The 50,965-nt window shown below is 67.5% G+C and carries 51 protein-coding genes (1 of these 51 cut by a window edge); 15 read left to right on the forward strand and 36 right to left on the reverse strand.

What is annotated here, in order from left to right:
* Positions 1-741 carry the 5' end (the start) of a succinyl-CoA:acetate CoA-transferase ScpC gene (scpC, locus tag POR01S_RS18200; protein WP_042137459.1) on the reverse strand. The gene continues 795 nt to the left of window position 1, outside the view, so only the first 741 of its 1,536 coding nucleotides appear in the window; it begins with the start codon at positions 739-741; its stop codon lies off the left edge, out of view.
* Between the two features lie 963 nt (positions 742-1,704).
* A complete protein-coding gene (locus POR01S_RS18205) occupies positions 1,705-3,156 on the reverse strand; it encodes an anion permease (protein ID WP_042137461.1) in 1,452 nt (483 codons plus the stop codon).
* Positions 3,157-3,457: 301 nt separating this feature from the next.
* On the opposite strand from POR01S_RS18205, the gene POR01S_RS18210 reads away from it, so the two are divergent.
* A complete protein-coding gene (locus POR01S_RS18210; RefSeq protein WP_027598768.1) occupies positions 3,458-3,982 on the forward strand; it encodes a gamma carbonic anhydrase family protein in 525 nt (174 codons plus the stop codon).
* 676 nt (positions 3,983-4,658) lie between these two features.
* On the opposite strand, the gene POR01S_RS18215 is transcribed toward POR01S_RS18210, so the two are convergent.
* From POR01S_RS18215 to POR01S_RS18225, 3 genes are all read right to left on the reverse strand, one after another.
* Positions 4,659-5,582, reverse strand: coding sequence for an SdiA-regulated domain-containing protein (locus tag POR01S_RS18215; RefSeq protein ID WP_042137463.1), 924 nt, complete (start codon positions 5,580-5,582; stop codon positions 4,659-4,661).
* A gap of 70 nt (positions 5,583-5,652) precedes the next feature.
* The gene (locus POR01S_RS18220; protein ID WP_042137465.1) at positions 5,653-6,558 is read right to left on the reverse strand and encodes an SdiA-regulated domain-containing protein; all 906 of its coding nucleotides are present in this window, start codon (positions 6,556-6,558) and stop codon (positions 5,653-5,655) included.
* Positions 6,559-6,646: 88 nt separating this feature from the next.
* On the reverse strand, positions 6,647-7,312 hold the full coding sequence (locus POR01S_RS18225; protein ID WP_027598765.1) for a fumarylacetoacetate hydrolase family protein: 666 nt from the start codon (positions 7,310-7,312) through the stop codon (positions 6,647-6,649).
* Between the two features lie 224 nt (positions 7,313-7,536).
* Here POR01S_RS18225 and serA point away from each other — a divergent pair, with 224 nt between their 5' ends.
* On the forward strand, positions 7,537-8,766 hold the full coding sequence (gene serA, locus POR01S_RS18230) for a phosphoglycerate dehydrogenase (RefSeq protein WP_027598764.1): 1,230 nt from the start codon (positions 7,537-7,539) through the stop codon (positions 8,764-8,766).
* Positions 8,767-9,034: 268 nt separating this feature from the next.
* Here the strand turns inward: serA and rpiA are convergent, their stop codons facing one another.
* Positions 9,035-9,709, reverse strand: coding sequence for a ribose-5-phosphate isomerase RpiA (rpiA, locus tag POR01S_RS18235; protein WP_027598763.1), 675 nt, complete (start codon positions 9,707-9,709; stop codon positions 9,035-9,037).
* Between the two features lie 113 nt (positions 9,710-9,822).
* Here rpiA and ilvA point away from each other — a divergent pair, with 113 nt between their 5' ends.
* Entirely contained in the window at positions 9,823-11,349 is a 1,527-nt protein-coding gene (gene ilvA, locus POR01S_RS18240) for a threonine ammonia-lyase, biosynthetic (protein WP_042137467.1), read from the forward strand.
* Positions 11,350-11,926: 577 nt separating this feature from the next.
* Here ilvA and POR01S_RS18245 read toward each other — a convergent pair.
* From POR01S_RS18245 to POR01S_RS18350, 22 genes are all read right to left on the reverse strand, one after another.
* Positions 11,927-12,163 carry a hypothetical protein gene (locus POR01S_RS18245; protein ID WP_042137469.1) on the reverse strand — a complete coding sequence of 79 codons (237 nt, stop codon included), beginning with the start codon at positions 12,161-12,163 and terminating at the stop codon, positions 11,927-11,929.
* Between the two features lie 59 nt (positions 12,164-12,222).
* On the reverse strand, positions 12,223-12,672 hold the full coding sequence (locus tag POR01S_RS18250) for a hypothetical protein (RefSeq protein WP_007161066.1): 450 nt from the start codon (positions 12,670-12,672) through the stop codon (positions 12,223-12,225).
* A 101-nt stretch (positions 12,673-12,773) separates the two neighbouring features.
* Entirely contained in the window at positions 12,774-13,172 is a 399-nt protein-coding gene (locus tag POR01S_RS18255; protein ID WP_052382675.1) for a hypothetical protein, read from the reverse strand.
* 23 nt (positions 13,173-13,195) lie between these two features.
* On the reverse strand, positions 13,196-14,428 hold the full coding sequence (locus tag POR01S_RS18260) for a beta-ketoacyl-ACP synthase (protein WP_042137474.1): 1,233 nt from the start codon (positions 14,426-14,428) through the stop codon (positions 13,196-13,198).
* Entirely contained in the window at positions 14,428-15,165 is a 738-nt protein-coding gene (gene fabG / locus POR01S_RS18265; RefSeq protein WP_042137476.1) for a 3-oxoacyl-ACP reductase FabG, read from the reverse strand. The genes POR01S_RS18260 and fabG overlap by 1 nt, the downstream gene beginning before the upstream one ends.
* The gene (locus POR01S_RS18270) at positions 15,162-15,611 is read right to left on the reverse strand and encodes a hotdog family protein (RefSeq protein ID WP_042137478.1); all 450 of its coding nucleotides are present in this window, start codon (positions 15,609-15,611) and stop codon (positions 15,162-15,164) included. The genes fabG and POR01S_RS18270 overlap by 4 nt, the downstream gene beginning before the upstream one ends.
* Positions 15,608-16,792, reverse strand: a complete 1,185-nt coding sequence (locus POR01S_RS18275) for a beta-ketoacyl-[acyl-carrier-protein] synthase family protein (protein WP_042137480.1) — start codon at positions 16,790-16,792, stop codon at positions 15,608-15,610. Before POR01S_RS18275 ends, POR01S_RS18270 begins: the two co-directional genes overlap by 4 nt.
* Positions 16,789-17,289, reverse strand: coding sequence for a hypothetical protein (locus POR01S_RS18280; protein ID WP_042137482.1), 501 nt, complete (start codon positions 17,287-17,289; stop codon positions 16,789-16,791). The genes POR01S_RS18275 and POR01S_RS18280 overlap by 4 nt, the downstream gene beginning before the upstream one ends.
* A complete protein-coding gene (locus POR01S_RS18285; protein WP_042137485.1) occupies positions 17,286-18,533 on the reverse strand; it encodes an NAD(P)/FAD-dependent oxidoreductase in 1,248 nt (415 codons plus the stop codon). The genes POR01S_RS18280 and POR01S_RS18285 overlap by 4 nt, the downstream gene beginning before the upstream one ends.
* Entirely contained in the window at positions 18,526-20,850 is a 2,325-nt protein-coding gene (locus POR01S_RS18290) for an MMPL family transporter (protein WP_042137487.1), read from the reverse strand. The genes POR01S_RS18285 and POR01S_RS18290 overlap by 8 nt, the downstream gene beginning before the upstream one ends.
* Positions 20,847-21,431 carry an outer membrane lipoprotein carrier protein LolA gene (locus tag POR01S_RS18295; protein WP_042137489.1) on the reverse strand — a complete coding sequence of 195 codons (585 nt, stop codon included), beginning with the start codon at positions 21,429-21,431 and terminating at the stop codon, positions 20,847-20,849. The genes POR01S_RS18290 and POR01S_RS18295 overlap by 4 nt, the downstream gene beginning before the upstream one ends.
* On the reverse strand, positions 21,419-21,853 hold the full coding sequence (locus POR01S_RS18300; RefSeq protein ID WP_027599963.1) for an acyl-CoA thioesterase: 435 nt from the start codon (positions 21,851-21,853) through the stop codon (positions 21,419-21,421). The genes POR01S_RS18295 and POR01S_RS18300 overlap by 13 nt, the downstream gene beginning before the upstream one ends.
* Positions 21,846-23,372 carry an HAL/PAL/TAL family ammonia-lyase gene (locus tag POR01S_RS18305; protein ID WP_042137491.1) on the reverse strand — a complete coding sequence of 509 codons (1,527 nt, stop codon included), beginning with the start codon at positions 23,370-23,372 and terminating at the stop codon, positions 21,846-21,848. The genes POR01S_RS18300 and POR01S_RS18305 overlap by 8 nt, the downstream gene beginning before the upstream one ends.
* Positions 23,362-24,282, reverse strand: a complete 921-nt coding sequence (locus tag POR01S_RS18310) for a lysophospholipid acyltransferase family protein (RefSeq protein WP_042137494.1) — start codon at positions 24,280-24,282, stop codon at positions 23,362-23,364. The genes POR01S_RS18305 and POR01S_RS18310 overlap by 11 nt, the downstream gene beginning before the upstream one ends.
* Entirely contained in the window at positions 24,279-25,016 is a 738-nt protein-coding gene (locus tag POR01S_RS18315; protein WP_042137496.1) for a glycosyltransferase family 2 protein, read from the reverse strand. The genes POR01S_RS18310 and POR01S_RS18315 overlap by 4 nt, the downstream gene beginning before the upstream one ends.
* Positions 25,013-26,659, reverse strand: coding sequence for an ApeI family dehydratase (locus POR01S_RS18320; protein ID WP_042137498.1), 1,647 nt, complete (start codon positions 26,657-26,659; stop codon positions 25,013-25,015). The genes POR01S_RS18315 and POR01S_RS18320 overlap by 4 nt, the downstream gene beginning before the upstream one ends.
* Entirely contained in the window at positions 26,656-27,228 is a 573-nt protein-coding gene (locus tag POR01S_RS18325) for a COG4648 family protein (RefSeq protein WP_042137500.1), read from the reverse strand. Before POR01S_RS18325 ends, POR01S_RS18320 begins: the two co-directional genes overlap by 4 nt.
* A 10-nt stretch (positions 27,229-27,238) precedes the next feature.
* Complete coding sequence (locus POR01S_RS18330; protein ID WP_027599969.1) at positions 27,239-27,493, reverse strand: acyl carrier protein; 255 nt, start codon at positions 27,491-27,493, stop codon at positions 27,239-27,241.
* A gap of 10 nt (positions 27,494-27,503) precedes the next feature.
* Positions 27,504-27,764 carry a phosphopantetheine-binding protein gene (locus POR01S_RS18335; RefSeq protein ID WP_027599970.1) on the reverse strand — a complete coding sequence of 87 codons (261 nt, stop codon included), beginning with the start codon at positions 27,762-27,764 and terminating at the stop codon, positions 27,504-27,506.
* Positions 27,757-28,524, reverse strand: a complete 768-nt coding sequence (locus POR01S_RS18340) for a lysophospholipid acyltransferase family protein (RefSeq protein ID WP_042137502.1) — start codon at positions 28,522-28,524, stop codon at positions 27,757-27,759. The genes POR01S_RS18335 and POR01S_RS18340 overlap by 8 nt, the downstream gene beginning before the upstream one ends.
* Positions 28,521-29,243: a beta-ketoacyl synthase chain length factor gene (locus POR01S_RS18345; protein WP_042137537.1), complete on the reverse strand. Its 723-nt coding sequence runs from the start codon at positions 29,241-29,243 to the stop codon at positions 28,521-28,523. The genes POR01S_RS18340 and POR01S_RS18345 overlap by 4 nt, the downstream gene beginning before the upstream one ends.
* Before the next feature lie 367 nt (positions 29,244-29,610).
* Entirely contained in the window at positions 29,611-30,888 is a 1,278-nt protein-coding gene (locus tag POR01S_RS18350) for an MFS transporter (RefSeq protein ID WP_027599973.1), read from the reverse strand.
* A 107-nt stretch (positions 30,889-30,995) separates the two neighbouring features.
* Between POR01S_RS18350 and POR01S_RS18355 the strand changes: the two genes are divergently transcribed.
* On the forward strand, positions 30,996-31,886 hold the full coding sequence (locus POR01S_RS18355) for a LysR substrate-binding domain-containing protein (RefSeq protein ID WP_042137504.1): 891 nt from the start codon (positions 30,996-30,998) through the stop codon (positions 31,884-31,886).
* A gap of 31 nt (positions 31,887-31,917) precedes the next feature.
* On the opposite strand, the gene POR01S_RS18360 is transcribed toward POR01S_RS18355, so the two are convergent.
* Positions 31,918-32,325, reverse strand: coding sequence for a hypothetical protein (locus tag POR01S_RS18360; RefSeq protein ID WP_042137506.1), 408 nt, complete (start codon positions 32,323-32,325; stop codon positions 31,918-31,920).
* A 200-nt stretch (positions 32,326-32,525) separates the two neighbouring features.
* Positions 32,526-32,918 (reverse strand): globin domain-containing protein, encoded by a 393-nt coding sequence (locus POR01S_RS18365; protein ID WP_042137508.1) that lies wholly within the window; start codon positions 32,916-32,918, stop codon positions 32,526-32,528.
* Between the two features lie 218 nt (positions 32,919-33,136).
* Here POR01S_RS18365 and POR01S_RS18370 point away from each other — a divergent pair, with 218 nt between their 5' ends.
* Positions 33,137-33,829 (forward strand): bacteriorhodopsin, encoded by a 693-nt coding sequence (locus tag POR01S_RS18370; protein WP_042137509.1) that lies wholly within the window; start codon positions 33,137-33,139, stop codon positions 33,827-33,829.
* A 2-nt stretch (positions 33,830-33,831) separates the two neighbouring features.
* Positions 33,832-34,683, forward strand: a complete 852-nt coding sequence (locus tag POR01S_RS18375; protein ID WP_042137511.1) for a Brp/Blh family beta-carotene 15,15'-dioxygenase — start codon at positions 33,832-33,834, stop codon at positions 34,681-34,683.
* On the opposite strand, the gene POR01S_RS18380 is transcribed toward POR01S_RS18375, so the two are convergent.
* Together POR01S_RS18380 and proP are read right to left on the reverse strand one after the other, a co-directional pair.
* On the reverse strand, positions 34,657-35,136 hold the full coding sequence (locus tag POR01S_RS18380; RefSeq protein WP_042137513.1) for an Lrp/AsnC family transcriptional regulator: 480 nt from the start codon (positions 35,134-35,136) through the stop codon (positions 34,657-34,659). The genes POR01S_RS18375 and POR01S_RS18380 overlap by 27 nt on opposite strands.
* 535 nt (positions 35,137-35,671) lie before the next feature.
* Positions 35,672-37,123 (reverse strand): glycine betaine/L-proline transporter ProP, encoded by a 1,452-nt coding sequence (gene proP, locus POR01S_RS18385; protein ID WP_027599979.1) that lies wholly within the window; start codon positions 37,121-37,123, stop codon positions 35,672-35,674.
* A gap of 293 nt (positions 37,124-37,416) precedes the next feature.
* On the opposite strand from proP, the gene POR01S_RS18390 reads away from it, so the two are divergent.
* Entirely contained in the window at positions 37,417-38,397 is a 981-nt protein-coding gene (locus tag POR01S_RS18390; protein WP_042137516.1) for a DUF6515 family protein, read from the forward strand.
* Positions 38,398-38,400: 3 nt separating this feature from the next.
* Here POR01S_RS18390 and POR01S_RS18395 read toward each other — a convergent pair whose 3' ends face one another.
* The gene (locus tag POR01S_RS18395) at positions 38,401-39,084 is read right to left on the reverse strand and encodes a class I SAM-dependent methyltransferase (protein WP_042137518.1); all 684 of its coding nucleotides are present in this window, start codon (positions 39,082-39,084) and stop codon (positions 38,401-38,403) included.
* 748 nt (positions 39,085-39,832) lie between these two features.
* Between POR01S_RS18395 and POR01S_RS18400 the strand changes: the two genes are divergently transcribed.
* The 6 genes from POR01S_RS18400 to POR01S_RS18425 are packed head-to-tail and all read left to right on the forward strand — an operon-like array spanning position 39,833 to position 46,279.
* Positions 39,833-40,339 (forward strand): GspH/FimT family pseudopilin, encoded by a 507-nt coding sequence (locus tag POR01S_RS18400; RefSeq protein ID WP_042137520.1) that lies wholly within the window; start codon positions 39,833-39,835, stop codon positions 40,337-40,339.
* Positions 40,330-40,935 carry a type IV pilus modification protein PilV gene (pilV, locus tag POR01S_RS18405; RefSeq protein WP_042137522.1) on the forward strand — a complete coding sequence of 202 codons (606 nt, stop codon included), beginning with the start codon at positions 40,330-40,332 and terminating at the stop codon, positions 40,933-40,935. Before POR01S_RS18400 ends, pilV begins: the two co-directional genes overlap by 10 nt.
* On the forward strand, positions 40,932-41,672 hold the full coding sequence (locus POR01S_RS18410; RefSeq protein WP_042137524.1) for a PilW family protein: 741 nt from the start codon (positions 40,932-40,934) through the stop codon (positions 41,670-41,672). Before pilV ends, POR01S_RS18410 begins: the two co-directional genes overlap by 4 nt.
* Before the next feature lie 35 nt (positions 41,673-41,707).
* Complete coding sequence (locus POR01S_RS24100; RefSeq protein WP_275941134.1) at positions 41,708-42,259, forward strand: pilus assembly PilX family protein; 552 nt, start codon at positions 41,708-41,710, stop codon at positions 42,257-42,259.
* A complete protein-coding gene (locus POR01S_RS18420; RefSeq protein WP_255211840.1) occupies positions 42,256-45,819 on the forward strand; it encodes a pilus assembly protein in 3,564 nt (1,187 codons plus the stop codon). The genes POR01S_RS24100 and POR01S_RS18420 overlap by 4 nt, the downstream gene beginning before the upstream one ends.
* Positions 45,820-45,826: 7 nt before the next feature.
* Entirely contained in the window at positions 45,827-46,279 is a 453-nt protein-coding gene (locus POR01S_RS18425) for a type IV pilin protein (RefSeq protein ID WP_081875237.1), read from the forward strand.
* Here the strand turns inward: POR01S_RS18425 and POR01S_RS18430 are convergent.
* Both POR01S_RS18430 and POR01S_RS23865 read right to left on the reverse strand, forming a co-directional pair.
* Positions 46,276-47,115 (reverse strand): DUF6502 family protein, encoded by an 840-nt coding sequence (locus POR01S_RS18430; protein WP_007161030.1) that lies wholly within the window; start codon positions 47,113-47,115, stop codon positions 46,276-46,278. The genes POR01S_RS18425 and POR01S_RS18430 overlap by 4 nt on opposite strands.
* Before the next feature lie 120 nt (positions 47,116-47,235).
* Positions 47,236-47,379: a hypothetical protein gene (locus POR01S_RS23865; RefSeq protein WP_169742430.1), complete on the reverse strand. Its 144-nt coding sequence runs from the start codon at positions 47,377-47,379 to the stop codon at positions 47,236-47,238.
* Between the two features lie 177 nt (positions 47,380-47,556).
* Between POR01S_RS23865 and POR01S_RS18435 the strand changes: the two genes are divergently transcribed.
* Entirely contained in the window at positions 47,557-48,657 is a 1,101-nt protein-coding gene (locus tag POR01S_RS18435; RefSeq protein WP_042137530.1) for a catalase family protein, read from the forward strand.
* 6 nt (positions 48,658-48,663) lie between these two features.
* Here the strand turns inward: POR01S_RS18435 and POR01S_RS18440 are convergent, their stop codons facing one another.
* Complete coding sequence (locus tag POR01S_RS18440; RefSeq protein WP_042137532.1) at positions 48,664-49,296, reverse strand: glutathione S-transferase family protein; 633 nt, start codon at positions 49,294-49,296, stop codon at positions 48,664-48,666.
* A gap of 127 nt (positions 49,297-49,423) precedes the next feature.
* Between POR01S_RS18440 and dbpA the strand changes: the two genes are divergently transcribed.
* Positions 49,424-50,797, forward strand: a complete 1,374-nt coding sequence (dbpA, locus tag POR01S_RS18445; protein ID WP_007161026.1) for an ATP-dependent RNA helicase DbpA — start codon at positions 49,424-49,426, stop codon at positions 50,795-50,797.
* The last annotated feature ends 168 nt before the right edge of the window (positions 50,798-50,965 follow it).

Below are 50,965 nucleotides of genomic sequence, written 5' to 3' on the forward strand. Positions count from 1 at the left end.
GTCCAGCAGGTGCGTGGCGATGGCCTGGGAGGCGGCGTCCGGCGCCTTGAACGGACTGTTGCGGTCGGGGGCGTCGGTCTCCACCACGGCCACCACCTTGTCCAGCGGCACCTCGAGATAGGGCGAGCCGATGCGGTCGCCGGGGTGCGCCAGTGGAATCGGCGTGCGGTGGGGCGGCAGGGCGCCGTCGGTGTAGATGTCGTGCATGCCGTCCAGGGCGTCGGGCTGCCAGCGATTGACCTCGAGGATCACCGCATCGGCCATGTCCAGCCAGGTCTTGTTGTTACCCACCGAGGAGGAGGGCACCAGCAGCCCGTCTTCGCGAATGGCGGCGATCTCTACCACGGCCACGTCGATCTTGCCGAAGAAGCCATAGCGGACCTTTTCCGCCAGCTGGCCGAGGTGGATGTCCATGTAGTCCAGGCCACCGGCGTTGATGCGGCTGCGGAGCTCCGGATCGGACTGGAAGGGCACCCGCAACTCGATGCCATCGACCCGCGCCAGGGCGCCGTCCAGCTCCGGTGCGGTGGACGCGCCGGTCAGCACCTTGATGCGAAAGGGCTCGCCGGCGCCGTGACTGGCGGTGATGCGCTGGGCCAGGGCACCGGGCACGGCCTTGGGATAACCGGCCCCGGTGAAGCCGCTCATGCCCACGGTCATGCCGTGACGAATGAACTGCGCGGCCTGCTCGGCGCTCTGGCGCTTGGCGGCGAAACCGGGATGGCGAATACGGTGGGACATGACGACCTCTGCGGGTGTTATCGAAAGCACACTAAGAATGTGGATTCTACGCCGAAGGGATGCTTAGGTCCCTAAGCAAAAGGTCGGGTGGGAGGGGAAATTTTTGGGGAGTGAGGCGTAGGTTGGGTTGAGCGATAGCGAGGCCCAACGGATTAGAGTTATGGGTGACCTGGCTGTTTATCGTGGTTTGCTGATGATTTTTGTTTCGCCCACCCGGGCGAGTCACTTTTGCCAATCGCGGCTGCGCGCCCCGGACTACGCGTCCCGAACAAAAGTAACCAAAAGCGCTTGCCCCGGACATCCGGCCCTGCGCTGCGCTCCGGGTCCGCTCACGCCAGCGCCTTTCCGGGGTCGGTCCAGATGGGCCGTCCATGGCCCACTGGACCTCTCGCCGCATCCCTGCGGCTCGACCCACTCCACGACACTGGCATTCGCCCTTCTGAACGGGGCGATTCACCAGCCTGAAAGTGTTGTTTGAAGAGCCCGTAGCGTGGACAACGGCGAAGCCTTGTCCACTGATGGTGTCGGCGCCCAATAGTGGAAAACGCTGCGCGGTTTTCCACGCTACGACCTCTGAACTCCGAATTCCCAGGCTTGCGCCCGGCCCCGTCAGTGAGGCCGAGTGCAGGTGTCGCAGAGGGGGTATGCGAGGCAGGACGCCGAGCAAGGCGCGAGGGGCAGGAGGCCCCTTCGTGCCGAGCCCCCGGAGCGGCGCCGGAGCGAGGGGACCCGGAGCGCAGCGGAGGGCCGAAACGTGGGGACAGCGTTTTTGGTTACTTTTGCCGCGACTGGCAAAAGTGACTCGCCCGGGTGGGCGAAACAAAAGCCCTCAGAGCACTCGATAAACAGCTAGGGCACCCATAACCCTAATCCGTTGGGCTTCGCTATCGCTCAACCCAACCTACGCCGATCCGCCCGGATCACCACGACCCAGGCGTTGGGCACCGAACGCCCAGCTACCCCTCACGCCACCATCATGATCCATGGCACCCCGATCCCCAGCAGCACCAGCAGGAACAGCGCCCCGAAGATCGTCCCCAGCCGCCAGTAGTCGGCGCTGGGCAGGTAGCCGCTGCCGTAGTACACCGGGCTCGGCCCGGTGCCGTAGGGGGTGATGATGCCCATCAGTCCCAGAGAGGTACCCAGCAGCAGGGCGAACACCGGCAGGTCGATGCCGGGGATGCCCATGCCGGCGGCCAGCATCACCGGCAGCAGCGCGGTGGTATGGGCGGTGGAGCTGGCGAAGAGGTAGTGGGCGAGGAAGAAGACCACCACCAGCACCACCATGGCGGTGCCGGCATGGAAGCCGCCCAGATGGCCGGCGACCCACTGGCCGAACCAGGCGACGAAGCCGACCCGGGTCAGGCCATCGGCCAGGGCCACCAGGGTGGCGAACCAGGCGAAGGTGTTCCAGGCGGCCTTGTTGCCCAGGGCGTCGTTCCAGGTGATGACCTTGAGCAGCAACATCAGCACGATCACCAGGATGCCCACCAGCGCCGGATCGGCCCAGGCGGCACCGAAGATCCACAGCGCCAGGGCACCGATCACCAGGGCCAGCAGCAGCTTTTCGTCGCGCGTCAGCGGGCCGAGTGCGGCCAGTTCCTTGGCCGCCCACAGCGGCACCTGGTCGTTGCGCTTGATCTCCGGCGGATACAGCCAGTAGGCCAGCAGCGGCAGCAGGGCCAGCAGGAGGATGCCCATGGGCGCGGCGGCGATGAACCACTGGCCCCAGCTGATGTGCACCTGGGCGGTCTTCTCGATCAGGGCGGCGGCCAGCAGGTTGGGCGCCAGGGCGGTGAGGAAGAGGGTGCTGGTGACGCAGGTGGAGGAGATCGCCACCCACATCAGGTAGGAGCCGATGCGCCGCGCGCTGGGGTCGTTGGGCTTGGAATCGTAGAGCAGCGGCAGGTTGCGGATCACCGGGTAGACGGTGCCGCCGCTGCGTGCGGTGTTGGACGGGGTGAAGGGCGCCAGGGCCAGGTCCGCCAGCATCACCGCATAGCCCAGGGTCAGGGTCCGCCGACCCATGGCCTTGACCAGCAGCAGGGCGATGCGCCGCCCGAGTCCGGTCTTCTCGTAGCCCAGGGCGAACATGAAGGCACTGAAGATCAGCCAGACGGTGTTGTTGGAAAAGCCCGCCAGGCCCCATTTCAGCGCCTCCTGGGGCGCCCGGAAGCCGGGGGTGGCCAGTTGCGCCGGACTGAACAGCACCCAGGGCGCCAGCAGGGCCGCCAGGGCCACGCCGATCAGGCCGATCACCGCGCCGGGCAGGGGCTCGAGGATCAGCCCCACCACCACGCCGGCGAACAGGGCGAAGTACAGCCAGGCATGAACGGGCAGGCCGTCGGGAGCCGGCAGCAGCGCCAGCAGTCCGGTGACGGCGAGGGGCAGCAGGAATTTCCAGGTGGTACGCATCGGGCGCTCGCAGATTCCGGTGGTCTCGGGAAACCGGCCTGGGCCGGGACGGCTGACGCTGCGGTTACAAGGACGGTGCGGTCAGCGGCCGCCAGCTTTGCAAAGGCCGAGGGCCTTTCCCAGCGTTCTGGCCGTGGTCATTCGTCGCAGTCGGGCGGGCTTAGGTTCCCCTGGCATTCTTTCGCTATCGAGAATGACTTGCAACAACGCTGGGGCTCCTGTCGGCGTCGATTGCGCCCAGGCCCCGCGCTGGCGAACAATCGGGCGTTCCGCCAACGACAACAATACGAGGAGCGACACCATGAAATACCGCCTGGGAGAACAGCGGGTCGAGGCCCATCCACAGAGCTGGGTCGCGCCCACCGCCGCGGTGATCGGCAAGGTACGCCTGGACGAGGGTGCCAGCGTCTGGTTCGGCGCGGTGCTGCGTGGCGACAACGAGCTGATCCATATCGGTCCGGACAGCAATGTCCAGGACGGCGCCGTGCTGCACACCGATCCCGGCTCGCCGCTGACCCTGGGGCGCGGCGTCACCGTTGGCCACCAGGCCATGCTGCATGGCTGCGAGATCGGCGACGGCAGCCTGATCGGCATCCACGCCGTGGTGCTCAACGGCGCGCGTATCGGGCGCAACTGCCTGGTGGGCGCCAATGCCCTGGTTACCGAGAACGCGGTGATCCCCGACGGCTCCCTGGTGCTCGGCTCGCCGGCCAAGGTGGTCCGCGCCCTCAGCGAAGCCCAGCAGGCACAGCTGGCAGCCAATGCCCAGGTCTATGTGGCCAATGCGCGGCGCTATCTGGAGGAGTTGTTCGAGCAGGGGGAGTAGGCGGGGCTCAGGAGCCGAACTCTGCACTGGATGACCCCCTCTCCCCTTGGGAGAGGGGGCTGTTCGAGCAGGCGTTCGTTGCCAGCGCCAAAGGCAGATTCGCTCCATTGTCGCCACGCCATCCACTAGCGCGGAACCACCCCCTCTCCCAAGGGGAGAGGGGGCTGTTCGAGCAGGCGTTCGTTGCCAGCGCCAAAGGCAGATCCGCTCCATTGTCGCCAGGCCATCCGCTAGCGCGGAACCACCCCCTCTCCCTCAGGGAGAGGGCTGGGGTGAGGGTGAGGGTGAAACCACTCCAGCCCGTTGGGCTTCGCTGCGCTCAACACCGGCTGCGTAGCGTGGAAAACGGCGCAGCCTTTTCCACATGGAGATCAGGTGCCAGGCGCGCCCTCACCCCGCCCCTTTCCCGAGGGGAGAGGGGGCTGTTCGAGCAGGTGTTTAGGTCGAGCCGCTCCAGCCTGTTGGGCTTCGCTGCGCTCAACCCAACCTACGGCGATTCCCGTAGGTTGGGTTGAGACGGCCTCATCGTCGAAGCACAACACCGGCGGCGTAGCGTGGAAAACGGCGCAGCCTTTTCCACAGGGCATTCGTTGCCAGGTGCGCCCTCACCCCAACCCTCTCCCAGAGGGAGAGGGGGCTGTTCGAGCAGGCCTATGGCTCCGGCAATAGTCCATTCTCACGGCTTCTCGAACCGATAGAACAGATTCGGCTCGCTGACCACATACAGCCGGCCCTGGTCGTCCATGGCCACGCCTTCCGCCTGGGGCACGCTGCGGCTGAGGCCGTGCTGGCCGCGCAGCAGTGACAGCGAGCTGATCGGCTTGCCGTCGTCGTCCAGTTCCAGCACCAGCCGCGACTGATCCGAGAGCGCCAGCAGGTGGCCGGTGCCGGGGTCGAATTGCAGGCTGGAAAGATCGCGCACGAACAGGCGGCGATCGCGTTGCGGATCCGTGCGCAGCGACAGCGCCTGCAGGCCTTCGAAGGCTTCGCTGCCGAGACCTTCGATCTCGTAGATGCGCACCGGATCGCTTTCCTTGGCGACGAAGAAGCGCTCGCGCGCCGCGTCGTAGGCCAGGCCTTCGTTGCCGCGGTTGTCGCTTTGCACGTCGCTGAGGCTGAAGGGGTGGCTGACCTGGCGATCATCGATGTCCACCACCCGGGTGTCGGCACCGATGCGTACCCGCACCAGGCGCTGGCGGCGCTCTTCGCTGATCATGTAGACGCCGGGGGCGATGTACTCGATGGCCTCCGGATCGCTGAAGCCCCTGAGCTCCACCTGGCGCAGCAGGCGGCCGTCCAGGTCCAGTTCGAGAAAGCGCGCCGGCTTGTTGGTGACGCTGACCAGGGTGCGGCGGTCGGGGTCGAAGCTCAGCGCCGAGACGTCGGTGATGCCGTCGCCGATGGTCCTGGCCTCGACGGTGACCCGGTAGCCCGGCAGCCACAGCGAGCGGGCCTGGCGGCTTTCGGCCTGGAGCTGGCTCTGGACGTTGAACCAGAGCCGCTCGAACAGCCGGTGCTGCTGGGCCACCAGGGTCAGGGCCAGCAGCAGGGCCCCGCCCAGCAGGGCACCCAGGGTGCGAGGGGAAAACAGCGGAAACATCGACAGGGTCCTGAGGCGGTAATGCCGCGCAGCCTAAGGGCGCGACCCTGAATTCAAGCTGAATAGGCGCTCATTGCGCCGCGCCGGACACCTTGTGAAACACGTGGAAGAGATTGGGTTCACCAATCATGTAGAGATTGCCGGCTTCGTCGAGGGCCACGCCTTCCGGTTGCTCCATGGTCGCCTTGAGACCGTGCAGGCCGCTTCTGAGGCTGATGAAGCTGACCGGCTGGCCGTCCGCGGTCAGCTCCACCAGGGTGTGGGACTGGTCGGACAGCGCCAGCAGGTGGCCGGTACGCGGATCGACCGCCACCGCGGAGTAGTCGATCACCAGCTGCTGGAGCGCAAAGGGCTGCAGGCTGCCGGAGACGCCGCGGCCGTCGCTGGCCAGGGTGAAGAGGGCGGCCGGATCGCGTTCCTTGCTGAGGATCAGCCGCTGGTGCCGCGGATCCCAGGCGATGCCTTCGAAGCCCTTGTTGCCGGCGTCGGGAAAGCCCAGGTCGTGGTGTTCGAAGGTGTTGGCGTCCAGTTCGCGGGCGTCGTCGGCCAGCTGGAACAGCGATAGCCGCCGCTGGCGCTCGTCGACGATGGCCAGGCGCCCGTCTTCCAGAGCGGTCACCCCTTCGAGGTTGGAGACGTTGCGGATCGGGATGCGTCTGAGGATGTCGCCGGTCAGGCTCAGTTGCACCAGATAGGGGGTGCTGCCGGTGACGGCGAAGAGGGTGCGGGTACGGGGATCGTAGGTGAGGTCGGAGGTCTCGGCCTCGGCCAGGCCCGGCAGTGGCTTGCCCTGGATCACTGCCTGGTAGTCCGGCAGCCAGACCGCCTGGGCGCGCACTTCCGGCGGCGTGCGGTATTCCTGCCACCAGAGCAGCGCCCGGTCGTTCCAGTGCCAGACGAAGGTGAGGACGATCAGCACCAGCAGGACGAAGGCGGGGAGGAGGCGCGACAGGATGAGGCGGGGAAGTCTGGACATGCGGGCTCGGACGGCTTCTTGTTAGAGCGTCGCGGCCGTGCCGACACACCGTCGCCAGGCACCGGCCAGGCGACGGTGGGTGGCGGGGTTATAGCACGCGCGTTTCGAAGCGGCTAACGTCCGGCAGCTCCAGCACCAGGTCATCGCCCACGTTGAGAGGTCCGACACCTACCGGCGTGCCGGTGAGGATGACGTCGCCCGGTTGCAGGGAGAAATGTCCGGCGATGGTCTGGATCAGCGGCAGGATGGGGTTGAGCATGTCGCGACTGTTGCCGTCCTGGCGCACTTCGCCGTTGATGGTCAGGCGCACCGGGATGTCGGCCAGGTCCTCGAAGGCATCGCCCGGCACGAAGGGCGCGAGCACGCAGGCGCCGTCGAAGCTCTTGGCGATCTCCCAGGGATAGCCCTTTTCCTTGAGGCGGCTCTGCACGTCCCTGAGGGTCAGGTCCAGGGAGGGAGCGAAGCCGGAGATGGCGTCGCGCACTTCCTCGGCCGACGGCTTCTTCGACAGCGGCTTGCCGATCAGCACGGCGATCTCGGCCTCGTAGTGCACCGAACCCTGATCGGTGGGGATGGCGAAACCCTCGGCCACCGGCACCACGCAGCTGGCCGGCTTGATGAACAGCAGGGGCTCGGTGGGAACCGGGTTGTTCAGCTCCTTGGCGTGCTCGGCGTAGTTGCGGCCGATGCAGACGACCTTGCCCAGGGGGAAGTGGATCTTGGTGCCATCGAGGTACTGGTGCTGGTAGGCCATCTTGTGCTCCTGGTGAGTGGCGTCTGCTGGCGATCTTAACCAAAAGCGGAGGCCGCGGCGCGGTCCTGGTCGCAAGGCGCTCATGGTCGCCCTGAGAAAGCTTCAGGTCGCAACCGGACCTGCATCCGGTGGCTCATGCTAAGATAGCGACCCCTTTGCCGCTGGCTGACCTGGCCTGCGCCGCGCCGGCATCCTTCTCCCTGGACACTCTGGATTCAACGCAGATGAGCAAGACTTCCCTCGACAAGAGCAAGATCCGCTTCCTTCTCCTGGAAGGCGTCCACCAGTCCGCCGTGGATATCCTCAAGTCCGCGGGTTACAGCAACATCGAGTACGTCACCAGCTCTCTGCCGGATGCCCAGCTCAAGGAAAAGATCGCCGACGCCCACTTCATCGGCATCCGCTCGCGCACCCAGCTCACCGAAGAGGTGTTCGACTGCGCCAAGAAGCTGGTCGCCGTCGGCTGCTTCTGCATCGGCACCAACCAGGTCGACCTGCAGGCCGCCCGCGAGCGCGGCATCGCCGTGTTCAACGCCCCCTATTCCAACACCCGTTCGGTGGCCGAGCTGGTGCTGGCCGAGGCCATCCTGCTGCTGCGCGGCATCCCGGCCAAGAACGCCTCCTGCCATCGCGGCGGCTGGATCAAGAGCGCGGCCAACTCCTTCGAGATCCGCGGCAAGAAGCTGGGCATCATCGGCTACGGCTCCATCGGCACCCAGCTGTCGGTCCTGGCCGAGGGCCTGGGCATGCAGGTGTTCTTCTATGACGTCATCACCAAGCTGCCCCTGGGCAACGCCCAGCAGGTCGGTTCCCTGACCGAACTGCTCGGCATGAGCGACATCGTCACCCTGCACGTGCCGGAAACCCCCGCCACCCAGCTGATGATCGGCGAGCGCGAGATCCGCGCCATCAAGAAGGGCGGCATCCTGATCAACGCCGCCCGCGGCACCGTGGTCGACCTCGACGCCCTGGCCGCCGCCATCAAGGACGAGCACCTGATCGGCGCCGCCATCGACGTCTTCCCGGTGGAGCCGCGCTCCAACAACGACGAATTCGTCTCGCCGCTGCGTGGCCTGGACAATGTCATCCTGACCCCGCACATCGGTGGCTCCACCGCCGAGGCCCAGGCCAACATCGGCCTGGAAGTGGCCGAGAAGCTGGTCAAGTACAGCGACAACGGCACCTCGGTGTCCTCGGTCAACTTCCCCGAAGTGGCCCTGCCGTCGCATCCGGGCAAGCACCGCCTGCTGCACATCCACCAGAACGTGCCGGGCGTGCTGTCGGAGATCAACCGCGTCTTCTCCGAGAGCGGCATCAACATCTCCGGTCAGTACCTGCAGACCGACGAGAAGGTCGGCTACGTGGTGATCGACGTCGACGCCGAGTACTCCGACCTGGCCCAGGAGAAGCTGCAGAACGTCAAGGGCACCATCCGTTGCCGCGTGCTGTTCTAAGCCGCCAGGTGGCATGAAAAAGCCCCGGTCGGGTTCGCCTGACCGGGGCTTTTTTGCTTTCGTGCTGGAGGAGGTTTCATCGCGGCCATGCCGGTGCGCCGTAGCGACCGCTTCTACAGGTATATCGTGCTTTTGTAGGAGCGGCCGCATCGGCGGACCGCCATGGCCGCGATAAACGCCGTAGCGTGGATAACGGCGTAGCCTTATCCACTGGTCTCGCACGAGCTTCCCTGTGGAAAACGCTGGCGCGGTTTTCCGCGCTACGGATTCAGCTCCGCTCCAGCCGCTCCACGCCCTGGGCGGTGCCCAAGAGCAGCACGTCCGCCGGGCGGGCGGCGAAGAGGCCGTTGGCGACCACGCCGACGATGTTGTTGATCCTGGCTTCCAGGCCCACCGGATCGACGATGTGCATATTGTGCACATCAAGGATGACGTTGCCGTTGTCGGTCACCACGCCGTCGCGGTACTCGGGATCACCGCCCAGCTTCACCAGCTCGCGGGCCACGTGGCTGCGGGCCATGGGGATGACTTCCACCGGCAGCGGGAATTCGCCGAGGACGTCGACGCGCTTGCTGGCGTCGGCGATGCAGATGAACTTGCGTGCTACGGCGGCGACGATCTTCTCGCGGGTCAGGGCCGCGCCGCCGCCCTTGATCAGATTGAGGTGGCCGTCGGCTTCGTCGGCGCCGTCCACATAGAATTCAAGGTCGCTGACACCGTTGAGGTCATAGACGGTGATGCCATGGCTTTTCAACCGGTCGGCGGTGGCCTGGGAACTGGCCACGGCGCCATCGAACTCCAGCTTGTGCTTGGCCAGCAGGTCGATGAAGAAGTTGGCGGTCGAGCCGGTGCCCACGCCGACCACGCTGTCGCGGGAGAGCTGGGGAAGGATGAGGTCGACCGCGGCCTGGGCGACGGCCTGCTTGAGCTGGTCCTGATTCATGGGGGTATCCGCGAAAACGGGTGGAGGGTCGCCGATTATAGCCGCTCGGAGGGCCTGGCTAACCCACCCGGAGGTGCCCGTAGTAGACTTTTCGCCCCCGCCGCACCCACCGGATCGCTCCGCCGATGCTCGAACACTATGTGAAGAAGACCCTGCTCGCCCCCGTCTACGACGTGGCCATCGAAACGCCCCTGCAACCGGCGCGGGCGCTGTCCGAGCGGCTGGGCTGCCAGGTGCTGCTCAAGCGCGAAGACCTGCAGCCGGTGTTCTCCTTCAAGATCCGTGGTGCCTACACCAAGCTGGCCAGCCTTTCGGCCAGCGAAAAGGCCCGTGGCGTCATCACCGCCAGCGCCGGCAACCACGCCCAGGGCCTGTCCCTGGCGGCCCGCGAACTGGGGGTGCGGGCGATCATCGTGATGCCGCGCACCACGCCGGAGCTCAAGGTCATCGGCGTGCAATCGCGCGGTGGCGAGGTGGTGCTGCACGGCGACGCCTTCCCCGAGGCCCTGGCCGAGGCGCTGCGCCTGGTCGAGGAGCAGGGCTACACCTTCGTCCCGCCCTATGACGATCCTGATGTCATCGCCGGCCAGGGCACCGTGGCCATGGAGATCCTGCGCCAGCATCCTGGTCGGCTGGATGCCATCTTCGTCCCCGTGGGCGGTGGTGGCCTGATCGCCGGGGTCGCCGCCTATGTGAAATACCTGCGCCCCGAGATCAGGATCATCGGTGTCGAACCGGACGATTCCAACTGCCTGCAGCAGGCCATGGCCGCCGGTGAGCGGGTGGTGCTGCCGCGGGTGGGGCTGTTCGCCGACGGCGTGGCCGTGGCCCAGATCGGCCACCACACCTTCGAGATCTGCCGCCGTTATGTCGACGAGGTCATCACCGTCAGCTCGGATGAGATCTGCGCGGCGATCAAGGACATCTACGACGATACCCGCTCCATCACCGAGCCCTCGGGCGCCCTGGGCGTGGCGGGGATCAAGAAATACGCCGAGCGGGAAGGTTCGAGCGGCCAGGTGCTGGTGGCCATCGACTCCGGCGCCAACATCAATTTCGATCGGCTGAGACACGTGGCCGAGCGCGCCGAACTGGGCGAGCAGCGCGAAGCCATCATCGCCGTGACCATTCCCGAGCGGCCGGGCAGCTTCCGCGCCTTCTGTGAGGCGCTCGGCCGGCGGCAGATCACCGAATTCAACTACCGCTACCACACCGGCGAAGAAGCCCATATCTTCGTCGGCGTCCAGACCCATCCCCAGCGCGATCCGCGCGACGCCCTCATCCAGGGGCTGCGCGACCAGGGTTTTCCGGTGCTGGACCTGACCGACAACGAGCTGGCCAAGCTGCATATCCGCCACACCGTGGGCGGGCATGCCGCGCGGGTCGGCCAGGAGCAGGTGTTCCGCTTCGAATTCCCCGAGCGCCCCGGGGCGCTGTTCGACTTCCTCGAAAAGCTGGGCGGGCGCTGGAACATCAGCATGTTCCATTACCGCAACCACGGCGCGGCGGACGGGCGGGTGTTCGCGGGGCTGGAAGCCAGCCAGGCCGAGCGGGAAGAGCTGCTGGCGACCCTGGATGCCATCGGCTATCGCTACTGGGACGAGACGGAGAATTCGGCGTACCGGTTGTTCCTGGGCTGAGGTCCGGTGGTGTTGGGCTTCGCTGCAGGTAGGGTGGACAACGGCGCAGCCTTATCCACGCTACGGCGATGATCGCGGCCATGGGCCGCTCCTACAGGGAATGATGTTCTTGTAGGCGCGACCGCAGCGGCGGACCGCCATGGCCGCGATGCGCCCACAAGCCCACGCTGGACCAGACCGCCCCCTCTCCCTCGGGGAGAGGGCTGGGGTGAGGGTAGCCCCATACCGGAAGCTGCCACCTGCTGGACTTTGCGGCGCCCAGCGCCAAGCTACGGGTAGGGTGGATAACGGCGTAGCCTTATCCACCGTTGGCACCGGAGCTCGTCTGCGGAAAAGGCTGCGCCGTTTTCCACGCTACGGGTAAGCGCAATTGATCGCGGCCATGGCGGTCCGCCGATGCGGCCGCTCCTACGGTCAAGCCTGTAGGAGCGGCCCATGGCCGCGATTGGTATTTGGCGCAAAAAGTGGAAAACGCTGCGCGGTTTTCCGCGCTACGCGCTGCGGAGCCCAACCGCCCCTTCTCCCTGCGGGAGAGGGTTGGGTGAGGATGACCACGCGCCAGACGCTCGACACCAACCTACGAAGCCAGCGGCTCCACCCGGATATCCGTCAGCCCATGCACCTCCGCCTGGCGCAGGATGGCCGCGGCGGGAGCATCGGCGGGCGGCAGCGCCAGGCTGTTCTCGGCGTCGGCGCGCAGCTGTTCCAGCACGGCCAGGGCGGCTTCGTGCGGGGCGAGACTGGCCTGCGGATGCTCGAGGTCGAGCTGGCGGGACTCGCCGTCCTTGCGGTAGTGGACGCTAAACATGGGCATGGCGGCGGCCTCGGGGCGGGTTTCTACACAGACTTCCCCGAGCGCACCGCCGTTCCGATCTACTTGAGGATGACCAGTTTGCCCTTGAGGGCGACACCGGCCATGAGGGCACCGGCGTGGCACTCGTAGCGGGTGGGGTCGCTCCACTCGTTCTTCTTGTAGTAGCTGGTGATGTCGGTGACCGCATTGGCACCGGCGGCCTTGGCCGCTTCCTGCAGGCGGATCAGCGCCGATTGCAGCACCCAGCGGCAGGCGACCTCGTCGGTCTTGTTGAAGGCGTTGGTCTTCTGGTTGGTGGTGATGCTGGAGTTGACCACCGTGGCCTTGCCCGGCACCGGGTTGCCGGCCAGGTAGAACTTCACGCTGCCATCCAGGCGCTTGGCGGCCAGGGCTTCCTGGACGACTTCGGCGAAGGGCAGTTGCAGGGTGGTGTCGCGGGCCTGGGCGGCGCCGGGCAGCAGCGCGGCCAGGCTCAGGGTGAGGGCGAGGGTGGAGGTGAGGATACGCATGGTGACTTCCTTGTGGTGGTGGGGATGACTGTTTAACCCAGAACGCCCGCTCCGTCAGCCGTGGGACCGGCGTTCTGTGCTATCGCGCAGGCCGCGGATGGTCACTCCGCGGCGGTTGCGGGGGCAGGCAACTGCAGTTGCCGGCGGATGTCGGCGTCGAGCAGCTGGACCCATTTGTTGTAGTTGCGATGGATGCGCTCGCCGTCGTAGTCGAGGCCGGCGCTGTCGCGGTAGCGGATCTGGTAGCCCTTGGTGCTGTAGGGGATGTCGACCCAGGCCTGGTGGCGATCGCGCACCACGATGCTGGCGACCACCAGGCCGGGGCTCTCCTGGCCGACGCTCCAGCCACGGCGTTCGAGGGTGTCGACGATGGCGCGGCGGACATCGGCGGCGTTTTCCACACGGTCCGCCGGAAAGACCTCCTGGGGCGTCACCAGGGGCGCGCGGGTGCAGGCCGCCAGGAACAGCAGAGCGGAGACGAGCAGCAGGCGACGCAACATGGGCATACCTCGGGATAGGGTCATCAGGACCAGCGGCGGAAGATCAGCGAGGTGTTCACCCCGCCAAAGGCGAAATTGTTGTTCATCACATGGTCCGTGCGCAGCGCGCGTGGCCCGCCACGCAGATAGTCCAGCTCGCCGCACTGGGGATCCAGTTCGTCGAGGTTGAGGGTGGGCACGAACAGCTCCTCGTTCATCATGGCGATGCTGAACCAGGATTCCAGGGCGCCGCAGGCACCCAGGGTATGGCCCAGGTAGCTCTTCTGCGAGCTGATGGGCATGCGGGCGCCGAACAGCGCCTGGGTGGCGCGGGTCTCGGCGATGTCGCCCTGTTCGGTGGCGGTGCCGTGGCCGTTGACGTAGCCGATGGCGTCCGGGGTCAGCCCGGCGTCTTCCAGGGCCAGCTCCATGGCGCGCTGCATGGTGGCCTGCTCGGGACGGGTGGAGTGCTGGCCATCGGCGTTGCTGCCGAAGCCGACGATCTCGGCGTGGATACGCGCACCTCGCGCCTGGGCGTGTTCCAGCTCCTCCAGCACCAGGAGGCCGGCGCCTTCGCCGATCACCAGGCCGTCGCGACTGCGGTCGTAGGGACGCGGCGAGGTCTGGGGCGCGTCGTTGCGCAGGCTGGTGGCATAGAGGGTGTCGAAGACCATGGCCTCGCTGGGACAGAGTTCTTCGGCGCCGCCGGCCAGCATCAGCGGCAGGCGCCCGAACTTGATGGCCTCGTAGGCGTAGCCGATGCCCTGGCTGCCGCTGGTGCAGGCGCTGGAGGTGGGGATCAAGCGGCCCTTGAGACCAAAGAACAGACTCAGGTTGGCGGCCGCCGTGTGCGGCATCATGCGCACATAGGTATTGGCGTTGAGGCCCACCGCGGCGTCGCTGAGCAGCATGTTGGCCAGGGCCTTGATGTCGTCGGTGCTGCCGGTGGAGGAGCCGCAGGCCACGCCCATGCGACCGTCGGTGATGCGGGCGTCGTCCAGCAGTCCCGCATCGGCCAGGGCGCGCTCGCCGGCGGCTACCGCCAGCTGGGACACCCGCCCCATGCTGCGCAACTGCTTGCGGGTCCAGTGGCCCGGCACCTGGAAGTCGACGATGGGGCCGCCCAGGCGGGTGTTCATCTCGGTATAGCGATCCCAGGCGTCCATGCGGCGGATGCCGCTGTGGCCGGCGAGGAAATGGTCGCGGATGGTCGGCCAGTCACTGCCCAGGGCGGTGACGCCGGCCATCCCGGTGATCACGACGCGGCGCGCGCTCATCAGCACAGTCCTCCGTTGACCGCCAGCACCTGGCGGGTGATGTAGCCGGCCTCGGGGGCGAGCAGGAAGGCCACGGCGTGGGCCACCTCCTCGGGGGTGCCCATGCGCCCGGCCGGGATCATCTCGAGGATCTTCTCCACGGGGACGTGCTCGTCGAGGATCTCGGTGTCGATCAGCCCCGGGGCCACGCAGTTGACGGTGATCTTGCGCTTGGCCAGCTCCACGGCCAGGGCCTTGGCGGCGCCGATCAGGCCGGCCTTGGAGGCGCTGTAGTTGACCTGGCCGCGATTGCCGATCAGTCCGGAGACCGAGGTGATGCAGACGATGCGCCCCGGCGCGCGGCGGCGGATCATCGGCATGACCACCGGGTGCAGCACGTTGTAGAAGCCGTCGAGGTTGGTGCGCAGGACCACATCCCAGTCCTCGCCGGTCAGCGCCGGAAAGGCGCCGTCGCGGGTCAGGCCGGCGTTGCAGACCACCCCGTAGTAGCCGCCGTAGGCCTCGGTGTCGGCCTCCAGGATGGCGGCGCAGGCGGCGCGGTCGCCGACGTCGAATTGCAGCACCCGGGCGCTGCGGCCCAGGGCCTCGACCTCGGCGCGCACGGCCTCGGCTTCCTCGCGGCGGCTGCGGCAGTGCAGCACCAGGTCATGGCCGGCGGCGGCCAAGCGCAGGGCGATGGCGCGGCCCAGGCCGCGGCTGGAACCGGTCACCAGGACCGGAGCGGGGGCGACGCTCATGGCGCGGGCTCCTCTAGATACAGATCCACCTGGGGTGGACGATAGACGTTCAGGCGGGCGCTGGCCTGGCAGCCAGGGCCCTGCAGGTGGCAGTCGAAGATGGCCATGCCATCGTCGTTTTCCAGCGCTGGCTGGGCGCGGATGCGCAATTCGCGACCGGCGGGAAAGGCCGGCACGTCGCAGGTGAACTGGCGGGTGCCGAGCAGAAAGCCCAGGGCCGGGGCCTCGCCGCGACGGCGCGCCTGGCAGCCGGCGAAGGCGGCCACGCTCTGGGCCATCAGTTCCACGCCGATCCAGGCTGGCAGGGCGCCCGCGGCATCGGTGAAGAGGCCGGGCCTGACCACCAGGCGGGTCTCGATGCCGCTCTCGTCGCACGCGAGGATCTCGTCGATCAGCAGCATGTCGCCGGCGTGGGGCACCAGTTCGGCGAGGGTCCAGGGGATCATGGCGTGGCTCCGAGGATGAGGCTGACGTTGCTGCCGCCAAAGGCGAAGCTGTTGCTCATGGCGTGGCGGCGACCGTCCAGGCGGCTGTCGGCATCCGTCAGCGCCAGCCGTGGCAGGGCCGGATCGGCCTGGCCGTCCCAGCGCTGCGGCGGCAACTGGCCGGCGGGATTGAGCCGCGGGTCCAGGGTCAGCCAGGCGAAGGCGGCTTCCAGGGCGCCGGCGGCGCCGAGGGTATGGCCGGTCAGCGGCTTGGTGGAGGAGCAGGGCACCCCGGCCGGAAACACCTGGTGGGTGGCCTGGCTTTCCATGGCGTCGTTGTGCGGCGTGGCGGTGCCGTGCAGGTTGAGATAGCCGATGTCCTTCGGTTGCAGGCCGCTGGCGCGCAGGGCCGCCTGCATGGCCTGGACGGCGCCGCGCCCACTGGGATCGGGGGCGGAGATATGGTGGGCATCGGAACTGGCTCCGCCGCCGAGCAGGGCGATGGGGCCGGGTTCGCGGGTCAGCAGGAACAGCGCCGCCCCCTCGCCGATGTTGATGCCGCAGCGATTGACCGAGAAGGGATTGCACAGCGATTCGCTGACCGCTTCGAGGGCGGCGAAGCCGTTCAGGGTCAGGCCGCAGAGGCTGTCGACACCGCCGCAGAGCACGGCGTCGCAATGCCCCTGGACCAGCAGCCGCCGGGCGCTGAGCAGGGCGCGGGCGCTGCTGGTGCAGGCGGTGGAAAGGCCGTAGCAGGGGCCGCTCAGGCCCAGGTAGCGGGCGAGGAAATCCGCCGGCGCCACCAGTTCCTGCTGGGCGTACTGATAGCCCTCGGGCAACTGGCCGCTGCGCTGGTGCACGGCGATGCCCAGGCTGGCCTCGTGGATGCCCGAGGTGCTGGTGCCCAGCACCACGCCGATACGCGCCGGGCCGTGGCGCTCGATGGCCTGGCGCACCTGGGGTTCGATCTCGGTCAGGGCCGCCAGCAGCAGCTGGTTGTTGCGGCTGAAAAAAGGTGTCCACTCCAGCGGCCAGGCTGGCAGCGGCGCGGTGACGGTACCCACCGGCGGCTGGCGCTCGGGAATCCAGCCCGCCGTAGGCTGCATGCCGGCCGTATCACCGGCGAACAGGCCACGGGCCACCTCGGCCTTGCCCTGGCCCAGGGCGCAGAGCAGGCCCAGGGCATTCAGGTAGGCGCTCAAGGCGTGGACTCCGGCAAGGGCGTCAGGTGATAGCTGGACCCATCCGGCGCCTGCAGCTCCAGGCGGTCGGCGGCGGGATAGCGCACCTGCCAGTCCTTGAGGCTGCGGCTGCCGTCGGCGGCCCTCTGCCAGTCGCCCGTGGCATAGGCGCTTGACAACTGGTCGGTCGGGGTCAGGGCGAACAGCAGCACGCTGAAGAAGGTACGCGCCCGGGGATTGGGCGGCAGGAGGCCGTCGGCGTGCCAGGCGCTGTCGATCAGTTGCTGGCGCGCCTGGGGCACGCCAAGGGGATCGAACAGCGAAAAGCGCAGGGCGGCGCCTTCCGGCTGGATGGCCAGCAGCAGGGCGTCGCTGCCCTCGGCGGTCTGGCGCTCCACCTGGTAGACCAGGGCACGCGCCAGCGGCGGCGGACTGCTGGGCAGCGGCGGCTGGCTGGCGCAGGCGGCGAGCAGCAGCAGGCAGGCCAGCGCGAAGACGAACGGACGGGGCAGGGTCATGCAGGATGGGCCGAATTCAGCTGACAGAGCTCGACGAGCAGGCGCAGGCGCCGCCGGGGCTCCTTGACGAAGGGGTTGCGAACGTCCCAGGCGTAGCCGGCGAGAATGGCGCAGATCATGCGTTTGATCTCGGGATCGGCGTGTTCGAAATAGATGACGTCCTGGAAGCTGCCATCGTACCAGCCCTCCACATAGGCACGGAACGTATCGACGCCTGCCTTGAGCGGCCGGGCGAATTCGGCCTCCCAGTCCACCGACTCGCCGCGCAGCTGGCGATCCACCAGCGGTGCGGCCAGACTGGCCGAACGCAGGGCGATGGTGACGCCCGAGGAAAACACCGGATCGAGAAACTCGGCGGCGTTGCCCAGCAGGGCGAAGCCGGGGCCGTGCAGGCGCTTGACGTTGGCGGCGTAGCCACCCAGTTCGCGCACCGGCGTATCCCAGACCGCATTGTGCAGCACCCGGGCCAAGCTCGGGGTCTCGGCCACCCAGTCGCGCAGACAGGTGGCGAGATCGGCGGCGCGTCCGGCATAGCGCTCGGCGGCGGCGACCACCCCGATGGAGGTGCGGCCGTCGCTGAAGGGAATGGTCCAGAACCAGACGTCGCGCAGGGTCGGGTGGGTGGTGATGAGGATGCGCTGGCGGTCGAAGCCGGGATCGTCAATGCGATCCTCGACATGGGTGAAAAGGGCGCGGCGCACGGGGAAGTCCGAAGGCGCCTCCAGATCCAGCAGGCGGGGCAGCACGCGGCCGTAGCCGCTGGCGTCGAGCAGGAAGTCGGTGGTCAGCGCATAGGCCTGGCCGTCGTCGCCCTGCACCTCGAGCCGGGTCCTTTCGCCGTCTTCACCCAGGGTCACGGCGGTGACGCGCTGGCCGTAGCGGATCGTAACCCCCTGGCGCGCGGCGTCGTCGGCCAGGATCTTGTCGAAGGGGCCGCGCTGCACCTGGAAGGTGCTGCGGCCACCACTATAGGTGTCGCGGAAGTCGAAGTCAGTGTAGCGCTCGCCCCAGGCGAAGGCCGCGCCGATCTTGGTCTGGAAGCCGGCGGCTTCGACCGCGGGCAGCATCCCGGCTTCCTCGACGAAGTCCAGGCTGTGGGAGAGCAGGCTCTCGCCGATGGAAAAGCGCGGAAAGTGCTGGGCTTCCAGCACCAGCACCGGATGGCCGCGGCGCTTGAGCAGGGCGGCGACCACGGCGCCCGCCGGGCCGGCACCGATGACGATCAGGGGATGATGTTCAACCATGACGAAGGTCCTTTTCGTGGGAGACGGAGGGCGAGGCCCAGGGCGCCAGCAGAAAGCTGAACACCAGGCCCAGGCTGATGGCCAGGCCGAAGTTGGCGATGGCCGGGGTGCTGCTGAGCATCAGCAGGCCAAAGGACAGCCAGCTGCCGACGCCGGACAGCAGGCCGCCGAGCAGACTGACCGCGGCGCCGCCGATGGCCTCGTGCATGAGGATGGCGTAGTCCACGCCGATGGCGGTGATGAGCAGCAGGGCGAAGAGGCTGAACAGGGTCAGCGGCTGACCCAGCCAGCCCAGGCAGGCCAGGGCCGCCAGGGCCGCCAGCAGCGGCAGGCAGACGATGCGCAGCGCCGCGCGGCGGCCGAAGGCCCAGAGCAGCAGGAGAAAGATGGCGCCCGAGGCCAGCAGCTTGAGTTCCACCGCCAGGCGCTGGGTGTGGATGAATAGTCCGCGCAATTCGCCCAGGCGATCCACCAACTGCACGCCGGGCAGGCCCGCAGCCACTGTCTGTAGTACCTGGGCATTGCCCAGGCCTTGCAGGCTGACCAGGCCGGCCGCGCCGCGCTCGGTCGTGCGGCCCAACCAGAGCGGTCGCCAGGGTTCGCCCAGGGGGCCGGCCAGGGCCTGGTCCAGGTTCAGGTCGGGCAGCTGCTGCAGTTGCTTGAGCTCGGCCTCCAGCGCCTCCGCCGGGATACCCACGGCCAGCAGCGGTTGCAGGCGTTCGCCCCAACCGGCCAGGGCCTGGCGCAATTCGGCCTGGGCCGCGGCGGGAGCGAGCAGACCGCTGAGGGCGCGATAGCCCTGCAGCTGGCCGGCGCTGACGAGGGCGTCGAGGCGCTGGCCCAGGGCGGTCTGGCGCTCCAGCACCTGGTCGGCATCGGCGCCACGCACCAGGAAGAACTGGCTGGTGGGTTGCAGGCCGGTGAGGCGGGCGATGGCCTGGGCTTCGCGGGTCAATGTCGGGTCCTGGCCGAGCCAGAGGCGCAGGTCGTTCTGCAGGTGCAGCTGCCAGACACCGGCGCCGCAAAAGGCCAGCAGGGCCAAGAGCAGCGGCAGGCTGCCGGTGCGCGCCAGCAGGCGCAGGCGCAGCTCGAGCAGGCGTTGCATGACGCGCAGGGGCGCGGCGGGCGGTGCCAGGTCCAGGCGCTGCCACCAGGCTGGCAGCAGGCAGACGGTGGTGAGGTAGGCGCCGATCAGGCCGGCGGCGGAAAACACCGCCACCTGGGTCAGCGCCGGAAAGGGCGTGCAGGCCAGCGCCAGATAACCGAGCAGGTTGGTGGCCAGGCTGAGGGAAAGACCGGGCAGGGTCTCGCGCAGGATGGCCGTGGCGTCCCAGGGACCGCTCTTCCAGCTCTTGCTGAGATAGTGCAGCGGATAATCGGCTGCCACCCCGGTAAGGCTGGCGCCGAGGATCAGGGTGAGGGCGTTGATCTGGCCGAACAGCAGCACGCAGGCGGCGCTGCCGGCCAAGAGGGCCACGCCCACCGCCAGCAGGCTGAGCAGCACCCGCCAGCGCCGGAACAGCCCCAGCAGCAGGGCCAGGGTACCGAAGGTGGCGAGGCCGCCGATCAGTGACATCTCGCGACTGGCGGTGGCCTGGCCGGCGGCGGCGTATCTCAGGCCGCTGGCGGCCAGCAACTGACCGCCGTCGGCCACCACCTCGCGGCGGGCGGCCTCGATCAGGGCTTCCACCTGCGGCGGGGCATCGAAGTCGAAGGCATCGGCGCGGGTGCGGGCGCGGATCAGCGCCCAGCTCAGGCCGTCGCCCTGGGTCAGCAGCAGGCCGCTGCCGGCGTCGAATTGCACCTTGCTGGCCGGGGTGAGCTGGCGCTGCAGCAGCAGGCCGAGGCCGAGCCAGTCCTCTTCCAGGGGCAGGGCGCCGGCGCCAGCGAAGGGATCGAAGAGGGCCGCGGCGCGGGCTTGCAGATAGGCGTCGGGCGTCTTGATCAACTCGTCGCGCGCCTGCCCCGGTGCCAGCGCCAGGCGACTGGCCAGGAGTTGCTGGCGCAGGCCGGGCAGGTCAGGGGTGAGTTGCCACTGCACCCTTTCGAACAGTGGCTCCCGCGACCAGGCCTGGCCCAGGCGCTCGGCCAGGGCCGGCAGTCGCTCGCGCTGGGGATGGCCCACCAGCAGCAGCACCTCGCGATTGAGCGGCTCGGCCATGCGCGCCTCGGCTTGCAGGGTCAGGGCATCACCGACGCCCTGGGGCAGCAGCGCCAGCAGATCAGCGGCCACCGGCGGACCGTGCCGCCACTGCCAGGCGCTGAGCGCCAGCAGGGCGAAGAGGAACAGCAGGAAGGGGCGCTGCAGGCGGATCACTGGAAGGCCGCGCGCTGGTCGGCGGAGAGGGCGTCGCGGGCCTGGCCGTCGAGCCTGAGCAGGCTGCGATCGCCCTGGGTCTCGCGGATCTCCACCTGCTCCACCAGCTCACCACCCTGGATGAGGATGCCGTCGAACACCTGCTTGAGCAGGGCACCGCGCGGGGTCAGGCGCAGCTGCCAGTGGCGGGCGTCACCGCTCAGGGCCAATTCGAAGTCGCGCTCCAGGCCGCTGCGATCGCCGCCGAGCACGGCGAGGAACAGCGCACTCTGGCGCGCGGCCAGGTCGCTGCCGGGCAGCGGCGTCCAGCCGGCGGGGGTCTCTTTGGCGATGGCGCCGGGGGTGATGCGATAGGTCTGGGTCAGCGGTTTTTCCAGCTGCCAGAGCAGGCCCAGGCCACGGGCCAGGGTGAAGTGGCCGCTGCTGGTGAGCGGCTGTGGCAGGGCGCGCAGATAGCGTTGCTGGACGAAGCTGCCCGCGACCGCGGCCGGACGCGCCAGCTGGGCCGCCAGGTCGTCGAGATCGAAGGCCTGGGCCAGGGGGGCGGCGAGGATGAGCAGCAGAGCGATCAGCGTGCGCATGCCAGGGCCCTCTCCACGGCGTCGATGAAGACCCTGGGCGAAGCCAGCTGCATCTCGCGGCTGGCCATGTCCACGGCCACCTGCACGGTGCTGGCGCGGGTCAGGCGCTCGCCGGTGGCGGCATCGCTGATCAGGTAGTTGAGCTTGAGGCGGTTCTCCCACTCCACCAGATCGGCCTTGACCCGCACGCGCTGCTGGAACAGCAGGGGACGGATGTAGCGGATCTGCAGGTCGATCACCGGCCAGCCATAGCCGGATTCGCGCATCTGCAGGTAGTTGTGGCCCAGGCGGTCGAGCAGGGCGCAGCGCGCCACTTCCAGGTATTTGACGTAATGGCCGTGCCAGGCGATTTCCATCATGTCGACGTCGAAGAAGGGGATCTGCATCTCCACCTCGACCTGCAGGGCACCGGTCTTACGCATAGAGCCTCCAGTGGCGGGCGCGGATCAGGGTCAGGGTTTGGCGCAATTCGGCCTCCAGGGCGCGGTCTTCGATCAGCGGCGCAAAGGTCTCGCCCAGGTCGCGGTGCATGGCGGCCAGCGGTGCGGGCGGCTCCACGCCCTGCTGGCGCCTGAGCCAGACGCCCTGCTGGGCAGCCAGCAGGGTGGCGGCGGCCACCTGTTCGGTGAGCTCCAGCACGCGCAGGGCATCGCGGGCGGCGATGGTGCCCATGCTGACCTTGTCCTGGTTGTGGCATTCGGTGGAGCGGGAAAAGACGCTGGCCGGCAGGGTGCCCTTGAGCGCCTCAGCGGTCCAGGCGCTGGCGCCGATCTGCACCGCCTTGAAGCCGTGGTTGAGCATGGCGCGTTCGGCCGGTGCGCCGGAGAGATTGCCCGGCAGGCCGTGGTTGTAGCGCGCGTCCACCAGCAGGGCGAGCTGGCGGTCGAGCAGGTCGGCGACGTTGGCCACCAGGGTCTTGAGGCTGTCCATGGCGCAGGCGATGTGGCCGCCATAGAAGTGGCCGCCGTGCAGCACCCGCTCGTCCTCGGCGTCGATCAGCGGATTGTCGTTGGCGCTGTTGAGTTCGGTCTCGATGAACTGGCGCAGCCAGGGCAGGCTGTCGGCCAGCACCCCCAGCACATGGGGCGCGCAGCGCAGCGAATACCTGTCCTGCAGGCGGTGCAGCGGCGCGGCCGGGCCTTCGGCGGCCAGGTCCGCGCGCAGCCAGGCGGCGACCTGGCCCTGGCCCGGATGGGGCTTGGCGGCGAACAGGCGCTGGTCGAAGTGCTCGGGATTGCCGGCCAGGGCCACCACGTTGAGGGCAGTGATGCGGGTCGCCAGGCGCAGCAGGTACTCGGCGCGGGCGAAGGCCAGGCAGGCCAGGCCGGTCATCACCGCGGTGCCGTTCATCAAGGCCAGGGCTTCCTTGGGCCTGAGCACCAGGGGTGTCCAGCCCAATTCGGCGTGGACGTCGGCGGCGTCCCGCACCTCGTTGCGCCAGAGCACCTGGCGCTCGCCGCAGAGGGCGGCGGCGACGTAGGACAGCGGGGTTAGATCGCCACTGGCGCCCACCGAACCCTCCTCGGGGATCAGCGGCAGGATGTCTTCGCGCAGGAAGGCGGTGAGGCGTTCGAGCAACTCGACGCGCACCCCGGAGACGCCCTGGCACAGCGACTGCAGCCGCGCCGCCAGCACCGCGCGGGTCGCCGTCGGGTCCAGGTGACGACCCAGGCCGCAGCCGTGGAAGGTATAGAGCTGGCGTGGCAACGCCGCGACCTGGGCGAGGGGCACGGCGACCACGCAGGAGTCGCCATAGCCGGTGGTGATGCCGTAGACCGAGCCCTCGCGGGCCAGCAGCGACTCGACGAAGCGCGCGCCGCGGGCGATGCCGTCGCGAAAGGCCGCGTCGTCCTGCAGGTCGGCCCGGGCCCGGCCCTCGGCCAGGGCGACCAGCTCTTCGAGGGCGAGGGCCTGGCTACCAAAGCGAACACTAGCGTTCATCGCGACTCCAGAAGGGATAGAAGTTGAACCACTGCCGCGGCGCCTTGAGGCAATGGGCGGCGAGGCGCTCGGCATAGGCCTGGGCCAGGCCCTGGACGCCGGCGGCGCGCTCCTGGCGGCGCCAGCTTGGCGCCGGGGCGAAGTCTTCCAGGTAGAGGTGGTAGCCGTCGGCTTCGCGCAGGCAGAACAGCAGGTTGGTCGGGCAGCGCAGCAGGTGGGCCAGCAGCCAAGGCCCCTGGGGGAAGGGTGCCGGGGCGCCGAGAAAATCCACCGCCACGGTGCGCCCGCCATGCAGCGGCACCCGGTCGCCGGCGATGGCCAGCCACTCGCCGCGCTCCAGGCGCTCGCTCAGCTGCAGCATCACCGCCGGGTCCAGCTCGCTGACCTGGATCAGCCGCAGGTCGCTGGCGCCGGCTTCTTCCAGCAGGCGATTGAAGGCCTCGGCGTGGCGGGTGTGCACCAGCACGTTGAGGCGTACCCGCCGCCCCAGCTGGGCCAGGGCGCGACAGACTTCGAGGTTGCCCAGGTGGGCGGTGACCAGGATCTCGCCGCGCGGCCCGTGCATGCGGCTGTGCACCTGGTCCGGGTCGTGCAACTGCACCTGATCCAGGCCGAGACGGCCGTTCCAGGCATCGAGCTTGTCCAGCAGGGCTTCGGCGAAGGCCATGAACTGGGCATAGCCGCTGCGCCAGCTGGGCTGCAGCTCGGGACGACCGCTCCAGTCGGCCAGGCGCTGCTGGTACTCGCGGATGCCACGGCGGGCGCGGGCGCCGAACAGAAAGAAGTACAGCACGATCAACCGCAGCAGCGGGGCGATGGCGCGGCGGCCCAGATGCCGCGCCAGCCAGGCGGTGAGGCGCATCAGCACGGGGCTGCCGCGCTCGCGCTGCTGCGCCCAGTGGCCGCTCATCCGCGCACCCGGCGCCAGAGCAGGCGCGGCGCGCGCAGCAGCATGCCGAAGAACAGCCGGGTGTGCATGCGCGAGATCAGTACGTTGTCCTGCCAGAGGCGAAAGTGCGAGCGGCCATCCAGCGGATAGTGCACCCGGGTCGGACGCCAGCGCATGGGCTGCTCGCGCCAGGCCAGACGCACCAGGATCTCCGGGTCGAAATCCATGCGCTTGCCCAGGCCGCCGGCGCGGATCACCGCCAGGGTCGGTGCTAGCGGATAGACGCGAAAGCCGCACATGCTGTCGCGGATCTCCAGCGACAGGCTGTTGATCCAGACCCAGACATGGGTGAGGTAGCGGGCATAGAGCCGGCCCTTGGGCACCGAGTCGTCGAATTGCGGAAAGCCGCAGATCAGCGCGTCTGGATAAGCCTGGGCCTCGGCGAGAAAGGCGGCCACGTCGGCCAGGTCGTGCTGGCCGTCGGCGTCCACCTGCAGGGCATGGCTGAAGCCCAGGCGCTGCGCCTCGGCGAGGCCGGCCATCACCGCGCCGCCCTTGCCCTGGTTGACCGGCAGGCGCAGCAGGTGGATGTCGGGTTGCGTGGCCAGCTCGTCCATCACCTGGGCGCAGGCGGGGCTGGAGGCGTCGTCCACCAGCACGCAGGGCAGGGCGCGCTGGCGCAGCGCCTGGACCACCAACGGCAGGGCGTGCTCGTGGTCGAACACCGGGATCACCGCGCAGGCACGAAAGCTCAAGACCGCGCCTCCTTGAGCAGGATGCGCCCGGAGGAGCAGGCCGCCGTGCCCTGGCGAAAGGCGAAGTGCAACTTGCTGCGGCTGGCGTCGAAGTGGAAGGTCAGGGTCACCCGATCGCCGGGGCGCAGCAGCTGCTGGAATTTCAGCACCTCCATCCCGGCGAACTCCGTCGGCAGGGCCAGGTGCTGGCGCGCCAGGCGCTGGGCCCAGCCCACCTGGACCACTCCGGGCACCACCGGCGCCGTGGGGAAGTGGCCGGAAAAGAACGCCAGGTCCGGCGCGACGTCCAGCTCCAGCCGCCAGCCATCTGCGGTCTGCTCGACACTGAGGGGCTCGATCTCCACCGGCCGGGGCTGGGCCAGCAGGCGCTCCACCTCGGCCTGGGCCAGTTTGCCCTGGGCGCTGTAGGGCAGCGCCAGCAGCAGGCGCCAGCGGCGCGGCAGGGCGATGGCCTCGCAATGGCCGACCAGGTGTTCGCGCAGCTCGGCCACCAGGGCGCGGCGACCGCCGTTGCGCAGCTGGTGCAGGCCGCGCTCGCTCAGGGCGACCAGGGCGCCGAGCAGGGCGCGGCCCTGCTGCACCACGCCCAGGCGGACATCGGCGATGGCGGGATGGCCGAGCAGCCGCGCTTCGAGGGCTGGCAGGGCGATGCGTTTTTCTTCCAGCTTGACGATGCGATCCAGGCGGCCGAGCAACTCGAAGTGGCCGTCGCCCAGCAGGCGCACGTCGTCCATGGTCTGCTCGCGCACGCCCTGGGGCAGGTAGGGCGAGGTCAGCCAGAGGGCGCCCTCGGCATCCTGGCCCAGCTCGATGTCGGCAAAGGCCTGCCAGGGTTGCGGGCCTCTCCGCCAGGCGATGCCGCCGGTCTCGGAGCTGCCATAGACCTCGGTGGGATAACGACCGAAGCGTTGCTGACAGGCCTTGGCGGCCGCGCCTGGCAGCACGCCGCCAGAAGAGAATACCTGCACCACCTGGCCGAGGACGGCATCGTCGAGATTCTCGCCCAGGCGCTTGAGCAATGCCGGACTGCTGATCCACACCGCGCGCCGGCCCTGGCGCGACAGGGCGGCGGTCTCGCGCTGCAATTCCTCGGTGAAGGGCAGCGCCTGGCGGGCGAAGGGCCGCCCGGCGCAGAGCGGCCAGAGCACGCGAAACAGCAGGCCATAGATGTGCTGGGTGGAGACGCTGCCAAGGACGGTCGCCGCGCCAAGGGACGCGCCCCAGAGGCGCTCCAGGGCGGCGACCTCGTTGGCCAGCTGGAACAGCTGCTTGGCGATGAGTTTGGGTTCACCGCTGGAGCCCGAGGTGCTCAGGGTCAGCAGCGGCGCCTGCAGATCGAGCCGGGCGGGCGTCAGGGGTTCGGCCGCGGTCCAGCCGTCGAGGTCGTCGAGCCAGGCATCGAGCGTCGGCGCCAGGCGCGCGCGGGTGGCGGGCTGGGCATCCGCCGGCAGGATCACCTCGATCCCGGCGCGCCAGGCGCCGAGCAGGGCGCAGGCCAGGTCTTCGGCATCGTCCAGGTGCAAGGCCAGGCGCCTGAGACCGGCGTTGTGGAAGGCGGCCGCCAGCTGCAGGGCGCGCTGCCTGAGCACCAGGTCCAGCGGACTCGCGGGCGCGAGCAATTCGGCCAGGGGGGTAAAGGTCATGGCAGCCTCCGCACGCGCTGGCGGACCAGCCATTCGCCGGCGAACAGCAGGCCCATCAGGCCATAGGCGATGACGCCGGTATAGAGCGTCCACCAGGCCAGCGGCGCCCACAGCGCCAGGCCGGCGGCGGTCAGCGCATTGCCCAGAAAGAACAGGCACCAGACCTGGGTCACCCGGCGGGTATAGCGCACCGCGCGCGGCGGCAACTCGGGTTCGCGCAGCCGCGCCAGGCGCTCGATCAGCGGCTGGCCGCGCAGCAGGCTCAGGCCGAACACCGCCAGCAGGAAGAGGCTGAGCAGCACCGGATACCAGCGCAGCAAGACGGCGGCGTCGCTCAGGGCCAGCAGCAGGCAGAAGCCCAGGGCGACCAGGGCGGTGCCGCGCTGCAGGCCGTTGAGACCGGGTTGCAGCAGGCGCAGGCCCCAGAGGGCGCCGAGGCCGGCGGCGAAGAGGCGCGGCGAGAGGTGCTGCAGGCCGAAGTAGACGGCGAAGGGATAGGCCAGGCCGAGCAGGAGCAGCAGGGCACTGGCGACCAGGCCCAGGGGAGAGCGGGAAGGCAGGGCACTCATAAGCGGCGGATCAGGCGTCCGCCTGGCTGATGCGATGGACGGCCTCGACCACGTCGCCCACGGTGCGCACCTGGCGGAATTGCTCGGCGGCGATCTTGTGGCCGGTCTGGCGGCGCAGGTGGTCGATCAGGTCGACGGCGTCGATGCTGTCGATCTCCAGGTCCTCGTAGAGGTTGGCCTCCAGGGTCACCCGCTCGGGCTCCAGTTCGAAGAGTTCGACCAGGGCGCTGCGCAGGGTCTCGAAGATGGCTTCACGGCTTTGCATGGCGATCTCCTCAGGCGGCGCGCTGGGCGGCGACAAAGGCCGCAAGGGCGTTGACGCTGGCGAAATGGGTGCGGGTGTCCTTGGCTTCGGCGTCGATGCGGATGCCGTAGCGCTTCTGGATCGCCAGGCCCAGCTCCAGGGCGTCCACCGAATCCAGACCCAGGCCGTCGCCGAACAGGATCTGGTCGTCGCCGATGTCGTCGACGGTGACGTCCTCGAGGCCGAGCGCCTCGATGATCAGGCCTTTGAGCTCGAGATTGAGATCAGTCATGGTTGCCGGTTTCCTTCAGGTAGAGCTGGTGCAGCTGGTCGTTGAGTTCACGCGACGCCAGCGGCAATGGCCGCCCGGCGAAGGTGGAGGGATCGATGTCGGCGCCGACGTCCAGCTGGAAGTCGAAGCGCCGCGCGGGAATGCGATACCAGGGCGTGGCCTTGGTCAGGGTGCTGGGCACCACGCGGATGATCACCGGGGTGATGCAGCGGGCGCCGCGCAGGGCGATGGCGGCGGCGCCGCGGTGGAAGCGCGGCGGCTCGCCCGGGGTGGTGCGGGTGCCCTCGGGAAAGATGATCAGCGTCTGGCCGTCGCGCAGGGCGTCGGCGGCTTCGTCGAGCATCTCGGCGCTGCCGTTGTTGCTGATGTAGCCGGCGGCCTGGATCTGCCGCTTGAGATAGGGGTTCTGCCAGAGGCCCTGCTTGACCACGCAGTTGGCGTCCGGCACCAGGCCGATGAGCACCACCACATCGATCAGCGAGGGATGGTTGGCGATGATCAGCTGGCCCGGACGCCCCAGGCGCTCGCGGCCCTGGATGCGCAGATTCATCACCCGGGTCAGCACCATGAAGGCGACGAAGAAGCGGAACAGCCGGGCATTGGCCCGCCGCGCGCGCTGGCGGCGGCGCAGGGGATCGCCCGGCAGCACCAGCAGTAGCGGCAGGATCAGCAGGCGAAAGACCAGGGCGCCGCAGCCGAACACCACGAAGTTGAGCCCCGTGGCCAGCAGGCGGTAGCCGTAGTCCAGGCGGCCGCTCATCCGCGGGCCTCCGCCTGCCAGTGCCAGGCGCGCCCGGCATAGGCGAGGTGCAGGGCGCCCGGCGCTTCCAGCAGGCGCAGCAACTCCAGGGCATGGGGCCAGGCGCTGGGCGCGGCCTCCGCCGGAGCCGGCACGCCGCTCAGGCCATGGCTGCCGCCCGGGGTCAGCAGCAGGCCCACGGCATAGGGAAAGGGGACGTCGTCGATCTGGGGGGCATAGAGGGTCGGCGGGGCCTCCTCGGCGATCACCACCAGCACGCCACTGGCGCCTTCGGCGAGCAGGGTGCAGGCCTCCAGTACGGCGTGTTCGAGGCCGTCGCGACCGGTGGCCAGGGCGTTCATCTCGCTGTGGTCGCCGCGCAGGATCGACCACTGGCCGATGATGGCGTTGTGCACCGAGAGGCTGAACTGAGTCGGCGAGAGCGGCTCGCCGCGGGCCAGCTCCTGGAGAATGGCCAGGGTGCGCGGGGTCTCGCCATGGCGCGAGGCGAAGATCAGCGGCAGCGGCTCGCCATGGGCGTCGGCCAGCGGCCAGGCGACCTGGAAGGTCATGCGCGCCAGCCTGCTCAGGCGGCGCCGCTGCATGGCCGGCAGGAAGCTGGCATCGGGCTGGCTGCCGTCGTCCGCCGGACGCCAGGGCGCGGCGCACCACTGCCGCCAGGCGTCCTGGTCGCCAAGACCAGGTGCCCAGGCGCGCCAATCGCTAATCTGGAAGTGCATGTTCACAGCCGAATCTACCCCGGAGCCTTACGTGCTTGCCGTTTCATCTATCCCTGATGAGCAGGGTATTGCAGCGTTCGGCGCGCATTATCCAAGCGGCTCCCACCCTAGGCAAACATTTGTCTGAACTTTGCGAAGGGGTGACAGTCGCGCCGCCAAGCCAGAGACAGGCTAGCGTGGCGGGAGGTAGAGAGCCCCTTTTCAGGGAATGAAACGCCGCTCCGTGCGACGAGCGGCAGCGCCAACCCCGATTCGCGGGACAGGAATGAAGGTAAAGGCGAAGCTGTCGCTGAAGGTTATCGCGATCAGGGCCTTCCCGGCGGCTCCAGGGGAATTTCCTCCTGCCTGGAGCCGCCGCGGCCCGCGATCAGGCCGCCGGCAGCGGCTGCAATCGCGACAGCCGAATCGCCACGGCCAGGGCCGCCAGCAGCAGGGCGCCGATGAACAGGCCGACCCCGGTCCAGCCACCCAGGTGCCAGCAGAAGCCGCCCAGGGTCCCGGCCACGCTGGAACCGGCGTAGTAGCTGAACAGATAGAGCGACGACGCCTGGCCTCGCGCCTGGCGCGCCCGGCGGCCCACCCAGCTGCTGGCCACCGAGTGGGCGCCGAAGAAGCCGAAGGTGAACAGCAGCATCCCCGGCAGTACCAGCCACAGCGGGGTGAACAGGGTCAGCAGCAGGCCGCCGAGCTTGAGCACGATGGCCGCGGCGAAGACCTGTCGCCGACCGAAGCGATCGGCCAGGCTGCCGAACTTGGCCGAGCTGTAGATACCGGCGAGATAGACCAGCGAGAGGACGCCGATCCAGGCCTGGCTGAGATGATAGGGCTCGGCCAGCAGGCGATAGGCGATGTAGTTGAACAGGGTGACGAAGGCGCCCATCAGCAGGAAGGCCTCCAGGAACAGCCAGGGCAGGCCGGCGTCGCGAAAGTGCAGGGCATAGCCGGCGAGCAGGCTGCGCGGTCGCAGCGGCCGTGGCTGGAAGCGTTTCGACGCTGGCAGGCTGCGCTTGAACAGCAGCGCCGCCACCAGCGCCAGCACCCCCAGGGCGCCGAGGGCGATGCGCCAGGAGACGAAGTCCACCAGCACCCCGCTGATCACCCGGCCGGACATCCCGCCCAGGGCATTGCCACTGATATAGAGGCCCATGGCATAGCCCAGGTGCTCGGGGTGCACCTCCTCGGCCAGGTAGGTCATGGCCACCGCCGCCACCCCGGCCAGCGACAGCCCGACCAGCGCACGGGTCACCAGGATGCCGTCCCAGGTGGGCATCAGGGCGCTGAGCAGGGTGAAGGCGCCCGCAGCGAACAGCGCATAGACCATCACCGACTTGCGCCCGATGGCATCGGAGATCGGCCCGGTCACCAGCAGGCCGCAGGCCATCAACCCGGTGGCCAGGGACAGCGACAGACTGCTGGCCGCGGCGGTGAGGCCGAAGGCCTGGGAAAAGATCGGCATCAGCGGCTGCACGCAATAGAGCAGGGCGAAGGTGGCGAAGCCGCCGCAGAACAGCGCCAGGGCGGTGCGCAGGAACTGCGGCGTGCCCTTCTCGATGAAGACGTCCGGTTCGTGGTGGGCTTCGTTGGCGGCGGGCAGGGTGGCCAAGGTGGGGGTGGATGGCGTGGCGGACGACCGGGACGTGTTCACGGGTACCTCAGGACAGGTCTGATCTCACCACCCTAGGCTGGTGGCTGCCATATATCCAATATATTGTCCGTCTCGATTGATAGGTTCTACGACTCAATGGAAGACGTATGGAATTGCGCCACCTGAGGTACTTCGTGGCGGTGGCTGAAGAGCTGCACTTCGGCCGCGCCGCCGAGCGCCTGAACATCTCCCAGCCACCGCTCAGCCAGCAGATCCAGGCCCTGGAAAGCGAACTGGGCACCCGCCTGCTGGAACGCACCAATCGACGCGTCGCCCTGACCGAGGCCGGCCGGCTGTTTCTCGACGAGGCCCGGCAGATCCTCCTGGCCAGCGAGCGCGCCGCCGAACGGGTCCGTCGCGCCGGCCGCGGCGAGACCGGGCAATTGCAGGTGGGCTTCAGCGCCTCCTCGCCCTTCGTCGCCACCATCCCCAAGACGCTGTTCGCCTACCGCCGCGCCTATCCCGAGGTGCGCCTGCAACTGCAGGAGATGAGCAGTCGCGAACAGATCGACGCCATGCTCGCCGGCAACCTGCAGATCGGCCTGATCCGCCCCATCGAGTTGCCCGACGCCCTGGTGGCGGTCGAACTCTTCCGCGAACCCCTGGTGGTCGCCCTGCGCCACGACCATCCCCTGGCGCAGCAGGGCAGCGGCCCGCTGTCCCTGGCTGCGCTCGCCGACGAGCCCTTCGTCTACTTCCCGCGCAGCTTCGGCACCGGCCTCTACCAACAGCTCCACAGCCTCGCCGCCCGCGCCGGCTTCACCCCGCGCATCGTCCAGGAGGCCAGCGAAGTCCTCATCATCCTCGGCCTGGTCGCCGCCGGCCTCGGCGTCACCGTGCTGCCCGCCACCTACCAGCGCACCCAGATGGAGGGGCTGGTGTATCGCGAGCTGGACGACCCGGAGGCGACCTCGGCGGTGTGGTTGCTCAGGCGCCGGGACGAGGTGTCGCCGCAGGCGGAGGCGTTTGTGGGGTTGTTGATGAGCGCAGCGCAGTAGTGGCCTTGCCCGACCAGGCGCTTTGCTCGCCCTAGTCCGGTGTCGAGTCGGCCGGCTTCTTGCGGCGCAGGCGATTGGCGGCACGGGCGTCTTCGCTCGAGGCGAAGAAGTCGAGCTTGACCAGCCGCGACACGATGGCGCCCTCGCTGCGCTGGACCTGTGCGGCGATACGGGCGACATCCAGTTGGGCCTCGTACCAGAGTTGCGCGAGCTGGGTGTCGTCTTCGGCTGTCCACCGGGCGCCCGCCTGGGCGGGTTTGTTGACCGTATCGGCGACCGCATCGGGAGAGGCAGCAGGGATCGGCGGCAGCGGTTGCCAGCCGTCGGCAGCCTGAGAAGCCCACAACCACAGCGAACCGTCGTCGCAAAGAGCGCAAAGCCGGTTGGACGCCGATTCCGCATCGGCAGGCAGTACCTGAATCTGGACGATCTTGCGCACGGCTGGGCCTCCGGTTGCTGGTCAGGAGGGAAGGATAGAGCAGGAAGATTGCAGCGGTTCCTGGTGCCTTGTCCAAATCCAGACGCTTGGGTTTGCCCTCACCCCGGCCCTCTCCCTGAGGGAGAGGGGGTGTTTGGGGCGAGTACGGTGCAGGTGGGGCGTAGGTTGAGCGCAGCGCAGCCCAACAGGGCCCAGTCCGCTCAGTAGTAGCTGCGCATCACCGCGATCCCTGTCTCCAGCACGTCCCGCCATTCCTGGCGCAGCGCTGCAGAGAAGTCGGCATCGTGCTCGGCCAGGGTGGCAAGCAGGCAGTCGACCCAGAGGCCGTAGAGTTCGGCGTCGATGTCCAGCCGTGCGCGGCAATGGCTTTCGCCGAGCTGGCGCAGCCGGGTGGCGGGCATGCCGCGGGCGACCAGCACCAGATTCATGATGCCGTGGCGCAGCAGCAGCTTTTGCGCGGCCATGTCGGTGTGGGCGAATTTCTCCTGCACCCGGGGCGAACTGGCCAGGAAGCGCTGGTAGAAGTCATCGAAGAAGGCGGGGCTGGCGCAGCAGCGTCCGTAGCTCAGCATCACGTTCTGGGCCGGCAGCATGCGGATTCCTGGTTGGGCACGAAACGGCGCAGCCTGCCCAAGCGATGCCGAGGTCGTCTTGATTCCCATCAAGAGGAGGACGCTTCGCGACTCTCTGAAACATTTTGAACCATTTCACAAGGCGGCTTCTCTACCTTAAGCGCAGCGATCGCCGAGAAACCCCTACTCCAGAGGGCCTGGTCCGTCGCGGCGCACCTATTATCCCCCTGGAGAACCCCATGAGTCCGACCCCTCTGCTAATCGGCTTCGTCATCATGTCGCTCGCCTCCCTGGCCATCTATGCCAAGGGCGCCCACCGCGGTCCGCTGCGTGGCCACACCCTGGTCCATGCCGCCGTGCCCTTCATCGCCGCCACGGCCTATCTGGCCATGTATCTGGGGGTCGGCAACCTGATCAAGCCGGACGGCAGCATCACCTATGTCGCCCGCTACCTGGACTGGACCTTCACCACGCCGCTGCTGCTGGCCGGGGTGGTGAGTTCGGCTTATCTGGGTGCCCGCGAGCAGGAAGGCCAGGCCGGTTTCGTGGCCTCCATCGTGACTCTCGACGTGGTGATGATCGTGACCGGTCTGGTCGCCTCCCTGGCCCCCTACGGCACCATCAAGTGGGTGTTCTTCGCCTGGTCCTGCGCCGCCTTCGTCGGGGTGCTCTATCTGCTGTGGAAGCCGCTGGCGACCCTGGCCGGGCAGCATGCCGCCATCGGTGCGGCCTATCGCAAGAACGTCGGCTTTCTCAGTGTGCTCTGGCTGATCTACCCGGTGGTCTTCGCCGTGGGACCCGAGGGTGTCTGGGCGGTGAGTGACTCGGCCACGGTCTGGGTCTTCCTGATTCTCGATGTGCTGGCCAAGGTGGTTTACGCCTTCACCTCGGAGCGCAATCTCAAGGCGGCCCTGGCGCGGTCTGGCGTCTGAGCATGACGGCCATCGGGCGCGGCGGATGGCTGTTGCTGCCGGCCGCCGGGCTCGCCAGCCTGGCGGGTGGGGCAGGGCAGCTGGCCTTCGCGCTGCTGGTGGGCCTGGGGCTGGGGCTCCTGCATGGCGCAAGCGATCTACGCCTGGTCGCTTCCGCACGGCGCCTCGCCTTTCTTGGCAGCTACCTGGCGACGGCTCTGGCCTGCCTGCTCTGCTGGCAACTGGCGGGGACGCTGGCGCTGCCGCTGTTCCTGCTGTTGTCGATCTGGCATTTCGCCCATGAAGACGAACTCCTCGCCGATCGGCTGAGTGCTCTGGCGCTGGGACTGTTCATCGTGGGTGGTCCGGCGGTGCTGCACGAGACGGCCGTGGCCCGGCTACTGGCGCTGGCCATGGGGCCGGATGCCGCTCCGGCGTTGGCCGAGTGGCTGGCCAGGCTGCTGGTCCTGGCTGGGACGCTGGCATTGCCGGTGCTGCTGCTGGCCGCCTGGCAGCGCCGCTGTCCCTGGCTGGCGGCCACGCTGCTGGCCGTGGTGCTGGCGCCGCCTCTGGTCGGTTTCGCCCTGGGCTTCTACCTGCTGCATGCCGCACCCCAGACCGGGGTACGCCAGCGGCTGCTGGGGGCGCCTACCTTCACGGCCTATCTGTGGCTGACCTGGCCGATCCTGCTGGGCGCGGCCGTCTTCACCCTGGCCGGTGGCCTGCTCTTCGTGCTGCAGGAGCGCACCGGCATCCGGGCGCTGTTCGCCGTGCTGGCGGCCTTCGCCGTACCCCACATGCTGGTGCTGCCGCGCTTTCTCGCCCCGGGTGCCGAGGCCGCACCGCGCTCAGGGCCGCAGATGGTTGAGCGGTAGCTCGGTGCTGGCCAGGATCTGGTTGAGCACGAAACTCGAGCGCACGCTGGAGACCCCCTCGATGCGCGTCAGGGTACCCAGCAGCAGTTGCTGATAGTGCTCCATGTCGGGCACCACCACCTTGAGCTGATAATCCGCATCCATGCCGGTGACCAGGCAGCACTCCAGCACCTCGGGACACTGGGCGATGATCCCCTGGAAATTCTCGAAGCGCTCGGGGGTGTGCCTGTCCATGCCGATCAGCACGAAGGCGGTCAGCGACAGCCCGAGCTTCTTGCGATCCAGCAGGGCGACCTGGCAGGTGATGTAGCCACTGTCTTCCAGCTGCTTGACCCGTCGCGAGCAGGGTGAGGGCGATAGGCCGATGCGCTCGGCCAGTTCCTGGTTGGAGAGGCGCGCGTCGCGCTGCAGTTCTGCCAAGATTTTCAGATCGAAGCGATCGAGTTTGTCCATTTTGTGTGCCTTGCGCTAGCCGATTGCGCCTAATGCTAGGTTTATGGCCAGGGATTGCGCAAGAGGTGGGAAAGAAGCTGCACAACGCAACCCGCTGCTGGCAGCAGGGGCGTAAGCTGAACTCAACTTCGATAGCCCGGTAGAGCTGTCCAACGAAGGCGCCCCAGGAGGGCCTTTCGCATCGCCAACGACGGTATCCCGTCCGCCGCGCCCGGGCCCGCCCAGGTCACCATTCCTGGTCGATCGCAGCCACCGTCACGAGCGGTGCGAGAGGACAACGAATTCAAGGGGAGGCCGCAAGGTCTCCCCTTTTCTTTTGGGCGGAAGTTTTGGCGTTGGGCTTACCCTCACCCCGGCCCTCTCCCAGAGGGAGAGGGGGCGTCTGGGGGAGGTTGGGTGGGAAGAGCATCGCGGCCATGGCTGCCGCTGCTTTGGAGGCTATTCGATCGCGGCCATGGGCCGCTCCTACAAAAGTCCAGGCTTGTAGGAGCGGCCGCCTCGGCGGACCGCCATGGCGGCGAGCAGACCTTCAGGCTTACGCCTGCCCAGGCGGCTGCTTGTCCACGGTCAGGGGTGCGTCGCTGGCGAGGTATTCCTTGGCTTCCTCTTCGCTGGCCACCGAGGGCGGCGAGCCGCGCAGGGGTTTGCCGGCGGTTTCGCGCACGGTGAGCATGGTCAGGATGCCGATCACGGCCGCCGCCATCAGGTAGTAGGCCGGCACCAGGGGGTCGCCGGTCTTTTCCACCAGCCAGGCAGTGACCAGCGGGGTGGTGCCTCCGAACAGCGACACCGAGATGTTGAAGGCGATGGACAGGGCGCTGTAGCGGATCGGGGTGTAGAACAGCGCCGGCAGGGTGGACGGCATGGTGCTGGTAAAGCAGGCCAGGGCCACGCCCAAGAGCATCAGGCCGAGGAAGATCAGCCAGTCGTGGCCGCTGCCGATCAGTTTGAGGCAGGGAATCGCCAGGACCAGGATCGCCAGACAGGCGCCGATGATCATCGGCTTGCGGCCCAGGCGGTCGCTGAAGAAGCCGCCGAGAATGTTGAGCGGCATCATCACCACCATGACGATGAGGATCAGCAGCAGCCCCTTGGTCTCGGCGTAGCCCATGGTCACGGCCAGGTAGCTGGGCATGTAGGTCAGCAGCATGTAGTCGGTGACGTTGAACACCAGCACCAGGCCGATGCACTTGAGCAGGGCGACGCGATGCAGGGTGAACAGCTCGCGCAGACTGTGCGCCGGACCGTCCGCGGCCTTGCCTTCGTTGGCTTCGGTGTGGGCCTTGAACGCCGGGGTCTCTTCCAGCTTGAGGCGCATATAGAGGCCGAGCAGGCCGAGCGGGCCGGCGATAAAGAAGGGAACCCGCCAACCCCAGTCGAGCAGCTGTTCCTGGGTCAGGGCCGCGGTGAGCGCCGTGACCGTTCCCGCGCCGGCGATATAGCCGGCCAGGGTGCCGAACTCCAGCCAGCTGCCCATGCGCCCGCGGGTCTTGTCGGTGGCGTATTCGGCGATGAAGGTCGCCGCGCCGCCGTATTCACCCCCGGTGGAGAAGCCCTGTACCACGCGCGCCAGCAACAGCAGGGCCGGTGCCCAGATGCCGATGCTCTCGTAGCTGGGAATCAGGCCGATGCTGAAGGTACCCAGGGCCATCATGATCATGGTCAGGGCCAGCACCTTCTGGCGACCGTACTTGTCGCCCAGGGGGCCAAAGACCATGCCGCCGATCGGCCGGACCAGGAAGGCCACGGTAAAGGTGGCGAAGGTGGCAATCAGCTGGGCGGCGGCATCGCCATCGGGAAAGAAGACCTTGCCCAGGGTCACGGCCAGGTAGCCGTAGACGCCGAAGTCGAACCATTCCATGGCGTTGCCGAGGGCGGCGGCGCCGACGGCGCGCTTGACCAGAGAATTATCGACGATGGTGAGGTCGTCCGGTTTTACCTCATGGCGGCGCTTGAACCAGCCAACGTGATGATGGTGTTTCGACATGTGTTTTCCTCCTTGCGTGGGGCCATAGACCCGAGCGGACCGCTAGAAGTGCGATGACAGAGGGGCAGAAACTTCCCCGCCGCCTCCAGGGAGCGAGCCGGGAATGCCTGCGCGGCCTTGGGAGATTCCAGGCCCGGGCGTCCGCTCCGCCCTTGCGGCCTCCGCGTTTCCCGGCTTGCCCTCGGCAGTCTGTGGCGGCCGTTCGATGGCAGAGGGGCGCGCGGCTGACGGCCAGGCTGGGGCAGGGTCCAAGCCTTGGGGTACTCTGGGTCATCCCCTCGTGGAGCCGTGCGATGAAATCGCCTGCCGTGCTGTGTGCGCTCGTCCTTTCCGGCGTTTCCCTGTGGAGCGCCGCGCCCGCCTGGGCCGATAACAACTATCGCCTCGGCGGCGGCTACGTGACCCCGCCAGCCGGCGCCCAGCCGCCGCCGATCGCCCCCGCCGGCAACGCCGGGCGCTGGCAGGGCGGTGGCCAGGGTGACTGGAATGGGGGGCCGCCCGGGCGTGGCGACGGTCCTGGACGCGGCAATGGTCCGGCGCTGGAGCGCTGGGAGCGCAACGACCCCCCGCCACCGCGGCCGGGCTATCAGCCGGCCTGGCAGGATCGCCCCGTTCCCTTGCCGCGCCCGGGATATATGATGCCGGCGCCCGATCAACCGGGGCGGAACTACCCGCCGCCGCCGCCACCGCGTCCGGAGCGGGATCCCCAGTGGGCCGGTCCGCGTCCGGGCTGGGGCACCAATCCCCAGTGGCGTCCGGGCTTCGAGGTGCCGGGCGTGCCGGCCGGCTTCACCCGCGTCTGGTACCGCGACAGCCAGTACTACTATGCCGATGGCTACTGGTATCGACCCCAGGGGCCGCGCTATGTGGTGACCCTGCCACCGACCGGGGTACGGGTCAGCGTCCTGCCGGCCTTCGCCGAGACCCTGTGGATGGGCGGCACCACCTACTACTTCGCCGCGGGCAGCTATTACCGCACCGATCCGGGCGGCGGCTTCGTCACCGTCGCCGATCCCACCGTGGCGGCCGTGCCGGCCACGACGGCAGCGCCTGCCGGAACGGACTACGACGCCTATGACGTCACCGCCTATCCTATGCAGGGGCAGTCGCCGCAGCGCTACGCCACGGATCGCTACGACTGCCGGCGCTACGCCGCCGGGGAGTCGGGCTTCGATCCCGAACGACCCGGCGCGGTCGGCGATCCCTACCTCACCCCGCGCTTTCGCCAGGCGCTGGCGGCCTGCCTGGCGGGGCGTGGCTATCGCGTGGAGTAGCGATCAGTCGTTGGTCAGCTGCACCAGGGTGAACAGTCCGCAGGGCGGCACGCTGCTGCGACGGGCGCGGCGCAGGTCTTCGCGGGAGAGGATGGAGTCCATGGCGAAGTCCGGATGCCAGCCGAGCTTGCGCGAGGCCGGTGCCAAGGCCTTTTCCGCCAGCAGCCGCAGGCCGCTCTCGGCCTGGAAGTGATTGACCAGCAAGAGGTGACCTCCCGGCTTCACCACCCGGCGCATCTCCTGCATCAGCTTGCGCGGATTGGGCACCACGGAGGCTACGAACATGGCCACGGCGATATCGAAGGAGCCGGTGGGTAGGCCGGTTTCCTCGGCATTGGCTTCGAGCAGGGCATCCACCGTGGTGATGTCGTCGCGAATGACCCGCTCCCGGGCCTTGGCCAGCATGTCGGGCGAGAGATCGATCCCGGTGACGCGCTTGTCGGCGCCATAGTGTGGCAGGGCCAGCCCAGTCCCGACGCCCACTTCCAGCACCCGGGTACCCGCCAGGGCGTTGACCGCCGCCACCGCGCGCTTGCGACCGGGGGCGGAAACGCCGCCGAACACCCGATCATAGACATTGGCCCAGCGCCGGTAGGCGGAAATGATGGCGGCATTGTCCAGCGCGGAGTGCGGTGCGGAAGTGTCGGCGGTATTCAGCGAATAATCGATTTTCTTCGAGTCGTGCATAGCGGCCTTGTCATTGTCGGTAGATGAAAGCAGAGGCGTTACGGCGCCAACTCGGCGCGGCGTCCGAGGGTGAAGAGTTGCGGCCCGTCGATGGAAGCAGGCGCTTCGCTATTTCGTCGTGCGGATTGGAAGTGGCTCTTTCGTCTTTGCGTCCAAGAGCTGCAAGCGAGGCGTGACGGCTGCTCCAGATAGGATCTTTACTGTTTTAGAACAATCGCACGGTGTTTGGCTAGTTGTGTCGGGCGTTATCTGGCTTGAATGAGAAGTTGGTAGTTCTAATTGTTTTTGATTGTTCGTTCTTTCAATTTGAATGGCAGTTTATTGTTTGTTCGTTCAATTAATGGATTTGCCCAGATGCCCAGCGATACTCTTCTTGGCACCGCTTCGGACAGGAGCTGACGAGCAGAACGCCGGAAGCGGCGGGAGGCAGACAGGGGAGGATGGAAAGGCGATGGTCAGCAGCCCCTAGGCCATCGCCTTTCAGAGTCTGACCTTTGCCAGGGCGTCAGCCGATCAAAACCCGCATTTCAGAGCATGCGGGCTGGCAACAGATGATTAGGTAGCATATCGATAGCTGACTTTACTTACATTTTGCAAAGTAATCTGCCGTGCTGCAGGCTTCCGTTTCGCTCGTGCCGGTCCCCTCCAGTCATCCCTCCAGGATGGCCGAATATCCCGCTATTACTGATTTTCAGTCCGCCTTGGCGCAGCATCATCCCCACATCGTTACCCACGAGGCAGACCTGGCATGCAGAAGGCTGCGGGCTTCACTCTTACCGAATTGCTCATAGTCATGGCGCTGGTGGCGATCCTGGTGTCCATCGCAACACCTGGATTTGGCGCCCTGACAAGAGCCAATCGCGTCCTCGTCGCCACGAATGAGCTGACTAATCTGCTCATCTATGCCCGGAGCGAAGCCCTGACCCGAGGTCTCAACGTCAGTGTCGAGGCACCCGGTATCAATAACTGGTCCGGGGCGCTCAAGGTCACCACTGCCAGCAGTACCGTGACCGGGGGCGTGGAAACCCTGAGGACCTTCGAGGGCGCCGGCCTGGCGCCCAGCGGCCTCAACAGCACCGGGACCGCCACGCGCCTGACCTTCAGGCCCAACGGTACCCTGGCGAGTGCCTTCACCATCCGGCTCTGCGCCACCAACGACAGGAGCACCCCGGGCAAGGTCCTTACCGTCACCCAGGGTGGCCATACCGAAGTGGCCGACTTCACACCGACATCGGTGAGCACCGGATGCAGTTGAGTCGCGAGTCTTCCCAGGCAGGCTTCAGCCTGATCGAGGTGCTGGTCAGCCTGGTGATCATCTGCATCGGCGTGCTGGGACTGGTGGCGCTGCAGTCGCGCAGTCTGGTGCTGTCCCAGGATGCCATCCAGCGCAACAACGCCATCATGCTGGCCGGCGACCTGCTGGAGCTGATGCGCAGCAATGCCGGGGCCGCGCTGGACGGCAAGGGTCGATTCAGCATCGACAGCCCCTATGCCAAGCCGGTCGGTGAGGACTTCACCACCCGGGCCCTGGAGGCGGCCGATGGCTCCTGCGCCACCCTCGATCGCGGTCAGGGCGGGGAGGCCATCGCCGGCAAGGATCTCACCTGCTGGCTGCAACAGGTGCGGACGCTGCTGCCGGTCAGCGATGCCATCCTCAAGGCCAATTTCGCGGTATGCCCGACGCGCCAGCCGCCGGAGGTGGGCAGCGCCGCGCCCTATGCGGACCCCGATGCCTGCGTGTCACCCGATGCCTCCATGGTCATGATCGTCCTCGCCTGGCAGGACAATACCGGCAACAGCGCCGGCTGCAGTGGCGGCCTGTGCTTCTACACCCTGAGGGGCGCGTTATGAGAGCGCAGCGCGGCCTGTCCATCATCGAACTGATGGTAGCCCTGACCCTGAGCAGCTTTCTCATCCTGGCGGTGACCCAGCTGTACCTGAACAACAAGCGACACGCGCTGTTCCAGGAAGGCCAGGTCAGCAACGAGGAAAACGGCCGGACCGCCCTGCTGCTGCTCGACCAGCAACTGGCGCGTGCGGGCTTCCGGGCCAATCCGACCCAGCAGACGACCCTGGAGACCGCCTTTGCCGCGCGTCCCGCTGCCAATGGCTGCCCGGCGATGAACAGCGGTCAGGTCATCGCCCTGACCGACGACAAGACCGGGCTGTGCCTGCGCTACCAGGGCGAGTCCAAGGGCAGGGACAGCGACTGCCTCGGAAATCCCATCGCCGAAGACACCAATGGCAACGGCACCGAGGTGCTGACCCGTATCAGCTACGTCGCCGATCCCGCTGGCGCCCTTGGCCGCGGCACCCTGCAATGCAGCGCCCAGGGCAAGCCGGCCCAGGTCATCGTCGCTGGCCTGGCGGATTTCGTCTGGTTCAAGCTGCCCACGCCCAGCCAGGCGAGCCAGGCGGTGCGCTATGCCGCGCTGTTTTCCAGTCGCGCCGTACCCACCGAGGGCATGGCCAACGCCATGGCCGACAACTGGAAGCCCCTGACCGGTCGCGAACTGCCCGCGGGCGCCAGCACCCAGGTGCTGCAGATCGTCCAGGGCAGCGTCACCTTGCGGAATCTGATGCCATGAAGTCCCGTTCACCCCGGCACCAAGGGGGCGCTGTCTTGCTGATCGCCCTGGTCATGCTCCTGCTGCTCACCCTGCTGGCCGTTACCAGCATGCGCGAGACCACCCTGCAGAACCGGGTGGGTGGCAATGTCTCCGAACAGAAACGCGCCTACAACGCCGCCGAATCGGCGCTGCGTGAAGCCGAACGGCGGCTGAGTACTCTGCGGGGGACCCTCGCCTTCGGCAATGCCAGCGGTGGCTTCGACTCCTGCACGACCAGTGCGAATGCCCTGGCGGCCACCGTCGAGAATCTATGCATCCTCAGCGACAGCAAGGACCTCGACACCCAGGCCAAGGTGCAGGCGTGGGCCCAGACCGCGCTGCAGACCCTGAGCGATGCACCGGCGGAGAACTCCGTGGGTTATCGCGGCTTCGATGGTCAATCCCGCTATCGCCTGGCGCCGCGTTGGGTGGTGACCGCCATGGGTAATGCCAGCGCCGAACTCTACGACAGCACCTACTACTACCGAGTTACTGCCGTGGCTCGCAGCGGTGGCGCGCGCTTCCCGGTCATTCTACAAAGCATCGTCAAGCTGGAGGTGCCATGAACCTTTCATCCCGTCTGGCGCTGCTAACCACGCTGCTTGCTTCCGTCAGCGCCGGCGCGAGCAATCTGAACATCGGCCAGCAACCGCTGTTCCTCAGTACCGGCGTCGACCCCAATATCATCGTGACGCTGGACAACTCCAACAGCATGAAGTGGGGTTTCATTCCGGATTCGCTGGGCTACAGCGCCAATGGCCTGCGCACCACGCGGCGGGTCAAGTCGGCGGCCTTCAATGCGCTCTACTACAACCCGGCGGTGAGCTACGCCGTGCCGAAGAAGGTCACCTTCAGCAATGGGGTTCTGACGACCTCGGACTATCCGGTCAGCAGCGGCACCGGCTTCGATTTCACCCGGGTGTACGTGAACGGCTTCCGACCCGGGGCCGGCACCGTGGATCTGAGCCGGGACTATCGCGTCGCCTGGGAATACGACACCGCTCGCGGCCAGGACACGAATTACAACGCCGGGACCAATTATGGCGGAAATACTGGGGTCATCTATTACCTGGCAGAAAATCCCGCAGCGGACTTCTCCGACCGATGGAGCAATAGAACCGAGACCGGGGTGCCGGCCTATTACTACCGATTCAACAGCGACAATTCCAGCTGCAGGACCTGGGACGACAACTGCTACACCCTGGTGAATCCCACCTCGGCGGCGGATCGGCAGAACTTCGCCATCTGGTATGCCTTCTATCGCAATCGCGCCCTGAGCATGCAGTCGTCGGCCAATCTGGCCTTCTCGCAATTTTCCAGCTCGGTGCGGCTGACCTGGCAGGACCTGAGCAACTGCACCACCCTGAACTCCGGCACCGATTGCTCAGGCATCAGCTACCGCGGCAGCAATCAGCTGCGCACCTTCGATGGCCAGGCGCGGGCCAACTTCTTCCGCTGGCTGGGCGATATCAACTTCAATACCGGCACGCCGCTGCGCAGCGCCCTGGATCGTGCTGGACGTTTCCTGCAGACCAGCGGCAAGGACGCTCCCTACGCCAAGGACCCCGGGGCGACCCAGAGTCCCGAATATGCCTGCCGCCCGAGTTATCAGATCATGATGACCGACGGTAAGTGGAACTCGGACAACATCGGTGCCGGTAACGTGGATGGCAGTGGTCAGAGGCTTCCGGATGGCACCCAGTACTCGCCGCGAGCGCCTTTCACCGACAGCGCGAGCAACACCCTGGCCGACCTGGCGTTCAAGTACTGGGCGACCGATGCCCAGCCGGGAATCCCGAATCAGCTTTCGCCCTATATCCGCGACGCCAGCAGCAACACCGATACCCAGTATTGGAATCCCAAGAACGATCCGGCGACCTGGCAGCATCTGGTCACCTATACCGTCGGCTTTGGTCTGAGTTCGTCACTGACCAATCCGGCCTGGGGCGGCAGCACCTTCGCCGGCGGCTACAGCCCGACCATGAGTTGGCCCGCCGCCAGCAGCGACAGTGACAACAACGTCTACGACCTCTGGCACGCGGCGATCAACTCCCGCGGCGACTTCTTCAGCGCCGACGATGCCAATGGCCTGGTCGATTCCCTGAATCAGGTGGTCAATCGTATCGCCCAGACCAATACGGCCAGCGCCGGCCAGGCCTCGTCACCGCTGCTGGACAGCACCCAGAGCTCCAACTACAGCTATGTGCCCAGTTTCTCCAGCAGCGACTGGAGCGGCGATCTTGCCAAGTACCTGCGGACCTCGACGAGCACCACCAAGGTCTGGAGTGCCCAGAGTCGTCTGGATGCGGCTTATGGCGCGGGTAATTACACTGGGCGCAAGATGTACATGAACATCGACGGTGCGCTGCAGCCGTTCCTGTGGGGCAACCTTAGCGACGACCAGAAGACGATGCTGAACCGCAACGCCAACGGTACCCGCGACAGCTATAGTGAGGCGCGGGTCAATTACCTGCGTGGCGATCGCAGCAAGGAAAGCCAGACGGCCACGCCGGCCCTGCGCATCCGCAACCATCTGCTCGGCGACATCATCGATTCGACACCGGCGCTGGTCAGTACACCCAGCAGTCCCGCTGCCAGGATGAATGCGCTCGGCGCTGCCGGCAGCTACAGCGCCTTCCAGCAGAAATGGGCCAAGCGGGCCACGCGGATCTACGTCGGTGCCAACGACGGCATGCTGCATGCCTTCGACGACAATGGCGACGAGGCCTTCGCCTTCGTCCCCAGTGCGGTCATCCCCAATCTCTACAAGCTTACCGATCCGAGTTATACCGGCAGTACCCATCAATTCTATGTCGATGGCGCGCCCGTGGTGCAGGATGTCTACGATGGAGAATGGCACACCGTACTGATCGGTACCCTGCGTGGCGGTGGCAGGGCAGTGTTTGCTCTCGAGATTACCGATCCCGACCATCCCAAGTTACTTTGGGAGCGCAGCGCCAATGATGCGGATTTGGGCGAGTTGGGCCTGACCTACAGCCAGCCGGTAGTTGCCCGACTGCATACCGGCAGCTGGGCAGTGCTACTGGCCAATGGCTACAACGGCGCCAACGACAAGGCGGTGCTCTATGCGCTGGATGTGATGACCGGCAAGCGCCTCGTCGCGCTCGCGCCCGAGCCCAACGATGGCCTGACCACCCCCAATGGCTTGGCTGCACCGACGGTGGCCGATGTCGATGGCGATCTGGTTGCCGACTACGTTTACGCGGGCGACCTGCACGGCAATCTCTGGCGCTTCGACCTGATCGGCAGCGAGCTCAAGGCCAATGCCAGCGCGAGTGCTTTCAAGGTCGCCTTTGGTGGTGCGCCCCTGTATCGCGCCCGGGCGTCCCGCTACACCAGCGGCGACGCCAACCAGGTCCAGGCCATCACCGCGGCCCCACGCCTGCTGCGGCATCCCTCGGGGATCGGCCATCTGCTGATCTTTGGCACCGGCAAATACCTGGAGACCGGCGACGCCACCGCCGTCACCGGCAAGGCCATGAGCCTGTATGGCATCTGGGATCGCCAGACCGCAGGCAAGGCTGCTGACAGCACCCCGACCCTGACCACGGCCAATCTGCAAGTGCAGACCCTGGGCAGTGACACTCAACTCACCTATACCAGTACGGCCCAGGTTTCGATCACCACGACGGCCAATACCCTGAGCACCAATGCGGTGGACTGGTACGGCGACAGCAACAGGACCGGCAAGTACGGCTGGTACCTCAATCTGCCGTCGACGGGGGAGATGATCGTCACCAAGCCGCTCTACCTGGCCGATACCCTGCTCGCTGCAGCGCTGGTGCCCAATGACAATCCTTGCGATTCGGGTGCCGTTACCTATCTTTATGCAGTGGATCCCTACACGGGTGGCGGGACCGATCACCTGCAACTGGGCAGCCAGCTCCGCTACGCCCGTCTGCAGATGGCCGGACTGCTCAGCGGACTGAACGCCTATGTGTATGGCGATGGTCCTATCAGTGTGGGCGGTACCCTCCTGCCGGGCGGCAACGATGGGTCACAAGGAGGTGGCGGCGGTGGAGGTGGCATTGGGGGCGTGCCGTTAGCCAAGCCATCCGAGCGGCAGACCTGGCGCACCTTCTCCAATCAGAATCCCGATCCCTGAGGTAGCGATGCGAGCACGAGGCTTTACCCTGATCGAGCTGATGATCGTCGTGGCGATCGTCGGCATCCTGGCGGCCATCGCCTATCCCAGCTATCAGAACTATGTGCTGCGCTCCAACCGCAGCGAGGGGCAGGCCCTGCTCAACGAAGCGGCGGCGCGGATGGAGCGCTTCTATGCGCAGAACAATGCCTATCCGACCAGCGTGGCCAATCTGAACATCGTCAACAACAGGACGCCAGCGGGCAGCCAGACGGTGACCTCGACCAGTGGCTACTACCAGTTGAGCATCGCTACCTATGCTGCCAACAGTGCGGACTACACCAGCAATGGTCCCTATCTGCTGACCGCTACCCGCAGTGGTACCCAGACCCGCGATACCCTGTGTGGTGATCTCACCCTCAATGCCCAGGGCGTGAAAGGGATCAAGGGTTCCGGCAACGCCACCAACTGCTGGCGCTAATCCTCCCGTCCCTGTACCAGGCCGGCATCCCTGTCCTGTTCCACGCGATAGCCGCCGAAGCCCAGGGTGACCCGCTGGGTGGCGTCGGCCTTGCCGGCGTCGCGGGCTTCGTGTTCGACCACCAGGCGGTTGAGGCGGTTGAGCAGGTGCATGGATTCGTCGTAGGCGGTGCGATAGAGGCTGAGCGTGGAATCCTCGGTCAGGTTGTGGCCGTAGACCACGTGAAAGGTGAAGTCCGGCGCGGCGCGGTCCTGCAGGTAGAGGCGCTCGAAGCCGGCCAGCAGGTCGCCGGTGAAATGGGCCAGCAGCCGCCCTGCGCCTTCCTGGCTCTCGGTGCCGCGCAGCAGCGAGCGGGGGGTGAGCACCACCCGGTCTTCCTCGTCGAGGCGGGCGTAACCCTTGCGCAGCCATTCATCCAGCACGGTGCGGGCGCGCACGTCGCTGCCGACGCTGGCGACCAGGGCGTCGAAACTCTGTTCGCCGCCACGGCGCTGAGTGCGGGGGAGGGGGCGCAGATTGCCCTCGGCATCGAGCAGATCCAGTCGTGAGGTCCAGGCGCTGAGCACCTGCCATTCCAGGCTGGGCGTGCAGGGCGTACGTTCCGGGCTGGCCTCGCGCAGGGCTCGGACCTCGCGGCGCGGCAGGCCGGTCAGCACCGAGATGCGGCTGTCGGAATTGGGCTTGTCGCGCAGCGGTTCGAAATCCTGGGCGACCTCGAAGTAGGTCTGGCGCAGCAGGCGATCGAAGGTCTGGTAGGTCACGCCGGAGGCGATGGCGATACGCACCAGCCGACCGATCAGGCTACGCAGAAGCAAGGGTACCTTGGTGGAAAGCATGGGGGACTCGACACGGCAGACGCCTGCCCATCTTCGCGGCGCCTTGGGCCCCAGTCAAACCGGCCGGTCACAAAGTGTCGCGGACGCCGCTCAGGCTGTCGTCCGCGGGTCAGGGCATGGCTAGCCAGGAGTGCCCGATTCGGTCTCGCCGGCCACGTCCGGATCGTCCGGAAACTCTTCCGGCTCCATGTCCGCATAGGGCAGCTCTTCGGGCGGCGGGGTGTTGCTGGGATTGTCGTAGGTCTTCTGGTTGGCGTCGCTCATGGTGGCTCTCCGGGGTGGGTGTGGAGATATCGAACCCCTCTGGGCGGGGCCGTTCCCGAGCGGCTGTCGACAGTGACCTCGTGTCGGCCGGGTGGCCAGTGCTCGAACTTCGTTAGCGCGATAGCGGTCTATCGGTTGACCGTCTCATCCGAATGACGGCGCCCGAGGAGTCCCGTGATGACCACGCTCACCGCTGTCCATCCGCTGCCGTTCCAACCCGCCTTCGAACAGGTGCCGGATGATGAAGCCGAAACCGTTCGCGAGATGGTCGCGGCCATGAAAGACATTACCGAGACCACCTACGCCAATGGCGGCCATGCCATCCGCAGCGTGCACGCCAAGAGTCACGGTCTGCTCACCGGCCAGGTGCGGGTGCTGGACGGCCTGCCGCCGGCCTATGCCCAGGGCGCCTTCGCCGTGCCGGGCAACTATGCCGCGGTATTGAGATTCTCGACCAATCCGGGCGACATCCTGGCTGACAGCGTTTCCACCCCGCGGGGTCTGGCGCTCAAGCTGATCGACGTGCCGGGCGAGCGCCTGCCCGGCAGCGAAGGCCAGGTGACCCAGGATTTCGTCATGCAGAACGCCCCGGCCTTTACCGCGCCGGATCCCAAGACCTTTCTCAAGACGCTCAAGCTGCTGGCCAAGACCACCGACCGCGGTGAGGGCCTGAAGAAGGTGGCGTCAGCGGTGCTGCGCGGCACCGAGAAGGTGGTGGAAGCCTTTGGCGGCGAGAGTCCGACGCTGAAGAGCCTGGGTGGCCACCCAGAGACCCATCCGCTCGGCGAAACCTTCTACACCATGGTGCCCTTTCTCTACGGCCCCTATTTCGCCAAGCTCAGCGTGGTCCCGGTGGCGCCCGAGCTGACCGCTCTGACCGACGCGCCGGTCGAGGTCAACGGCAAGCCCGACGGCCTGCGCGAGGCGGTCAATGCCCATTTCGCCCGGCACGGCGGCGTCTGGGAGATCCGCGTGCAGCTGGGCGTCGATATCGAGCAGACACCTATCGAGGACGCCTCGGTGGTCTGGCCGGAAGACCTCAGTCCCTATGTGACCGTGGCGCGCCTGGAGGTGCAGCCGCAGCCGGCCTGGAACGAGGCGCGCTCGCGCGAAGTGGACGATGGCATGGTGTTCAGCCCCTGGCATGGTCTGGCTGCGCACCGCCCGCTGGGCGGCATCATGAGATCGCGGCAACCGGCCTACGAGATGTCGTCGCAGTTTCGCAGCGAGCGCAACGGCTGCCCGTTGCACCATCCGCGCGGACCGGTGGAGCTGTAACGCGGCTCAGTTGAGCGTGGCGAGCTCGGCGTCGTCGAGTTCGCGAGCGCGTACCGCCGCTGGGCGGGACACCAGCCCGGCGACATAGCGCTCGAAGTGCGGACGCTTTTCGATGGTGCCGAAGGCCATGCCCCAGGCGAGATGGGCACCGACATAGACGTCGGCGGCGGTGAAGCGGTCGTCCACCAGGTATTCACCGGGGGCCAGGGCGGTGTCGAGGGTGTCGAGCACCTCGGCGAGGCTGCCATAGCCCACCGCGCCGCGCTTCTGCGGATCCTCGGGCAGGACGACGCCCAGCGCCTGGTTGGTGGTGGCCGCCTCCAGCGGACCGGCAGCGAAGAACAGCCAGCGGTAGTAGGCACCGCGCGCCGGATCGCTCAGTGGAGGCGCGAGCCCCGCGGCGGGAAAGGCGTCGGCGAGATAGGCGCAGATGGCGGCGGTCTCGGTCACCACGGCGGCGCCATGGCGCAGCGCCGGCACCTTGCCCATGGGGTTGATGGCGCGATAGGCCGGGGATTTCATCGCCGGCCCGTAGTCGACCCGTTGCACCTCGTAGGGTTGTCCGAGCTCCTCCAGCAGCCAGCGCACGATGCGTCCGCGCGACATGGGATGGGTATAGAGCACAGGCCGGTCGAACATGGTGAAGCTTCCTTGAGTTGTCGTACCCCTTAGCATAGGTAGGCCCTCATCCAGCGTCCATTCGCAGGAGAGCCGGTACCCTTCTGCTAAACTGGTAAACCTTTACCAGCCGTTTCACAGGACTCCCGTGCCCTCATCCTTCGATTCCCTGCCGCTGGCCGAGGCCATGCAGGCCAATCTGGCCGAACTCGGCTACCTGAGCATGACGCCCATCCAGGCGGCCAGCCTGCCCATCATCCTCAAGGGCCAGGACCTCATCGCCCAGGCCAAGACCGGTTCGGGCAAGACGGCGGCCTTTGGCATCGGCTTGCTGACGGGACTCAATCCGCGCTATTTCGGCTGTCAGGCGCTGGTGCTCTGTCCGACCCGCGAACTGGCGGACCAGGTGGCCCGCGAACTGCGTCGCCTGGCGCGCACCACGCCCAACATGAAGATCCTGACCCTTTGTGGCGGCATGCCGCTGGGTCCGCAGATCGCTTCCCTGGAGCATGGCGCCCAGGTGATCGTCGGCACCCCGGGGCGGGTGCAGGAGCACCTGCGCAAGGGCACCCTGGTGCTGGACGGCCTCAACGTCGCGGTGCTCGACGAAGCCGATCGCATGCTCGACATGGGCTTCATCGACGCCATCGCCGACATCCTCAGCCAGACGCCGGCACGGCGGCAGACGCTGCTGTTCTCGGCGACCTATCCGGAAGGCATCGAGCGCCTGGCCCAGGACTATCTGCGGGCGCCGCTGCGCATCAGCGTCGAGAGTCAGCACAGCGAGACGCAGATTCGCCAGCGCTTCTACGAGATCGCCGCCCAGGATCGCCTGGCCGCCGTGGTGCGCCTGCTCCGGCATCATCGCCCGGCCAGCGCCGTGGCCTTCTGCCAGACCCGCCAGCAGTGCCAGGAGGTGGTCGAGGCGCTGCATGCCCAGCGCATCTCCGCGGCCGCCCTGCATGGCGATCTGGAGCAGCGCGAGCGCGACCAGGTGCTGGCGATGTTCGCCAACCGCAGTCTCTGCGTGCTGGTGGCCACCGACGTGGCGGCCCGCGGCATCGACGTCGCCGGCCTGGAGGCCGTGATCAACGTGGAGCTGTCCCGCGATCCGGCGGTGCACGTGCACCGCATCGGCCGCAGCGGTCGGGCAGGTGAGCAGGGCCTGGCGCTGTCGCTGGTGGCGCCGGCCGAGGCCAGCCGCGCCCAGGCCATCGAGGTGCAGCAGGGCTCGCCGCTGGACTGGCAGCCCCTCGGCGCCCTGCGCGACACCCCGGAACCGCTGGTACCGGCCATGCATACCCTGGCCCTGGCGGCCGGCAAGAAGGACAAGCTGCGCCCCGGCGACATCCTCGGCGCCCTGACCGGCGACGCCGGCCTGCCCGGCGCCAAGATCGGCAAGATCACCCTGTTCGACAACCAGGCCTATGTCGCCGTGGAGCGCGATATTGCCCGCCAGGCGCTGCAGCGGCTGAGCGAGGGCAAGATCAAGGGGCGGTCGATCAAGGTGCGGATGCTGTAGGGCGGATTTGGCTACGGGCATTGTGGCTCTGACGACCCGCGCCTGACGGTATTTGCCTTATCGCGGCCATGGGCCGCTCCTACAGGTATCAAACCGATCTGTAGGAGCAGTCGCTACGGCGCACCGGCATGGCCGTCATCAGCGATAGGCCTGTCTCAGGTGTGTGGT

This window comes from Pseudomonas oryzihabitans NBRC 102199, assembly GCF_000730625.1.
In the GTDB taxonomy this organism is placed as follows: Bacteria; Pseudomonadota; Gammaproteobacteria; order Pseudomonadales; family Pseudomonadaceae; genus Chryseomonas; species Chryseomonas oryzihabitans.

Excerpts from the sequence above, each read along its gene's own strand:
- POR01S_RS18325 (WP_042137500.1), bottom strand. The coding sequence starts at position 27,228 with ATGAGTGCCCTGCCTTCCCGCTCTCCCCTGGGCCTGGTCGCCAGTGCC.
- rpiA (WP_027598763.1), bottom strand. The coding sequence starts at position 9,709 with ATGAATCAGGACCAGCTCAAGCAGGCCGTCGCCCAGGCCGCGGTCGAC.
- POR01S_RS18320 (WP_042137498.1), bottom strand. The coding sequence starts at position 26,659 with ATGACCTTTACCCCCCTGGCCGAATTGCTCGCGCCCGCGAGTCCGCTG.
- POR01S_RS18355 (WP_042137504.1), top strand. The coding sequence starts at position 30,996 with ATGGAATTGCGCCACCTGAGGTACTTCGTGGCGGTGGCTGAAGAGCTG.
- POR01S_RS18270 (WP_042137478.1), bottom strand. The coding sequence starts at position 15,611 with ATGATCCCCTGGACCCTCGCCGAACTGGTGCCCCACGCCGGCGACATG.
- POR01S_RS18410 (WP_042137524.1), top strand. The coding sequence starts at position 40,932 with ATGAGAGCGCAGCGCGGCCTGTCCATCATCGAACTGATGGTAGCCCTG.
- pilV (WP_042137522.1), top strand. The coding sequence starts at position 40,330 with ATGCAGTTGAGTCGCGAGTCTTCCCAGGCAGGCTTCAGCCTGATCGAG.
- POR01S_RS18375 (WP_042137511.1), top strand. The coding sequence starts at position 33,832 with ATGACGGCCATCGGGCGCGGCGGATGGCTGTTGCTGCCGGCCGCCGGG.
- POR01S_RS18255 (WP_052382675.1), bottom strand. The coding sequence starts at position 13,172 with ATGTTGCGTCGCCTGCTGCTCGTCTCCGCTCTGCTGTTCCTGGCGGCC.
- POR01S_RS18300 (WP_027599963.1), bottom strand. The coding sequence starts at position 21,853 with ATGCGTAAGACCGGTGCCCTGCAGGTCGAGGTGGAGATGCAGATCCCC.
- POR01S_RS18250 (WP_007161066.1), bottom strand. The coding sequence starts at position 12,672 with ATGCGTATCCTCACCTCCACCCTCGCCCTCACCCTGAGCCTGGCCGCG.
- proP (WP_027599979.1), bottom strand. The coding sequence starts at position 37,123 with ATGTCGAAACACCATCATCACGTTGGCTGGTTCAAGCGCCGCCATGAG.
- POR01S_RS18215 (WP_042137463.1), bottom strand. The coding sequence starts at position 5,582 with ATGTTTCCGCTGTTTTCCCCTCGCACCCTGGGTGCCCTGCTGGGCGGG.
- POR01S_RS18420 (WP_255211840.1), top strand. The coding sequence starts at position 42,256 with ATGAACCTTTCATCCCGTCTGGCGCTGCTAACCACGCTGCTTGCTTCC.
- POR01S_RS18260 (WP_042137474.1), bottom strand. The coding sequence starts at position 14,428 with ATGAGCGCGCGCCGCGTCGTGATCACCGGGATGGCCGGCGTCACCGCC.
- POR01S_RS18340 (WP_042137502.1), bottom strand. The coding sequence starts at position 28,524 with ATGAGCGGCCGCCTGGACTACGGCTACCGCCTGCTGGCCACGGGGCTC.
- POR01S_RS18310 (WP_042137494.1), bottom strand. The coding sequence starts at position 24,282 with ATGAGCGGCCACTGGGCGCAGCAGCGCGAGCGCGGCAGCCCCGTGCTG.
- POR01S_RS18335 (WP_027599970.1), bottom strand. The coding sequence starts at position 27,764 with ATGACTGATCTCAATCTCGAGCTCAAAGGCCTGATCATCGAGGCGCTC.
- POR01S_RS18425 (WP_081875237.1), top strand. The coding sequence starts at position 45,827 with ATGCGAGCACGAGGCTTTACCCTGATCGAGCTGATGATCGTCGTGGCG.
- POR01S_RS18430 (WP_007161030.1), bottom strand. The coding sequence starts at position 47,115 with ATGCTTTCCACCAAGGTACCCTTGCTTCTGCGTAGCCTGATCGGTCGG.
- POR01S_RS18395 (WP_042137518.1), bottom strand. The coding sequence starts at position 39,084 with ATGCACGACTCGAAGAAAATCGATTATTCGCTGAATACCGCCGACACT.
- POR01S_RS18440 (WP_042137532.1), bottom strand. The coding sequence starts at position 49,296 with ATGTTCGACCGGCCTGTGCTCTATACCCATCCCATGTCGCGCGGACGC.
- POR01S_RS18220 (WP_042137465.1), bottom strand. The coding sequence starts at position 6,558 with ATGTCCAGACTTCCCCGCCTCATCCTGTCGCGCCTCCTCCCCGCCTTC.
- fabG (WP_042137476.1), bottom strand. The coding sequence starts at position 15,165 with ATGAGCGTCGCCCCCGCTCCGGTCCTGGTGACCGGTTCCAGCCGCGGC.
- POR01S_RS18205 (WP_042137461.1), bottom strand. The coding sequence starts at position 3,156 with ATGCGTACCACCTGGAAATTCCTGCTGCCCCTCGCCGTCACCGGACTG.
- POR01S_RS18365 (WP_042137508.1), bottom strand. The coding sequence starts at position 32,918 with ATGCTGCCGGCCCAGAACGTGATGCTGAGCTACGGACGCTGCTGCGCC.
- POR01S_RS18390 (WP_042137516.1), top strand. The coding sequence starts at position 37,417 with ATGAAATCGCCTGCCGTGCTGTGTGCGCTCGTCCTTTCCGGCGTTTCC.
- POR01S_RS18210 (WP_027598768.1), top strand. The coding sequence starts at position 3,458 with ATGAAATACCGCCTGGGAGAACAGCGGGTCGAGGCCCATCCACAGAGC.
- POR01S_RS18330 (WP_027599969.1), bottom strand. The coding sequence starts at position 27,493 with ATGCAAAGCCGTGAAGCCATCTTCGAGACCCTGCGCAGCGCCCTGGTC.
- POR01S_RS18225 (WP_027598765.1), bottom strand. The coding sequence starts at position 7,312 with ATGGCCTACCAGCACCAGTACCTCGATGGCACCAAGATCCACTTCCCC.
- POR01S_RS18370 (WP_042137509.1), top strand. The coding sequence starts at position 33,137 with ATGAGTCCGACCCCTCTGCTAATCGGCTTCGTCATCATGTCGCTCGCC.
- POR01S_RS18435 (WP_042137530.1), top strand. The coding sequence starts at position 47,557 with ATGACCACGCTCACCGCTGTCCATCCGCTGCCGTTCCAACCCGCCTTC.
- POR01S_RS18245 (WP_042137469.1), bottom strand. The coding sequence starts at position 12,163 with ATGCCCATGTTTAGCGTCCACTACCGCAAGGACGGCGAGTCCCGCCAG.
- serA (WP_027598764.1), top strand. The coding sequence starts at position 7,537 with ATGAGCAAGACTTCCCTCGACAAGAGCAAGATCCGCTTCCTTCTCCTG.
- POR01S_RS18380 (WP_042137513.1), bottom strand. The coding sequence starts at position 35,136 with ATGGACAAACTCGATCGCTTCGATCTGAAAATCTTGGCAGAACTGCAG.
- POR01S_RS18285 (WP_042137485.1), bottom strand. The coding sequence starts at position 18,533 with ATGGTTGAACATCATCCCCTGATCGTCATCGGTGCCGGCCCGGCGGGC.
- POR01S_RS23865 (WP_169742430.1), bottom strand. The coding sequence starts at position 47,379 with ATGAGCGACGCCAACCAGAAGACCTACGACAATCCCAGCAACACCCCG.
- POR01S_RS18280 (WP_042137482.1), bottom strand. The coding sequence starts at position 17,289 with ATGACCCTGCCCCGTCCGTTCGTCTTCGCGCTGGCCTGCCTGCTGCTG.
- POR01S_RS18295 (WP_042137489.1), bottom strand. The coding sequence starts at position 21,431 with ATGCGCACGCTGATCGCTCTGCTGCTCATCCTCGCCGCCCCCCTGGCC.
- POR01S_RS18305 (WP_042137491.1), bottom strand. The coding sequence starts at position 23,372 with ATGAACGCTAGTGTTCGCTTTGGTAGCCAGGCCCTCGCCCTCGAAGAG.
- POR01S_RS18400 (WP_042137520.1), top strand. The coding sequence starts at position 39,833 with ATGCAGAAGGCTGCGGGCTTCACTCTTACCGAATTGCTCATAGTCATG.
- POR01S_RS18345 (WP_042137537.1), bottom strand. The coding sequence starts at position 29,243 with ATGCACTTCCAGATTAGCGATTGGCGCGCCTGGGCACCTGGTCTTGGC.